Raw genomic sequence first — 57,671 nt, forward strand, 5'->3', positions numbered from 1 at the left:
AATCCATCTCGTGCTGAATTACATATCCGTTTTCCCACTTCAGGGTATTCAATGTGCCTTCTTCATGTGATTTATTAAATGTAATTTCACCGCTTGTCGGCTTATATTTACCATTCAGTAAGCTTTCCAGAATATCAGACTTTTCAGTTGCTTCAACTGTTATTTTAATCAAAGCGTTCGATGGATCTGATGCTACACGTCCTGAAACATCTGTAGATCTTGATACGCTGTAATTAAGCTTTAACAGCTTTTGTCCTTCGCCTCCATTGAATTTTAAGATTCCTCTTGAATTTCCTGCCATATTCTATATTTTAATCATTAATGATTATACTATTCATAAAGTTTGTCTAACAAAGATAGACTTCATGCTCTAATTTAAAAAGTTTTTAGTCAATATATTTACATTTTGTAGTAATTCTACGACTTTTTTTCTACTCATATCATTTAAAAGTTAAAAAAATACAGTTCTTAACTTTATTTATCAATGAGAATGCATATAAAAATGTTTATAATAATAAGATATGATCATGATGACCAGGTTTACAGTAATCATTATCATCAGTATAGTACCGTATTTCCTTTTCTTATCTACAAAACTAAGACCTAGGGTAAAAAGAAACAGGAGCAGTGTATAAACAGCCGGATACAGATGAAAGGCTTCTGAGAACCTGCCTTCAAATACCAAAACAATTGCTCTCTGGGCACCACATCCCAGGCATTCTATTCCCAAAAATTTCTTGCTGGGACAGGTGAGCATAAAGTCTTCAAGTTTCATTCCGGTTTTATGATGAAATTTTCGCTCTTGTATATTGGTGAGGGAAGAAGCAGTCTTCCTTCATGTCAAATGATCCCTGAACGGCAATATATGGGTTTCTTAAGATTTCTCTTGCCACAAATATGAGGTCTGCCTCTCCTTTTTCCAGGATTTCTTCGGCCTGTTCTACACTTGTAATTAATCCCACTGCTCCGGTTTTCACACCGGCTTCTTTTTTGATCTGGGATGAAAAAGGAACCTGGTAGCCATTAAATACAGGTATTTTTGCGCCATGGATATTTCCACCGCTTGAAACATCTATCAGGTCTACGGAATGTTCTTTTAAAACTTCGGCAAGCTTTACACTGTCATTGATGTCCCATCCGTTTTCGGCATATTCGGTTCCGGAAATCCTTACAAAAAGTGCTGTATTTTCATCCAGCTCTTCATTGACAGCATCAACAATTTCCAAAAGAAAACGAATCCTGTTTTCAAAGCTACCGCCATATTCATCTGTTCTGATGTTGGAAAGTGGTGACAAAAACTGATGGATAAGGTATCCGTGTGCGCCGTGAATTTCTATAATATCAAAACCTGCCTTTACAGCTCTTTTCGCTGCTTCTTTAAAGTTCTGTACCTGTTCCTTAATCTCGTTAGCAGTCAGAACATGCGGAATCCTTTCAGTAGGATGGTAAGGAATAGGACTTGGCGCTACGGTTTCCCATCCTTCTTCAACAGGGATCTGCAGGTTATTCCATGTAGAACCTTTTCTTCCGGCATGGGCAAGCTGGATCCCTATTTTACTTTCTGAACGGGAATGAACAAAATCAACAATTTTTCTAAGCTCTTCCGCCTGCTGATCATTCCAGATTCCCATACAGTGGTTGGTAATTCTTCCGCGTGGCTCTACTCCCGTAGCTTCAACCATGATAAGGCCTGTTCCGCCCTGGGATCTGCTTCCATAATGTACAAAATGGAAATCATTAGCCAATCCATTGTCGCATGAATACATACACATAGGAGACATTACCCATCTGTTTTTCAATTCTATATTTCTAAATTTTACTGGTGTGTATAACATTTTACTTTTTGATTTTCAATTTAATGATGAATAAAAAAAACATTGTCGAAGTGATGAAAAAGAAGTAAATTTGGCCCCCTTTTTAGTCTTACTAATATATGAAAAAAGACATACAGATCAGTTACGAGCATTTTAAAAACAGCAGTGAACTGAACGATATAGAAAAAACCTTATTTGAGAGAGCGATTCAGGCCCGTGAAAATGCTTATGCGCCCTATTCGAATTTCCTTGTAGGATGTGCCGTTTTACTGGAAAACGGTGAAATTTATTCCGGTAACAACCAGGAGAATGCAGCCTATCCATCGGGGTTATGTGCAGAAAGAACGACTCTTTTCTGGGTGGCAGCCAATTTTCCGGATGTCAAGGTAAAAAAGATCTTTGTCGTTGGAGGTCCTAAAGAATTTCATGAGAAAAATCCTCCGATTCCACCTTGTGGAGCCTGCCGGCAAAGTTTAATAGAATATGAAACGAAACAGAACGAAAACATCATCCTTTATTTTTCAAGCATGAATGATGAAGTGGTGAAGGTACATTCTATTAAAGACCTGCTTCCTTTCTATTTTGATTCATCGTTTTTGTAAAGGTGAAATTTTGTGAATAGGAAATTTTGGTTGATGTGAATAGTGAATTTTGCTTTGCAAGTGAATTGTTAATTTAAGAATTATTTTCAATTTTGTACTGTCATGTTCAATACTGATCATTTATACATTTATAAATTTCCTTGCGAAGCAAAATTCACTATTCACTATTCACTATTCACAATTGACCACTCACAATTGACTTTTTGTCTTTTTGTGCAATAAATTTAAAAAGTTATCTTTGCAAAAATTTTGGTTTCCAGCATTTTGGAAATAATAGGGAATTGGGTGTAACTCCCAAACTGTCCCCGCAACTGTAAATCGCAATAAGATTTCTGCAAAAAACCACTGTTTATACGGGAAGGTGCAGAAAGCGAAAGTCAGGAGACCTGCCAAAATTATAACTCAAAACGTATTACTTTCGGAGGAAAAGTAAAATAGTATGGATATAAAAAGGTCTTTATTACTGCTTTGTTCGTCTTACGGCAGCTTTCTCTTCGGACAGGAGAAAGCGGTTGACACCATTTATATTTTTGACAGCCAGATGAGCAAGGTAAAGCTTTTCCATCCGGTACGTACGATCACTCCAAAAGATCTCGAGAAAAACTCAGCTAATCTTTCTGAACTTTTACGCTTTCAGTCTTCTATTTATGTGAAAGAAAATGGCCGTGGGGCGGTTTCTTCGCCTTCATTCAGGGGAACAACAGCTCAGCAGACCGCTTTTGTGTGGAACGGAATTAATATTAATTCCAGCTTTCTAGGACAGGGAGATGTGAATAATATTCCACTTTTCGGATATGACCAGATTGATATAAAAGCTGGCGGAGGCAGTGTTGTTTATGGCAGCGGGGCTATTGGAGGAAGCATTCATTTAAATAATATTCTGGATTTCAACAGGGGCTTCAAGGGTTCTGTTTATTCGGAGGCGGGCTCTTTTGATACTTATAATAATTTTATGCAAGCTTCATTCAGCAATGATAAATTAAGCGTTAAGGTTTCGGGAAGCTATTTTACAAGCCAAAATGATTATAAAGTCCCAGAGTTTGTTGTAGGAAGCACGGGATTTTATAATGTTAACGGCAGATATTACAATACTTCAGTTAACATCGGAGCTTCTTATAAAATTGCTGATCATCAGACTATTTCATGGCAGAATCAGATGTTCGATGCGTCACAGCATTATCCTGTTTTTGAACAAATTGGAAACAGAACAAAATATAACGCGCAGACTTTGAGAAGCCTGATCGCATGGGATATCAATAAAAGTAATCTTTCAAACAGCTTAAAAGCGGCTTATACGGAAGATAATTTTCAGTATTTTTCAGATCTTAACCAGCCTAAAACAAGTGGTGCAGAGGGAAAGAACTATATTTTCAAAAATGACTTCAACTATTTCATCACTCCAAAAATCAACATTAATGTTATTGGGGAATTCCAGGTGAATAAGGGTGAAGGCTATCAAGCAGAAAAAGACAATCAATCCGGAATTGGGGTTATCAGCAGAAATGTAGGTTCTCTATCCGGCTTAATCAGATATTTTGCCACGAAGGAGCTTCGTTTTGAAGCCGGTATCAAGAAGGATTTTGTAGAGGATATCTCTTCTCCCCTTCTGTATTCTTTTTCGGGAAAATGGGATGCTTTACAATGGTACCGTATGGGAGTCAATTTTTCAAGAAATTTCAGGTATCCTTCTTTTAATGATCTTTACTGGCAGCCGGGAGGAAACCTGGATCTGCTTCCTGAAACGTCCACGAACATTGACATGAGCCATGAGTTCAGCTTAGGAGATTTTAAAATTACATTGAGTCCTTATTATATGGACATCAAAAACCTCATCAACTGGCTTCCTACACCTTACGGATACTGGGCTCCTGTGAATACGTACAGAGTTGAATCTTACGGGCTGGAATCACAGGTTAAGTGGAATAAGAAATTCGGAAAACATGCTTTAAAGCTGGATGCAGGGTACACTTATTCGAAATCTGTCAACAAGAATACTGAAATGCAGATGATGTATGTTCCGATCCATAAAGCTGTCGGAAATATCGAGTATGGCTATTCATTCTTTAAGCTATATGCACAAGGGCTTTTCAACGGTCTTACCTACACAACTACGGATGAACAAAGATCTACAGCTATTGATCCTTATTTTATTTTAAATACCGGAATTTCCGCCTCACTTTTCAAGAAATACACTTTAGGATTTAAAGTGAACAATGTTACCAATACATTTTATCAGACGGTATCTTTATATCCGATGCCTAAGAGAAATTACAGTATGTACGCAACTATTAATTTTTAACTTAAAAATATTATGAAACTGAACAAAATTCTACCTCTTCTTTTTTCTTTTACACTTCTTTTGGGCATCGTGTCCTGTAGCAGTGATAATAATGATGAGCCGGAAATATTCTATGGCAATGGTTTTTTAATCGCTAATGAAGGTACTTTCGGAAAACCTGAAGGTGACGTAACGTTTGTAAGTGCAGACCTGAACCTTAAACAGGATAATGTTTTTGCCCTTAATAATGGAGGAGCAAAATTAGGTGACGTTTTACAGATGGTTGCTTTCAATGGTGAAAATGCATATCTGTTATTGAATAATTCCAATAAGATCCAGATCGCAAACCGCTATAACTTTAAAGCGAATGGCGAGATTACCGCTGAACTTAATGCTCCCCGATATATGGCTTTTGCCAACAACAATATTTATGTAACGAATGATAAATATTTAGGAGCCAAGTATGTAAGCATCTATAAAGCTTCAGACCGTTCTTTCATCAAAAAAATCACTTTCACAGATGCTGCTGAAAGAATTGTAGAAGCGGGAAACAATATTTTTGTTCAGAATGCTTCATTTGGTTTTGGAAATAAGATTACTTATATCAATACTTCTACTAACGATGTTCAGTCTACGATCACGCTGCCAGCAGGAAACATCAACAAGATCATTTCAAGCAACCAAAATGTGTATGCTATTGCTGCAGGAACTGCTGATTCTTATATTTACCAGATCTCAAGCACAGGAAGCATTACAAAAACAACTACTTTAACAGGTATTGCCAATGCTACGAACCTTGAAATTGCCAATGGTAAGTTTTATTTCACTTCAGGGAAAAACGTTTACAAGATGGATATGAGCGCTGCAACAGCACCTACATCGCCGCTGTTTACTGTAGCGAACAGTGTTGATGCGTATTCTGCTTTATATGGTTTCAGTGTGATCAATGACAAAATTTTCACTTCGGATTCCAATGGATTTACCCAGGCCAGCAAAATTGTAGTTTATAATACTTCTGGAGCTATCATCAGATCGTTCACAACGGGTATAGGCTCAAACTCAGTCTATGCAAACTAAGACATTAATACTTCGGTATTATTTATAAATTTTATTTTTTTTCATCATTTGTGTTTTTTTTCAGGCCGCTTCGGAGAAGCGGCCTGATTTTGTTTTTACTGATTATAAAAGGCTTCGGCGGGACTTTGTCCCGCCGAAGCCTTTTATATATTTTAAGTTTTAATTATACTTCAATCCCAGCTTCTCCGCTTCTGCAATGACAAACTTTTCAGCTTCTTCCTTGTCATTGGGAATCTCACCTTCCAGAATGGCTTCTTTTACTTTTTCTTTGAGAATTCCGATCTCTTTTCCTGGTTTCAGATCAAACATCTGCATGATCTCTTCTCCTGTGATCGGCGGCTGGAAATTACGCACCTGATCTTTTTCCTCCACTTCTTTGATCTTCACTGCTACATATTCGAAGTTCTTTTTGAATCTGTCCTGTTTTTTGGAGTTTTTGGTTGTAATATCTGCTTTACACAGGGTAAACAGATCTTCCAGATCTTCACCGGCATCAAATAAAAGTCTTCTCAATGCAGAATCTGAGGCATCATCGGTAATAAGGGCAATAGGACGGGACGAAAGCTTCACCATCTTCTGGACATATTTCATATCGTTTCCCAGCGGCAGTTTTAGTCTGTGAAAAAGGGTCTTTACCATTTTTGAGCCTAAAAACTCATGACCGTGGAAAGTCCATCCTGTTCCTTCTACGAATTTTTTAGTAGGCGCTTTACCTACATCATGCAGCAATGCGGACCATCGTAGCCAAAGATTATCTGTATTCTCTGAAATATTGTCTACAACCTCCAGCGTGTGGTAGAAATTATCTTTATGAGTCTGCCCTTCCACTTCTTCTACTCCTTTCAGCTCGATCAGCTCAGGAATGATCAGTTTTAAAAGTCCCGTCTCTTCCATTAATCCCAATCCTACAGAAGGCTTTTTGGACATCATGATCTTGTTGAATTCAACCATGATTCTTTCCATAGAAACAATCTTGATCCTTTCTGCCTCCTGTTTTATAGCATTCAGAGATTTTTCTTCAATGACAAAATTTAATGTCGAAGCAAAACGAACGGCTCTCATCATCCTCAACGGATCATCAGAATAGGTTTGCGCCGGTTCTAAAGGAGTTCTTAGAATTCCTTTTTCCAGGTCCTCAACACCGTTGAAAGGGTCTATCAGTTCTCCGAAATTAGCTTTATTCAAAGAAATTGCCATTGCGTTGATGGTAAAGTCTCTTCTCTTCTGATCATCTTCCAGTGTTCCGCCTTCTACTTCAGGTTTCCGGCTGTTCTCGGTATAACTTTCTTTTCTGGCTCCAACAAATTCAAGCTCAAGATCTTTATATTTGATCATGGCTGTTCCGTACGTTTTGAAGACAGAAACTTTTAATTTGGGATCAATATCATTCGCAACAGTCTGTGCAAGCTCAATACCGTTTTGCTCTGTCACAAAATCGATATCTGTAGATGCTGCCCTCTTCATCAGAAGATCACGGACATAACCGCCGACAATGTATACGGACTGATTGTTTTTTTCCGCAGCATCAGCAATGATCTTGAATAGTTTTAAATTTTTATTTTGGGTAAGATTAATTTTCATCGTTAATAAATAGGTCGTCTTTTTCTAGCAATATATTTTTTTCCACTAATCATACATGGACATACATTAAATTTTCTTTTTTCATCAAAAGCATGGTTCCACAGCATGTTATCCATAATAGACCAGTAAAACAGCGCCACCGAATTGACATCCGCCGTTGATCTTATCAGTTCAAAATGCAGTTTAGGAAACTTCTCCAGCATTTTTATATTGAAGACTGCAAAGATAGAAATTAAAAAAAAGAAATCCTGTCGATATAACATTGACAAGATTTAAATTGAAAAAATTATTACAAGATTTTATTCACGAAGAACCTTAATCCTGTTATCACTCCATATTTTTATCACTGAGGAACCTGAATATTTTGAAACCTTTTCTCTGTCTTCTTCTACCGCATAATCTACCAGCTTAATGATTTCCGGCGAAATATCCGAAAACTTCAAGGGACTTTTATCGCCACTAAAGTTGGCAGAAGTGGAAACAAGAGGTTTATTCAGCTTAGTGATCAGCTTTTTACAAAAATCTGTTTTTATCAATCTGATTCCTATGCTTCCGTCTTCAGCAAGCAACTCTTTCGGAAGTCCGCGGGGATTTTCATAAACAATAGTTACCGGCTTTTCGCTAAGATCAATAATTTCCCAGGCCATTTCAGGAACATCCACGAGGTCCTGAAGTCTTTTTTCAGATTCTACCAGAATGATCATCGATTTGTTTTTTTCCCTTTTTTTGATGTCAAAGATTTTATTGACAGCATCTATATTGGTAGCATCACAACCGATTCCCCAAATGGTATCTGTAGGATAAAGAATCGTTCCGCCGGATTTTAATATTTCTATAATGTTTTCCATAATGTAATAAGGCATAAAAACCTGTATAAAGGTAAAAAAATGGGAAGGTTCAACCAAAAAAATAGAGGATAAATGTTTTTTGTAGGTGAATTTAATAGCTTCAGCAAATTGTCATAAAAAAACGGGCTAAAGCCCGTTCCTATTGAATTTTATATTCCATTAAGACCCGTTAATCCGGTTCTTGGTTGTAATCTATTTTAATCCAGGAAGATATCTTTCTTCAATGATACTCAAATGGTGATAATTGTGCCCTACGATCAGTTTCCCTATGGTTTCTACAGCCAGTTGATTTCCATTAGCCGTCCCTATGTTGTTTAAAACAGATGGCTCAAGGGTTTCCAATAGGATCTGAGAAGACTTTCTGACAAGCGTATATTCTTCCAGTAAAGATTCTAAAGATCTTTTGTCTGCAAAAGAACTGGCAGCATACTCTTCCTCATCAAAGCCTGGCAACTCAGCCTTTTCTCCTCTGGCAAAAGCCAGAATTCTGTATTGAAATATTCTTTCGGTATCTGATAAATGAAGTAAGAGTTCTTTCAGTGTCCATTTCCCTTCTGCATAAGCAAAAAAAGACTGTTCTTCTGTGAGATTCGAATACAGTTCTATAGTTTTTTCTCCAGATCTTTTTAATTCTTCAATCCAGTTCTCAGAAGGAATCTGGTCTAAATATCTTTGTACGTATTTTTGAAAATCAGACATATTTTTTAGTTATAAGTGATAATTGATGTATGATGTATTGTTAATGACCATTGAACATTCACAATTGACTATTCACATTTTTAATTTTCCCTGTTCGTCCATTCATAGAAATTCACAGAGTCATACAGCTCGAAGCCGCAGGCTGGGTATAGCTGGTTGCCGACATCATTGCTTTTTCCTGTTTCCAACAGAACTCCACAGGCATTTGATGATCTGCAAAGCTCTTTGGCTTCTTCAATCAATTCTTTGGAATAACCTTTTCCTCTGTAATTATCGTTGACATAGAGGTCATTCAACAGCCAGTAGCGCTGCATTCTTGTGGATGAAAATATGGGATACAGCTGAACAAATCCTGTCAGTTTGCCATCTTCTTCCGCCACAAAAATTTCAGAATCTTTGTTTTTTATTCTTTCTCTGAGAAAATTTTCAGCCGCTGGAATATCAGATTCTTTGTGATAAAAAACTCTGTATTGGTCAAATAATTCCGCTAATTGACTTAAATCTTCAAAAGCAGCTTTTCTGGTATTTTTCATATTGATTATAAATGATGATCGTAGCTTAATACCCTTTTCATTTTCCACTGCTTATCTTCCTGGATCCACAAAATAGTAAATTTTGCACGGCTTCCCTGATTCCATTTCCCATTGGAAAATTCGAAGAAATCATGTTCCCCTTCTTCTATAAAAGCATACAAAACATTGTTGTTGTACAAAGGATAGACTTTCATACTGCTGGGTACAAGGTCACGCTTCACTTTATTGGGCCCGCCACAGATATTGTTTTTAATGGAAGCGGTAAATGCTTTTTCTCCGGAAGTAATTCCTCCTTTATCGTGATAAAATTCCAGGTCATTACTGACTATAGATTTATAATGAGAAAGATCACATTTATTAAATCCTATATCAAATATCAGACTGTCCAGCTTTTTAGCTGTCTTATACAATTCGTCGGTAGTTTTTACCTGTGAGTATACCATCTGACTGACAAAAATTAGGATCAGAAATAAATGAATCTTTCTCATTATATTTTATTTTAAAGTGTTAAGAAAAAGCTTTTTCAAGATCTGCAATAAGATCTTCTGCATCTTCGATACCAACACTCAAACGAACTAAATCGTCTGTAATTCCCAATTCCTCACGTTTATCTGCAGGAATGGAAGCGTGTGTCATCAATGCAGGGTGATTTGCCAAAGATTCTACTCCTCCTAAAGATTCAGCCAGAGTGAAAACTCTTACTTTCTCAAGGAATTTAACAGCATCTTCTTTTTTACCTGATTTGAAAGTAAAGGAAACCATTCCTCCTGATTCCTTCATCTGAGATTTGGCAAGTTCATATTGAGGGTGAGACTCCAATCCAGGGTAAATTACTTTATCCACTGCAGGATGTGTTTCAAGATATTTTGCTACAGCAAGACCATTGTCTGAATGACGCTGCATTCTTAATGCTAAAGTTTTGATTCCTCTTAAAACAAGGTAAGAATCGTGAGGTCCTAAAATACCACCGCTCGCAAACTGAATAAAGTGAAGTTTCTCTCCTAATTCAGCATCTTTTGCGATCAGTGCTCCGGCAATTACATCTGAATGTCCACCTAAGTATTTTGTAGCTGAGTGCATTACAATATCTGCTCCCAGATCAATCGGTCTCTGGATATAGGGTGTTGCAAAAGTATTATCTACAGCAACCAGAATATCTTTCCCTTTTGCGATTTCAACTACCGCTTTGATGTCTACCAGCTTCATCAAAGGGTTGGTAGGAGTTTCTACCCAGATCAGTTTTGTTTTGTCCGTGATTACATCAGCAATCTTCGAAACATCATCAAAATTCACGAAAGTAAATTTCAGCTGATATTTTTCGAACAGTCTTGTAAACATTCTGTAAGTACCACCGTAAAGGTCATCTACTGCTACCACCTCATCACCAGGATTCAGTAATTTCAAAACACAGTCAATGGCAGCCAGTCCGGAACCGAAAGCAAGACCTCTTGCCCCGTTTTCAATGCTTGCCAGAGAGTCTTCCAAGGCCTGTCTTGTAGGATTGGCAGCTCTTGAGTATTCATATCCGGAATGTACTCCCGGGCTTTTCTGTGCAAATGTAGAAGTTAAAAATACAGGAACATTTACAGAACCTGTTGCAGACTCGTGATGCTGCCCTCCGTGAATTACTTTTGTATTAAAATTCATAATATTTTTATTTTTTATAAGCCTCCCATGAAAAAATCAAGGCTCTTTGAAACGTTATCAGATTTTCTTTTTACTTCCAGCTTTCCGTTAAAAGCATATGCCAGAACGTCTATTTCTTCCGGAACTTTATCGGGAACTGTGGTTGTAAAAGAAACCAGATATTCACTGTTTTCGTATTTATCCTTACCTGTTTCTTTCAGCTCCTCAAATTTTCCGTTTATTTTGAGAATTATTTTTTTCAGGGAATCATCTATATAAGCAATATTTGAGCCGTTTCCTTTAATAAAATCATCCATACTGGGAACAAGCTCCATAACAGATTCGCCTTCCATATCGTGCGGATGAAGGCTTCCCTTTAACATGTAGGCAGGAATTTCCTTTTCTTTGAATAATGTGATATCCATTTCCGAGTTTTCAGAAATCTTCTCCGTCCCGGAAATATCTTTATTTTCAGATGCAGGAAGCTTTTCAACCGTTACAACAGAATCTATTGTTTTGGTTTCTTTGACTTCGGTTTTTTTATCGCACGCGGCCAACAATACCGCTGTACTGATGAGTAAAAGTGCTTTTTTCATATAATTTTGTGATTGGTGCAGAGTTTTGGTATTACATTCTGATAGCTGATTTTACAGCAAATTCATCGGCAATCTGCTCCAGCCACTGTGCAACATCTTCTTCTCCGGTTGCTCTCTGGTAAGTACTCCCTAAAGATACCAAAATCTGATGAATGAACATCTTCATCTGATCTACCGGCATTTCTTTTGTCCAAAGATCGATTCTTAACGCTTCCATTGTTTTATCATCCCAAACAGAGATCATCGTTGCTTTCGTTTCTTCCTTTTCCACACCGCCGTCCTGGGCGTTCCATGTTATATTTTCAGGAATGTGGTTCTCATCCAACTCTACATCTATTGTAATCTGAGTTTTTCTCATATCAATCTAAAATTTTTCCGCAAAGTTAATACTTCTTCAGCTTATCTAAAATTTCTACGAAGTTATCTTCATCAGTAAATGACTGTTAAAGTGAAAAAAATTCCCTCTCTGACAACATATGGAAATACCAGGTCTTTAAATTAAAAAAATAACCTCCAAATTACTTGAAGGCTGTTATATTTTTTGACCGTTATGGTGTCTTAGGTTTATATACCGCTTCATTAAAGATGTTGGTAGCATCAAGCTTTAAAAAATCAACGAGTTTAGTTTCGGGTTTTTGTCTGAAATAGGCCTTACAGATCTGCCAGCCGGTAAAAATTCCAATCTGGGGCGAGGATTCATTATCGATTTCCGTATAAAACTTTGAAAATGGCCCCGGAGAAATGAAACGCTCTACCAGTCTTGGATCATCGCCGAAGATCAGGTTACTTTCTACAAAATAATTCCAGATATTGGCTTCATTGGCTACGGCCCAGTCGTATTGTTTCTTGGTATAGTTCATTTTCAGGTAATCCGGTGTATCCGGAAGAAAAGCATCCTGCAAAATCATGATCTTTCCATTCAGAATAACTTTATCTATGAATTTCTGATGATCCGGAGATTCTGTCACAATATTTTCCGCAAAAATCTGTGAAACTTTAGGAACAATATTCTGCGGATTCATCGACTTCTGAAAATATAGCTCAAGGCCTTTGTAATTGGCATTGCCATCACCCATAAATCCGGTAATATCTATAAAAAGAAGATTTCCCTTTGAATCATAAAAAATAGGATCCTGAACCATCTGAAGGGCAGATGAAAAAAGGTAAACCTTAGGACTTTTAAACTGCGGAAAATAGTATTTGATATGAGAAAAGAGATCCTGAAGCTCCTTCTGAAGTTTCGCCTGATCTATTTTAGCAACTGCTTCTTTATAGATCTTAATCTCTTCTGCATCTGATCTTCTTTTTCCAAAATCTGCATCCGAAACCGTTCCCTGAAACCACGGAAACTTAGCCTTGAATTGATCCAAAGGAATATCCTGATTATAGAATTCTTTGGAAATATCCGTCATCTCAACTTTTTCAGCAGGTTCTTTCACTTCTACTTTCCACTGGTTTTCGGGTTCTTTTTTACAGGAATCCAAAGCGAGAACTAAAATAGAAGAAAGGGCAATAATTCTAAAAATCTTCATTATTTTTACATGAAATTTAAGTACACAAAAATAAGGATTAAAAACACAATCGATGATGAAAATTAAAATATTTGCAACCTTCAGCCTTATTATTTCAGGATTATCTCTTTCCTGTGCCCAAAAACTTAATTTTAAGGATCCGAACTTTGAAAAAGCCGTCCTTGAAAATTTTGATCTCAATAAAAACGGTTCACTGGAACAGCTGGAAGCAGATATAATCACTAATTTATTTCTGGTTCAGAAGAACATTACATCAGCTGATGACGCAAAGCTTTTTACCAATGCTAAAATGATCGTGCTTGATGATAATACAATTCCGGATATTTCCATTACAGGTCTGTCTCATCTCGAGCTGTTTTCCTGTACGGGATGCAAGATTACTTCTTTCAGGGCGGAAGGTCTTAAAAACTTAGCTTCACTGTATCTTGATAATAATCTTCTGGAGAATATTTCACTCAAGGAGACTCCAAGAATTGACCAATTAACATTATCTTTAAATCAATTAAAAACAATTGATATCACCGGACTCAAAAATTTAAGAAAATTAAACATCGAACACAATAAGATCCAAAAACTTGACATTTCAAAAAATCCACGCCTTCAAACGCTGAATATTGGTGGGAATCTAATGAAGGAATCAGACATTAAGAAAGGAATAAAAACTGATCTAACCATTTTCGGAGCTGAACAATAATTATGACCATGAAACTAGAAACAGAACGACTGATTTTAAGAAAGCTTGAAGAAACAGATGTTGAACGGATGTTTCTGCTGGATTCTGATCCGGAAGTAATGAAATATATCGGGGTCCCGGTACTCACGGAACAGGCCGAATCATTAGCTGTAATCAGAATGATTCAAAAGCAATATGATGAAAATGGGACAGGAAGGCTTGCTGTCATTGAAAAAGAAACCGGACTTCTGATTGGCTGGAGCGGACTGAAATTATTAACCGAAGAGATCAATGGTTATAAAAACGTTCTTGATCTTGGCTATCGTTATTTACCTGAATCCTGGGGAAAAGGTTATGCACTGGAGGCTGCAAAAGCATCTCTGGAACTGGGTTTTCACGAGATGAAGGCAGACGTAATTTATGCGCATGCTCATTCCGGAAATGAAGGCTCCAATCATATTTTAAAGAAATTAGGCTTTGAAAAAACCGGTGAATTCACAGAACCTGATGGAATCTGTAACTGGTATGAGCTAAGACGTGAAAAATATCTGCAATAGTATGCTTACAATACGACAGGAAGAGAAAAAGGACCATAAAAAAGTATTTGAGCTTATAGAAGAAGCTTTCAGAGCTATGGAACACAGTGATCATCAGGAACATTTCCTTGTAGAAAAATTAAGAAAATCTAATGCCTTCATTCCGGAGCTTTCTCTTGTTGCTGAAACTGAAGCCGGTGAAATTGCCGACCATATTCTCTTCACAAAGCTTAAAATTGTGAATAATACTGAGACATTTGAAACGCTGGCCCTGGCTCCTGTTTCCGTACGGCCTGAGTTCCAGAATCAGGGAATCGGAAGGCAGCTTATTCTGCGCGGACACTCAATTGCTAAAGAATTAGGATATAAATCGGTTATTTTAATCGGGCATGAAAATTATTATCCTAAGTTTGGTTACGAAAAAACCAGTAATTTTGGGATTTCTTTTCCGTTTGAAATTCCTGAAGTGAATGGAATGGCTGTAGAACTGATAAAAGACGGATTAAAAAATATAAAAGGCGTAGTAAAATACCCTAAAGAATTTGGAATAGACTAAAAAAAATAAATAATGCAGACTCAAAAAGTAATAGATCATATTGTAGCATGGTTAAAGGATTATGTTGTAAAAGCTAATGTAAAAGGATATGTAATAGGTGTTTCCGGAGGGGTGGATTCCGGAGTGGTTTCTACTCTCGCAGCGATGACAGGTTTAAAAACTCTTCTGATTGAAATGCCGATACGTCAGAAACCAGACCAGGTGAACCGTGCTTGGGAACATATGAATGATCTGAAATCAAAGTTTCCCAATGTAGAAACTATGTCTGTGAACCTTACGCCCGCTTTTGAGGAACTTTATAAAACATTTGATGTAAAGGATGATCTTTATCCTAATGAAAAACTTGCTTTCGCCAATACAAGAGCCCGACTGAGAATGCTTACTCTATATTATTATGGTCAGATCAATGGTCTTCTGGTATGCGGAACGGGAAATAAAGTGGAAGATTTCGGAATCGGATTTTATACGAAATATGGTGATGGCGGTGTAGATGTTTCTCCTATCGCAGATCTTTATAAAACAGAAGTATATACATTGGCAAGAGCTTTAAATCTGGTTAAAAATATTCAGGAAGCGATTCCTACAGACGGGCTTTGGGATGTAGACAGAACAGACGAGCAGCAGATTGGCGCAACTTATCCCGAACTGGAAAAGATCCAGAAAGAATACGGAACCAAAACTGCGGATGATTATGAAGGCCGTGATAAAGAAGTCTTTTTAATTTTTGACAGAATGCACAAAGCAGCTCAGCATAAAATAAATCCTATTCCGGTTTGTGATATTCCGGAGGAATGGAGAAATGATTAGTTTTGAATGATAAGATTAATATATGAACGGTAAAATAAGGTCAGTATTTTTTATTTGTCTGGGACTTCTTTTCGGAATGTCCGTGATGTATATCTACAATAACTTTATTGCAGACAAAAAGGGAAGTACAGAGACTGTAAAAACAGAAGCTACAAGCTATGGAAGCGGATCTCCACATTCCCAAGGTAGTAATGCAAACCATTCCTCACAGCCTATTGACCAGCTCACAGAGGAGAAAACGGTCATTAATTATGTAAAGCAGAATCACAGACTTCCGGATTATTATATCACTAAAAATGAAGCAAGAAAACTTGGCTGGAATGCTTCAAAAGGTAATCTATGCGACGTATTGCCAGGTAAGGCTATAGGCGGAGACAAGTTCGGAAACCGGGAAAAGAAGCTTCCTCAAGGTGAAAAATATTACGAAGCTGATGTGAATTACAGCTGTGGAAACCGAAATGCAGACCGGATTATCTTTACGGAAAATGGTAATGTTTATCTGACTAAAAACCATTATAAAAGTTTTGAGAAGCAGTAGTTGAATATGTCATTGCGAGGAGCACAGCGACGAAGCAATCTTTAAATCAATAAGATTACATTCCTATGAAACCCTGAGTGGAGAGATTTAACCGACGATATTGAAAATATCATGGATGTTTTTTAAGATTGCTTCGTCGCTACGCTCCTCGCAATGACCAATATAAATTAATAAGAAAAAGAAATGAATATGAAGACAATATATATCGATTTTACGAACATAGGAGACTATGAAGATTTTTATACCCAATTAAAGGAAAAAGTTAGTCTTCCAGAACATTTTGGAGATAATCTTGATGCACTTTCCGACATTATTACCGGAGGATTGGAGCTGCCGCTTCACATTGAATTTGTGAATATGACGGTAGACCAGCTTGAGATCTTTGAAGATCTTCTGACAACTCTTGAAGATGCCGAAGATGAAACAGAAGATTTCAGCTTCACTTATTACCTGGAACAGTATGAGGACGAAGAAGATGAAGATAATTCAGAAGATGAAGAATAATTCCAATTCAATAAAACAAAACTCGCAGAAAATTCTGCGAGTTTTTTGGTCAAGTTTTTTTATTTTCACCTTTCAATCTGTTGAATAGAATCTATACTGAAGAATAGATTCAAGGGTTGATAAGGTCAAATGATCAACGATGAATGATGTATAATAAAAAAGCATCCTTTTCAGAATGCTTTTTTGTGATTTTATCTTCCAATAACTTCTGTAATCGGGTTTCCTATATTTCCACTTGGGAACTGAATTTTCAGTAATGATGAAACGGTAGGTGCAATATCAGTCATATTGTAAGCCTTATTACTTTCTCCTTTTTGGATTCCCCACCCCATAAAGATCAATGGGATGTGTGCATCATAAGAATTCCATACACTGTGGGTAGTTCCTGTCTTAGAATATGGAGGAAGCATGGAATCATGGGAAATCAGCTGAATATCTCCGCTTCTCTGCCTGTTGATCCCGTTGATGATTCTCTGCTTGATCGGCTCCGGAATAGTAGCTTCCTGCACTTCATCCACAGATACCGCGTACAAAACGGTAGGATCTTTCTCTAGCTCTTTGATCGTGAAATTTCTCAGGTCATCCAGCTCAATTTTATTATCCTGCATCAGCTTTCTGTCAAAATAAATCTGATAGTTGTCTACTGCATTGATCAGTTTATCAAATCCGAATTTGTCCTTCAGCTTCTGATTGATATCCTTCTCCATTCCTTCTCCAAAGAATCCTGTAGTAATTTTATGTTCTTTCAGGAATCCTACAGAATGAGCTCCACCATGGTCAGCAGAAAGAAAAACAGTATACTCCCCTTTTCCTACTTTTGAATCCAGGTAGCTGAAAAACTGAGCCAGATCCTGGTCAAGTCTTAAATAAACATCTTCCACTTCGATAGAATTAGGACCGAATTTATGTCCTGCATAATCTGTAGAAGCCAGGTTGACCGCTAAAAAGTCAGTAATCTGGTCACTTCCTAATTTTTCACCTTCCACAGAAGCTTCAGCCAGTTTCAGCGTCAGTGTATTTCCGAAAGGTGTATAACGGATATTATCTTTTTTTGCTTGGTAATCCTGTGCTAAATTGCTGTAAGGGAAAACAGGTGTTTTTGCACTTCCCAGCAACCCTTCCCACGAAGAATTGTCAGGAGAGCTTTCTGTATACTGATTGATCGGAAGCAAAGTATTCCAACCGTTTGCTACTAATTTTTCAGGCAGGTTCTGTGAATTGAAAGATTTAACCCATTGAGGCAAATCGTTCATATACCATGTGCTCGTAATAAAGTTTCCGGTACTGTCATCAAACCAGAAAGCTCCGTTCGGAGTATGGCCCGCCGGAAGAATGGAAGCACGGTCTTTTAATGAAACCCCGATCACTTTTCCCTGGAAATTGGTAGCCAGTCTCAATTCATCCGTTACCGTAGTAGACCAAAGGTTTTTTGGAGAATGGCTTCCTATTTTTGTATTGGTTGTTCCTACCGGCTGAACGTTTTCATCTGTTGTACAGTAAACATTTTTCCCTGTTTCTTTATCCGTCCAGTCGTTTCCGGCAATACCATGGATTGCAGGCACTGAACCTGTATAGATGCTGGTATGTCCCAAAGCCGTAACAGTAGGTACGTAGTTGATATGGACATTATTTAAAGAGTATCCGGTATTCAGGAGTCTTTTGAAACCATCGTTTCCGTATTTATTGTAGAAACGGTACAGATAATCCCACCTCATCTGGTCTACCACTAATCCTACGACTAATTTGGGTCTTTCTAATTGAGAATTTTTGTTCTTCTGAGCATTGATTGTAATTACGGACAATAAAGCCGCTGCCGCAATTGAAATTTTCCTAAGCATCTAGTAAATTTTTGTTGACCACAAATTTACGGGTTTTGAAAGTTTTGGAGTGTGAAATTTTCTTTAAATTTGAGAACATCTATTAAACTAATAAGTGCAGAAATGATTTTAGGAGTATATTGGTATTTTAAATTCCCTGAAAATGTATAGTTTTCAATTTTTCAAATTTTTCAAAGGGTTTGGAGGACATGCTGACAATCCGGCTGAACTGGAAACTCGGGTTTTAGTAGAATGGAATATTATCCCCGGAATGGTCCTTTTGTGGAACTAATCATCGACGAAGAATACATTTTAAATAGAAAATAAAACTATTATGATCAAATTCAAATACGTCATTTTATATGTGGAAAATGTTGAAAAATCAATGAATTTTTATCACCAAACATTTGATATGCCAATTAAATTTATCACACCTGAAAAAGATTACGGAGAACTTATCACTGGAGAAACCAATCTTTCTTTTGCATCCATAGATCTGGCCAGCTCCAATATAAAGCGGGGGTTTTTATCTTCCAAATCTGAAGAAAAACCTTTCGGAATCGAATTAGGGTTCACAACAGATAATGTTGAAAACCTTCTAGATAAAGCGGTTAAAAACGGAGCCGTTCTTTATGAAAATATTGCAGTAAAACCTTGGGGACAGAAAGTAGCCTATATCAAAGATCCTGATCATTATTTAGTAGAAATCTGTACAGAAGTTCAATAAGCCCAATCACATTTCCATGGAAATAAAAAAATTAGAAAAACTGACTGAAAATCTCACATCACGCTGGGGACTTAATGGATACACTACAGACAAGATTCTTTCCATTTCTTTTGTTGAATATGGCGACTCTTTTGAATTTATATTAAAAAACAAATCTTTGACCTATACCAAGATTTGGGAAACCCATTCCACCGACATTGAGGAGCTTAATGCAATTATTGAAAAAGGGCATTCTTTCGGAGCTTTTGAGGATAATGAATTGATAGGCTGGATCATCTGTGAACACAGGACATGGAACAACAGCTTTTATATTGAGAATATTCTGATCAGCGAAAAGTCCAGAAGAAACGGAGCCGGAGTGCAACTGATCAAAAATGCCGTCCGGGAAGCCAGACATTTAAACTGCAGAATCATTGAACTTGAAACACAGAATACCAATTATCCGGCCATACAGTTTTACAGAAGAATGGGCTTCAGCATTACGGGAATCAATACAAGACTCTATGAACATCCGGAGGAAACTGCTGTTTTTATGACTTTGGATCTGTAACATGAAGCAGCTTTACTAAATTATTAACATTTATAATCGATAGAAACTATAAAACATATTGAAAATTTTATTTTGTACTAAATGGTACAATTAAATATCTTTGTCCCAGAAAAATACCAATGGCAGGAAGACCTAAAATATTTGACGAGCAGGAAGCTATAACAAAAGCAACTGAAGTTTTCAGGGACAAAGGCTACAATACGGCTTCTGCTGACGAACTGCTCTGCGCAATGGGCATTGGGAAAGGTAGTTTTTATCTGGCCTTTAAAGGTGGAAAGCGGGAACTCTATGTCCGGTCGATTACTCAGTTTTCAGAATATTTTTATAAAAAACTTTCAGACAGCATTGCTGCCTCTGAAAATAAAGTACAGTTCATCAGGCAGTTTTTTCTGAATCTTGCCGAAGCAGCTGATTGTGATAAGGAACGTGGCTGCTATTTAGGAAATGCCCTGATACAGCTTTCTGAAAAAGATCATGAAATAAAAAAAATAACCGCTCAAATATTGAAAAAACTGCAGTCCCTTTTTGCAGAAACAATCAGGAATGCACAGCAAAACGGGCAACTCACAAGTACTGAAGATCCGGAAATTATCGGATGGCACCTGAGCAACCTCTGGAACGGAATCCACGTTACAAGAAGAATGGAAAGCTCACCGAAAATCCTTAAAAGCATTATTGAAATGAATCTTAAAATACTCAGTTAAAATTTTTTATTCTATTTTGTACCAATTAGTACAATTTAAAAATACATATTAATTTAAAACCAAAAATGTCATGAACATTACCAACAACACGATTTTAATCACTGGCGGAGGCTCAGGAATCGGATTAGAAATTGCAAAGGCACTGAATGCATCCAACACAATTATTATTGTGGGAAGAAATAAAGAAAAGCTTGATGCAGCAGCCAACGGACTGGAAAATATCTTTACTATTCAGGCTGATATCACCAATGAAAAAGATATAAACCATCTGATTGAGGAAATTAAAGTGAATTTCGGCGGATTGAACATTCTGATCAACAATGCAGGACATGCTTATGTTTATACAATTTCTGAAACATCAGACACGTACAGCAAGGCAGTTGCTGAATTTGAAACCAATTATTTCGCACCTATCCGTCTGACTGAAAAAATACTTCCTTTACTGAAACAGCAGGAAAACGCTGCGGTTGTCAATGTTTCTTCAATTGTAGCATTTGCTCCGGGCTCCCATCTTCCCACTTATTCCGATTCTAAAGCAGCGCTCCATTCTTACACTAAAATACTAAGACATGAGCTTGCAAAAGATACTTCTGTTAAAGTCTTTGAGCTGATGCCACCTCTTGTCAATACAGATTTTTCCGCAGAGATCGGAGGCAGAGAAAATGGTATTCCGGCTTCAGAAGTAGCCGATAGTTTTGTAAATGCTCTTATTAACGATATTTACGAGATCCGTATTGGAAATACCGAAGTTCTGTACAGCAATTTCTTTGCAGGCTCCGAAGGCGCCTTTGATGTAATGAACAAATAGCTGGAAAGTATTAAATTAAGGGCGGTTTTTACCGCTCTTTTTTTATATTATTCCCATTGGATTTGATTACTACAATATCAGGATAAAATAATATATTAGTGAGATGAAATATTTAGAAAAAATTCAGGGATTACTGCCTTTGGGATATTTATATCTTATCATTCTTGGACTTTTAAAGGAAAGTATTCTTTTTTATCAGTTGGGCGTAAATATTTTGAAATATTCATCAATCACAGATATCCTCATCAGCCCGATTGCAGATATGGCTTCAAGTCCTATTCTGATCATCGTGGTGATCTCTGTCATCCTTTTTTTCTTTATTATTCAGACCATTATCTTCAGAAACAGTCATACAAACTGGGGTAAAAAATTACTAGGAAGCTACAAAATAGACAATGAAGTCGGTAAGAAAGACCTTCGAAAAGCAATGATTCCAATATTCGGCTTACTGGTAGCGATAGAACTTCTCGCTTTATTTGTGGGTTTAGGTATCGGACAGGGCAGCATCATTAAAAAAAGAATTGAAAACCAGGATTTAAAATATAATTATAAAATAACTTCCGGCTCAGGAGCACCTGCAGATATTTATTTAATTGATATCAACAGTACGTATTATTTTTATGTTTCAAAGGGAAATAAAAACATCATCATTGCACCTGTCGGGAACATAGGAACCCTGGAAGCCATCAAAAAAAACTAATATGAGAAGTAAACCAATATCCGAATACACCGATGAAGAACTGATCAGTAATGAAAAAAAACTGAAGATACTTACTGTTATGCTTGGTGTATCAATAACTCTTCTTTTTCTTGCCTCTATGGCCCTGATGCTTAAGAAAGGCTTCAGCCCAATCATGATTATTCCCATCTGCTTATTCCCTTTAGTGGTCGTCAATATCATCAACTGGCAAAATCTCAAAAAAGAAAAGCAAAGAAGAAATCTACAGTAAATTTTAAAATTCAACATTTTGAAATCTGTAAAGTTCATTTTAAAAAGTGAAAGTACAGAGTCTTATATCTGAAGTTTTTTTCCATACAATAATCGATGCAGATGATTGAACTTAAAAGCAGAAAAAAAGAACCTGCATGAAGTAATAAATCTTCTCCATGAACTGTTATTATGATATGAAAAACATCCACTTCCTCCTGTTATTATTCCTTGCTGCAATTGGTATTTCAGCACAGAAAAGCAGTGCTGAGCAATCTTTTGAAACCTCTGATCATGTTAAGATCAGCTATAAAGTTTCCGGAAAAGGGAAAGCCTGTATCTATGTTCCGGGAGGTCCCGGCCAGGGATATCCGTCATTTGAACTTTTGGGAGGAAGCAGCCTGGAAAAAAACATGCAGATGATTTATATGGACCAGCGTGGATCCGGCGAGTCCGGAAAATCAGAGAATTACCACATGGATGCACTGGTTCAGGATATTGAAGAACTGAGGCAGCACCTGAAGCTTGATAAGGTTTTTCTCCTTGCCCATTCATTCGGAGGAATTATTGCAGTGAATTACGCTAAAAAATATCCTCAGCATATAAAAGGGCTCATTCTGTCCAATATTACTCTCCATTTCCTGAATAACGAATCCGTGAAAGAACAGATCGAATATGGAAACAGCCTGCTCCAACAACCAAACAAAGCCGTTTCTGAAGACAGCCTCTCTGCTGAACTTTCAAAAATAAGCGCTGCATTAAGAAAGAAAAGAATCGGGTATAAATTTCTTACTGAAGATATTGAAACCATTAAACAGATGGACAAAATAGATTCCCTTCATCCTAGAATCATAGATTTTGGGATGGCTGTGATCTCTAAACCTAAAGACTTTCCGGAATATTATACTGATTATGCACCGATGACGAAAGATATTCATGTTCCTGTATTAATTATCACCGGAAAAAAGGATAAAGCTGTAGGAACTCAACATTACAAAACCTTTCAGTTCCCTGATCAGAAAGTTGTTTCTATTGATGGAGGACATCTTTTGTATTATGAAAGAAACAGGGAGTTTGTAAATGCAGTTTGGCGTTTTATAAGTAAACACAAGTAATGATGAGGAATTGATTTCTGGAATAAAAAAGACTCAGCGCGGCCTTCGGCCGCGCTGAGTCTTTATAAAGTTCAATCTAATTAAAACTTAAGATCTCCGTTCACTTCTCTCACCGCATTCGCTGCTTCGGCAAACTTCAACTGCTCATCCGCAGTAAGCGTTACATTTACAATTTTCTCTACTCCATTTTTCCCGATGATAGCAGGAACACCTAAGCAGATATCATTTTGTCCGTATTCGCCTTCAAGCATTAGAGAACAAGGGATCATTTTTTTCTGGTCGCAAGCGATTGCCTGAACCATTACAGAAACTGCTGCACCCGGTGCATACCAAGCTGAAGTTCCTAATAATTTAGTCAATGTAGCTCCTCCTACTTTAGTTTCCTCGATTACATATTTTTGTTGCTCATCGCTTAAGAATTCAGTTACAGGAACACCGTTTCTTGTCGCTTTGCTTAATAATGGAAGCATTCCTGTGTCACTGTGTGCAGCGATTACCATACCGTCTACGTCAGAGATAGGGCTTTCCAATGCTTCAGCCAATCTGTATTTGAATCTTGCAGAATCCAATGCACCACCCATACCGATGATCTTGTGCTTAGGAAGACCTGAAGTTTTGTGTACCAGGTAAGCCATAGTATCCATTGGGTTAGACACTACGATGATAATAACTTCCGGAGAATTTTTTACTAAGTTTTCAGTAACCTCTTTTACAATACCAGCGTTGATACCAATCAGCTCCTCTCTTGTCATTCCCGGTTTTCTTGGAATACCTGAAGTGATCACTGCTACATGAGAGCCTGCAGTTTTGCTGTAATCTCCTGTTGTTCCGGTAATTTTGGTATCGAATCCGTTAAGCGATGCAGTCTGCATCAAATCCATTGCTTTACCTTCAGCAAATCCTTCTTTAATGTCTACTAAAACTACTTCTGAACAGAAGTTTTTCATTGCGATGTATTCTGCACAGCTTGCTCCTACAGCGCCTGCACCTACTACAGTTACTTTCATATTGTATACTTTTTTTAAATTATTTTTTAGTTTAGTCTAAAAATTGAAACGCCCAAATTTAACAATTCCTGAAAATGTGGGCAATTTTTCAGGAATTTAATTAGGCTTCGTTGAAATTAATTGACGTTCAGTAAAAACGTATATAGTTTTTTTGCTCCCGACAGGACTTCATTGTAATTTTCCTCGGTAACTTCAGTATCTAAAACCTCTTTAAAGTTTTTCCACATAGAGCCCGTATTTTCCTGATAACATCCGAAGAAATTGAAGGTCACCTCATCAAAACCTTCTGTTTTAGAAAGTTGTTTGGCAATCACATTTCCACCTAAAGTAGAACCTTCGATCACGTACATGGCTCCCAAAGCTTCATGTTCATTGGTAAATTCAAGATGGTGGGAAGCATCCTGATTTTCCAGAGAAAGGCTTTCAAGATCCTTTTCAATAAGGGAAAGCTTCTTTCTGCTTTTGAGCTGAAGTTTTTCCGAATATTTATCAGAAAGACTTCGGAATATTTTATCTTCACTGTGAAGAAGCATCAGATAATTCGTATTGATGATCTTTTTATAGTCTTCTAATGTGAAGGTCTTATTAAAAATTTTTTCAGAATTGAAAAGTTTCTCCGCAGCATCGTGATATTCCGCTGTATTTTGCTTAAGATATTCTGATACCATAAATAAGGGTTTAAAGTTTCCCAAATTTACGGTTTTTTGAACGTTAAAATAAAACAAGTACCCTCTTTATTGCTCTCATAATCCACATTTCCTCCAATCCGCTTCATAATCCTGTGTACAATAGACAGCCCTACCCCATTTCCTTTGAATATTTTAGCATTATCCATCCTGTTGAATATCTTGAACATTTTATGTTTTTCCTGCTCAGGAATTCCAATACCGTTATCGGAAATTCTGTATACAACAGTATTACTTTCTTCAGTTCCCCGGATTTCCACCTTCGGTTCTTCCTGGTGAGATGAATATTTTACAGCATTATTAATGATATTTAAAAATACCTGATGAAGCATTGTTTTATCTGCAAGTACATCGGGACAGTCTTTAACAGTGATTATGCTTTTCGGACTGTCAAAAGTGATCTTTGCATTTTCCGATATCTTCTGGATCATATTAAGAGGCTGCAGGCGCTCCAGCTCTATCTCGCTGTGCTTGGCACGGCTGAGCTGCAGTACATCATGCATCATTTCTGCCATATTGTCAATTTCTTCAACAATAGAATTCAGCTTATTTTTATTTTTTTCCGTTTTTTCAAAATTAGCAAGCAGCATCTGTGCATTCAGCTTCATTACCGTTAAAGGTGTTCCCAGATCATGAGAAATCGTGTATGAAAAGCTGTCAAGCTCTTCATTTACCTTTCTCAGCTCATTATTCAGCGCTTTGATCGCGTTATATTGTTTGTGCGAGGTTTCCAGGATCACATCGCGGACGGCCTGTACCGAAACGATATCTCTGGAATTCCATCTCTTTGAGTTTCCTTTGATATTTTCCGTAAAAATATGAAAAGAGGTTCTTGGCGAAACAATCTGTATTTCCTTACCATCCTGCAATAATACCTCCACTTTCTTCTCGGGTTTTCCCGCCCAGTCGATATGTTCATCAAATTCTTTACGAAACCAGATCAGCATTTCTTTTTTGCTTCTCTCAATAAAATAAATAATGATTCCTGCCGCATTTTCATCCAGCCCCAGTTCCTCTCCATAGTCTTTAAGGAAGCTTCTGCTCACAAAAATACTGTCAGCAGTATTCTCAAGAGCCCAATGTGCAATGGCATCAATAATCCTGTTTTCAGGAACCACTCCAACAGTAACTGTATTTCCTTCCGAAATAATAGCTAAACCGTCTGCTTCTGGCAGCTTTCTTATCTTTCCCTTATTATCTGCTAGTGAATCAAAAAGATTATTATGCTTTAAAAATTCCGCTTTCAGCTGTGACGATTTTTCGTTCAGTTCCAGACGGTATTTCAGTTCATTTTTAGATTTGAATGAAGAATAGGCATTGGAAGCCAAAGCCGTAAAAATTCCCGCCTGTACCCTGTCTTCAAGATCAATATGCCTGGCCTCCGAATTCTGGCAGGTAACCAAACCCCAAAGATGATCCTCGATAATGATAGACACACTGAAGCTGGAAGAAGCTCCGGAATTTTTAATATACTGCCCATGGACAGGCGACATTCCTCTTGAAGCTACAAAAGTAAGGTCAATATTTTCATCTGTCCTGCTTATCAGCGGAACTGTTTCAGCATATACATTACTGAATATTCTTTTTCTTTTCTTTAAATAAAGCGCTCTGGCCTGTCTTGGAATATCAGATTCAGGATAATAAAGCCCCAGGTAGCTCTCCATAGTATCATTCTTCCTTTCTGCAATCACTTTTCCCGAACCGTCCATCATAAATTTATAAACCATCATCCGGTCATAATTCACAATTTTAGAAAGTGTACTTAGCAATTGTTCCCACAGATCCTTTTCATTATCTATAACATAAAAATTGTCATACTTATTAGAAATACGCTTATTGGGATTTTCCAGTACAGCTTCAAATTCAAGAAAAATGTGTTTGCCGCTTCGTAAAACAGAAAAATGATATTCTTTCCCACCAATAAATACCTTATCGAAATGGGTCTCATTTTCTCTTCTCGTAAAGTCCCGCAAAGAAATATAAAGATCAGAATCAATAACAGTATGGAAGATTTCAGGAAAATCCACAAGGTTTCTTCCAAAAAGCTGTTCTGCATTTTCGATTCTGAATATATCCGTAATATTCTGGCTGAAAAAAGTGATGGATTGAGATTCTGCATCAAGGCCAATCAGGTATCCAAAACTTTGTATATACCCAGGAATATGGATGGGCTCCTCATGACACTCTACAAAATTCATATATTTCTTTGATCTATCAAATATAACGATTTTTTTAACGGCATATTACTTTGTGGTATTAAATCACGGAAGCCCATAAAGCGCCGTTATTCCTGTAACCAACAGCCATAATTGATCTGATTTTCAGCTCAAATACCATTTTTTTTCAATATCGATTAATAGATTAATTTATAATATACTAAAAATTTTGTGGTAAATCAAGTTGAATTTTCTAATCATGATTCATCACATAAATTTTGTATTACCACCAAAATAACTATGTTAATTAAGCAAAATTTATTAAATTTATATCACCAAATAATGAATACATTTAGAAAATATTGAATTCTTTTACATTATTTTCAATGAAATAATCATTAAAATTCAAATAACATGACTATGAAAAAGTTCCCTTTAATAATCCTCACTCCTGTCCGGCTATTAAGAACCGGAATCAATGATGAGGCTAGCATACGCAAAGTCCACAAAAATCCCGAAAATACAATGATTACTACTTATTCCATGATTTGGAGCAAGTGCCTTTCAGATTCCCAGGACTTTTAATAATAATTCATTAAACACAAGTACTATGACCCTTTTTTCACAAAAAAAGAGAAGCCTGCTACTATGCGCTTTACTGGCTTCTTTTTCAATCAATGCGCAGATCCAGGATTCACTCCGCCCCGAAAAGCACGAAGAAGACCATGTGAAATACCCTGTGCTTCAGATCAAAGGACTTTTTCAGGCACGCTACCTCGTAGGTATGACCGAAGATGTTGATGTGAACGGTCTGCATCATGCGGACGGATCAGGAACCGGCAACAATTTTATGCTCAAATATATGAGGGTCCAGGTGCGTGCCCAAATCAGCAAAAGAACTGAAGTCGTGGCGCTCGCCAATTTTGCTGACTTTAAAAACGACCCCAAAAGCAGAGTTCTTGAAAATGCGTATCTGAAATATACTTTCAACCCTAAGTTAGCATTGACTGTCGGGCAGTTCAGACCATGGTTCGGGATTGAAGAGACATATCCTATTGACATTATCAAATCTCTGGATTGGTCCAATCAATATACAGAATTCGGAAAATTAGGCTGGACGAGCTTTCAGATTGGTCTTTCTGCTACCGGACAGCTTTAGCTGGGGAAAATCCCTTTCCAGTATGCGGTTTCTGTAGTTAATGGAAATGGAAAGAATCAGATCAATGACAACGATAATGGGAAGCAGTATTCTACGAGACTGGTTTTCGGTCTTTCGAAAAAATACAATTTCAATGTCGGGCTGAACGGAGGTATCGGTGAGGTTTTAAGCAAAAAAGTATATGCGGTAGGAATTGACCTTAGCTCGCTGATCCAGTTTGACCCGAAATGGAGCCTTGATATGCAGCTGGAAGCCAAACAGGCGACCAATCATGTCCTTTACAATACCCTCGATCCCGAACTTAGACCCTCCAACCCTGACCAATATCTGATCCGTGGTGCTTATTTCCTTCCAAATGTAAGGTACGAGATTAATCATAAAAACCTCAGTGCTTTTGAACTGTCCTGCCGTTATGAATATCTGGATACCAATTTCAGACTTAATTCTAATCCAAGACAAACCATCACCCCGATGTTCGGACTGGAGTTCCTGAAAAACTACGGCGCAAGAATTCAGCTGGGCGTACAGTTCGACCGTTACAAACATCAGGTAGAAAACACATCACAATACAACAGCAATCTGTTCATTGTTCAGGTACAAAGTAGATTTTAACCGCTTAAATATTTATAGATCATGAAAGAAATTAATATCACAAATATCACGATAACCTTTGCCGTTGCGTTGATCATATGGTTTATTCCCGCCCCGGAAGGAGTTGCTGAAAATGCATGGCACCTGTTTGCTATTTTCGCAGCAACCATCTTAGGGATTATCCTTAAAGCGGCCCCTATGGGAACCATGTGTATGATGGCTATTGCATTTACAGCTCTTACCCAGGTGGTGGCTCCCGGAGATGCAGGAAAATCAATCACAAAAGCACTTTCCGGATTCGGGGATAAAGTAATTTGGCTGATCGGGATCTCATTCTTTATCGCCAGGGGATTTATCAAAACAGGATTGGGAAACCGGATTGCCTTTTTATTCATCCGAATCTTCGGTAAAAGCTCACTGGGGCTGGCTTATGGGCTTGGACTTGCAGATGTTTGTTTAGCTCCAGCCATTCCGAGTAACACCGCAAGAGGTGGCGGAATCATCTATCCGATTATGAAATCTATGGCCATCAGTTTTGATTCTGTTCCTGAAAAACCGGAAACCCACAGAAAACTGGGTTCTTTCCTTACCCTGAACAGTTATTATATGAACCTTATCGCATCATCCATGTTCCTTACCGGAACTGCGAGTAACCCGATGTGTCAGAAATTTGCAGCCAACCTCGGAATCAATATCACATGGATGTCATGGGCGGCTGCCGGTTTTGTACCGGGATTGGTAGCATTTTTTGTCGTTCCTTTAGTTTTATACAAATTATATCCACCTGAACTTAAAAAAACAGGGGATGCTCCAAAAATGGCCGCTCAGAAACTAAAAGAAATGGGGCCTATTTCCAGAAATGAATGGCTGATGCTATTGGCTTTCTTTATTCTTTTAGCCCTTTGGATATTTGGAGGAGCACTCTCAATTGATGCCACTACAACGGCTTTCATCGGACTTACCATGCTGCTTCTTACTTCTGTACTGACCTGGGAAGATATCAAAGGGGAAAAAGGAGCCTGGGATACCATCGTCTGGTTTGCGGTTCTGGTGATGATGGCCAGTTCTCTGAATGAACTTGGTTTCATCGGCTGGTTCAGTGACCTGATTAAAGTAAAAATAGGCGGATTAAGCTGGCAGGTTGCCTTTCCGGTAATTATTGTTGTCTATTTTTTCAGTCACTATATTTTCGCGAGTGCAACAGCTCATGTGGCAGCAATGTATGCAGCGTTATTAGGAGTTGGTGTTTCTTTAGGAATCCCGCCGATGTTACTGGCGATGATGCTTGGTTTCTTAGGCTCAATTTACGGGGTGCTTACCCATTACGGCCATGGTCCTGCTCCGGTATTCTACGGAAGCGGTTATGTCGAACTGAAAGCCTGGTGGCTGAGAGGTCTTGAAATCGGAATTGTGTTACTCATCATCTATATGGTAGTCGGAGGATTGTGGATGAAAGTTTTAGGATATTATTAATCATTAAATCAAAAATATGCTGTCAACCTTGTCAAGAAAAATGCTGATGTGCCTTACAGGATTATTCCTGAGCTTCTTCCTGTTGATCCATTTCTTGGGAAACCTCCAGCTGTTTCTTCCGCCGGAGCAGGCGCATTTACAGTTTAACGCCTATTCACATTTTCTGTCCGGAAATATTCTGATCAAAATAGTTTCGTATGTTCTCTATACAAGCATTATTTTGCATGCCCTGGACGGATTGGTCATTACCTTAAAAAATAAAAAATCGGGAGGCAGTTACCAGTCGGAAAGACGTGGAAGAGCCAGTAAATGGTATTCCCGTAATATGGGAATTCTGGGGACGCTGATTCTGATCTTTTTGGTGATCCACTTCCAGAATTTCTGGTACGTCTACAAATTTGGAAACCCACCGCTGGATAACAACGGAAATAAGGATCTGTACATTCTTGTCGTAACGGTTTTCAAAGAATGGTGGTACGTTATCATTTACGTAGTATCAATGGGAGCTTTATGCTATCATTTGATTCATGGAATTCACAGTGCAGCCCGAACACTGGGATTATACCATCCTAAGTTTGTGAAATGGTTCAAAACGGCCGGAATTGTCTACTCAGTCATTATCAGCATAGGTTTTGCGCTGATGCCGGTTTACGTATTCTTCACTGCCAACTAAACAGAAAGTTATGATCTTAAATTCAAAAATACCTCAAGGCCCATTGGAACAAAAATGGGACAACTATAAAAAGAAAGCTAAGCTCGTCAATCCTGCCAACCGTAAAAAGCTGGACGTTATTGTGGTAGGAACCGGGCTGGCAGGAAGTTCAATTGCTGCTTCTCTGGGTGAAATGGGCTACAATGTGAAATCATTCTGCTTCCAGGACAGCCCGAGAAGAGCCCATTCCGTGGCCGCGCAAGGTGGCGTGAATGCCGCTAAAAATTATAAAAACGATGGCGACAGCGTCTACAGAATGTTTGCAGACACGCTGAAAGGAGGAGATTTCAGAGCCCGCGAAGCCAATGTTTACCGCATGGCAGAGTGTTCTTTAAACCTCATCGATCAGGCTGTAGCGCAGGGTGTCCCGTTCGGGCGTGAATACGGTGGCTACCTCAACAACCGCTCCTTCGGTGGCGTTCAGGTGAGCCGGACGTTTTATGCAAGAGGACAAACCGGGCAACAGCTGCTTCTGGGAGCCTATCAGGCACTGATGAGACAGGTTGGAAAAGGATCCGTACAGCTATATTCCAGACATGAAATGCTTGATCTGGTCGTGATCGATGGCAAAGCAAGGGGAATTATTGTCAGAAATTTAGATACCGGGGAAATTGAAAGACATGCTGCACATGCGGTTGTTCTGGCAACCTGAGGTTATGGGAAAATTTACTATCTGTCAACCTTGGCTATGGGATGCAACGGTTCTGCGATCTGGCGGGCTCACAAAAAAGGCGCTTTAATGGCTTCCCCAAGCTGGATTCAGGTACACCCTACTTCCCTTCCGCAATCCGGAGATTATCAGTCTAAGTTAACCTTGATGTCAGAATCATTGCGTAATGACGGGAGGATCTGGGTTCCTTCAAAAGCTGATGAAACCAGACCTCCCAATGATATTCCGGAAAACGAAAGAGACTATTACCTGGAACGCCGGTATCCTGCTTTTGGAAACCTGGCTCCGAGAGATATTTCTTCCCGTGCTGCCAAGGAAAGAATCGACGCCGGCTTTGGAATCGGACCTTTGAAAAATGCTGTTTATCTAGATTTTTCCAAAGCAATCAGAGAACAGGGAAAGGAAAAGATTCAGGAAAAATATGGAAATCTATTTAATATGTATCTTAAAATCACGGGATACAATGCCTATAATGAACCGATGATGATCTCTCCATCCGCTCACTTTTCAATGGGCGGACTTTGGGTTGATTATGAGTTGATGACCACTATTCCGGGACTTTTTGCTTTGGGTGAAGCTAATTTTGCGGATCACGGAGCTAACAGATTAGGAGCAAATTCACTGCTGCAGGCTTCTGTAGATGGCTATTTTATTGCTCCTTATACTATTGCCAATTATTTAGCTGATGAAATCCATACCGGAAAAATTTCACCTGATGCTCCTGAGTTTGATGTGGCAGAAAAAGCCGTTCAAGAACAGATCCAGGGTTTCATGGATATCAAAGGAACCAAAACGGTTGATTATTTCCATAAAACCTTAGGAAAACTTTTATATGATTACTGCGGTCTGGCAAGAAATGAAGATGGACTGAAATATGCAATAGAAGAAATCAAAAAATTAAAACAGGAATTTTACAGAAACGTACGGGTTTCCGGACAGGGAGACCAGATGAATTCAGAACTTGAAAAAGCAGGTCGCGTTGCCGATTATTTCGAGATCGGGGAACTGATGTGCTATGATGCTTTAACCCGAAATGAGTCTTGTGGGGCCCATTTTAGGGAAGAGTTTCAGACTCCGGACGGAGAAGCTTTAAGAAATGATGTTGAATACCAGTTTATTTCCGCCTGGGCATGGAAAGGTGAAAATACCGAACCTGAACTGATCAGGGAACCGCTGATATTTGAAGAAATACAGCCAACAGTAAGAAGCTACAAATAAAAAACAGAAATTATGGATTTACATCTTAAGATATGGAGACAGAAAGACAAACAAAGTGAAGGAAAACTGGTCAGTTATGATCTGAAAGAGTTGAATCCCCACATGTCTTTCCTGGAAATGCTGGATACTTTAAATGAAAAACTCATTATGGAGGGCGACGAACCTGTAGAATTCGATCATGACTGCCGTGAAGGGATCTGCGGGCAGTGCGGCATGATGATCAACGGAATTGCCCACGGACCTTTAAAAAACACAACAACCTGCCAGCTTCATTTACGGTCTTTCAAAGACGGTGAAACTATTTTAATCGAGCCTTTCCGGGCAGAGGCTTTTCCGGTAAAGAAAGACCTTAAAGTAGACCGATCGGCTTTTGACAGAATTATTTCTTCAGGCGGATTTGTATCGGTGAATACGGGTCAGGCTCCTGATGCCACAGCGATTGCGGTCACTCACCAAACAGCTGAGGAAGCTTTTGATTCTGCCGCTTGTATCGGGTGTGGTGCCTGTGTAGCCACCTGCAAAAACGGAAGCGCTGCCTTATTCACTTCTGCAAAAATCACTCACATGGTCCTTCTCCCTCAGGGTAAGGAGGAAAGGAGCGAACGTGTCCTGAATATGGTTACCCAGATGGATCATGAACTTTTCGGGCATTGCTCCAATACGGAAGCCTGTGAAGTGGAATGTCCCCAGGGAATTTCTGTATTGAATATCGCAAGAATGAATTATGAATATAGCAGGGCACTGTTCTTTAAGCGAAAAAGATAAATAGGTAAAAGATAAAAAGGACGAATTTGTAAATTGGCAAATTCGTCCTTTTACTTTTTTCTATTTAATTTAAAATCCTTTAGGGATCATAATCTTCTTCGGGTCATTCTCATCATACATGATCTCAATAGTTCCATATTTAGGGACAGAAGAGAGATTCAAAAGGCTGACAATTTTCTTGTAAACAGCAATTTGTTCAGTTCCTCTGAAATCTTTAAAGCTTACCTGAAACATAATTTGAGGCTGATCATTTACAAGAAGACCTGTCTGGCTTACACTGATGATATTGGCTTCAGCATTTCTTCCTGAAAAGAGGATACGTTCTTCTTTTTTATTGTTAAAGAGTTTGCTAACGAGTAACTGAAAAACCAATACATAAATAAGGGTCATCACTCCACTGAAAATAATCGGGTGCATGAAGGTCAGAAATCTCCAGCCAAAATCAAAGGATTCCCGCATATAAAAATAATAGTAGAGTCCAATTACGTAAGCAATCATCAATACGGCAAATACAATTCTTAAAACAATTCCGGAAGTATTGAACGTAACTTTCTGATCACTTAAAATAAAATAAGGTTCCTGTGATACTTTGGGATTTAACAGTACTTTTATCTTATTTCCGACATCAAACCTTTTTTCCTGTGGCTTGGAGTCGTGAAACATCATTTCATGTTCAATCAATGTATTTCTGAGATTAGGGAATGAAAGAACAATCTGAATGATATTCATATTGGTTTTCGGAATATGCTTCAGAAGTTTATAGTTAATGATTTTTGCTTCTCTCGGAATTCCGTTCCGCAGTATAGACTGAATAGTATTCTTCTCTTTAAAGGTTTTTATAAAAAGGATATTGATAAAGAAGATAATCACATACAACCATATGAGGAAAGAAAAACCGAGATATCCATAGCTCACAGCTAATGAATTTCTCGGTTCTGTTGCGAGTTCCTCACTCATCATATAAATGAAAATCGGAAAAGGAATGCAGAAAAAAAAGAGAAAAATCCCCCAGAAAATGATCATAAATTTCATAGCTGCTATTTTGTAATCAGCAATAAAGTTATGATATTATTATTGAACGGGAGACATCTTTTTACACCTCTTTATCGAAGTAAAGTCTGTAGTATTTTCCTTTATCGTCCTCACCCATTTCCAGCTTCTGTCTGTCGCCGTGGATGTAGATGTGAAAATTTTTATCAAGTTTAATGATGCTTTTGAAATGGCGCTGGGTTTTCTTTACAGCAGCTTCACTGATCGGGAATTCTTCCGCAATATTCACCTGCATATCCTGTTCGTAATCGGTTTTGAAGTTTACGAAGCTTTCGATCACATGCTGATCTCCCAATACTTCATTGGCAAAATCGTCCAGCTTGAATTCTTCTTTTTCTTTGAAAAAGTTGATGGATTTATTTAAGAAATCTGCCTGGTCTGCCTTTGAAACTTCAAATTCCTGAGGAAGCTGTTTCGTGATATAATCTTTGTAAACCATCAAAGCTTCCTGGGTATGAAAATATTCGTCGTCACGCTGTTTTACTTTCAGGAAATCTTCGAACCAATAGTACATATCTCCGTTTTTGTTATTATCAACTACAGAAAGTACATATCCGGTCTCTTTATTATTGTTATAGATCAAAGCTGCCTTATCAATTTTAGACAAACCGATTCCCTGGTCTTTTTCAATGTCAAAAGTTTCTTCCTGGGGAGAAATTTTCAGGAAAGACTCTCTCTTTTCGGTTTTAAAGATTCCAATCTTATCTACTTTATCCGGACGGTCACTTTCTTCTTCAAAAAGTACGATAAACAGTTCTCCACCCTGAACTCTAGGATTTTCAGCCGCCTCAAACAGATGTTTTGCAATATTTTCAGATTCCCAAAGGAATTTGGCTTTGTCTTCAAAGATTTCGGATACGGAACTGTATACCGGATTATTAACCAGATACGTGTCACTATAAAAATTGAAGGTTTCTTCTGATTTAAAAGAGCCTAAAAAGTAGTCTTCAAGCAATTCTGCCATTCCTTCTTCCAGCTTCAGCTCTTCCTGAGACAGCGTTAAAGATTCTCCGTTGATTTTATTTCCTACTCTGTGTACTATAATTTTTGAAAACATGTCCTGAATAATTTGGAGTGCAAAGATATTCATTCTATTCTTTCCATCATATAAATAAAATAATCTGCCTGATGTTTGGGGGAAATTCCCGCTAGAGTAAGTGTTTTTTAATATTCTTAAAATTTATTCTTTCTTAATGTTTGAAAATAAAAAATATGTTCTCTTCATTTCATTTTGATAAAAAGCTTATCATTTTGACAGGTCTTTTAGATTTTGGCAATTCACAAAAAATACACAAGCAATTGATTTAAAGCCAATTAAATAAAATTCATTTTCAAAGGAACGCCATTCGCATCATTATCTTCAAAACATACAATATGGATTTGAACACGTTAAATCGCATTGACAAATTAAGAAGGTTAAAAAGCAAAGGACCTAAGACTCCGAAGTGGCTGAAACCTTACCATATGCTATTCATAGCTTTCCTGACCATTTTCATCTTTGGAGCTATCATTAAACTTTTAGAACAAAATCATTAAACCTATGAACTATTCAGAAGCCATCCGGGAAATTACAGAGATCATTCCCGACTTTGAAAATGATCTTACGGAAAATACTCCGCGGAACCCGTACAGTGTGATCCGAACCTTCACGGAACGTATCAAAAGCATGGTCCGTCAGAATGACAGAAATATTTTATTTAAAAGTCTTCAAAAAATGGACAAAATTTACATAAAAGGAGATAATGATTTAAAAAATGCAATAGAAGGAATTTTCATTTATTCTCTGGACAATTTTACATCTTTTTGTAGTGGAGAATACAGAAAAGTGATTTTCAGCCACATTTCAAAGGACTTACAGCAGGTCTACTCCAACCAGATTTATAATCACGGTATATAAATTTTTTATTACATTTTTTATGTGTTTCATTACAAACTCACATTTTGTCTAAAAACCATAACAGCTAAAAATCAATAGGTTATGAAAACAAAAATCAGAAGAATTTCCGACTGGAAAACATTGAAAACAACGACTAACAGGCATAATACAGAGGTATTACTTACTCACATTGCTGTGATCATAGGGGTTTTTATAATTGCTGCCATGCTGTAAATTTTGGTACACATTTGGCTGCAAGATAAGTACTGAAAAATATTAGTTATGATGAAAGTAAAAATGCAGGCTATCAATAAAAAAATAGCCGTTGAATACTTAAAATTTTTCTATCCGCCACTCCGAACAGAAATCACTCAGCTATCTGTGCAGGAAAATTTCGCCGGTATTATTCAGGCTACTATCAATTATTTAAAGGATATGCTGCAGGAATCGAAAATCTATATCGTAGCACATCACATCAAGCTGATGGACTGGATCTACAGAAACGGTGATTCTTATGTAAGAACCATCATTGAAAACCTGTTTGTAAGGTCCTTGGAGAGCTTTAAAAAGCATTCCAAGATTCAGCAATGGAAGCTTCTTTATCAGAACATGCCAGATAATTTTCAGCTTATTTATAATGAGCAGCAGAAGCAGGATGAGATTTTCTTCGGTAAGTAAGAAATAATTTAATTTGTAAATAGGCTCTTCAGGCATCTTGTCTGAGGAGCTTTTCATTTGATTTTTCCCAAGTAATATGGCAAAGCGGAGATATAGCGGAAAGAGTGCTATGCTTTACAGACATTTTATTGAATTATATTTCACTAAGTGGTGTAAAATACATACTTTTGCTAAATTATCCGATACGCTTGACAATTATCGGAGATATTAATCATTAGTCTACTATTGATTATAAAAACTTAACAAATTTTGACGATGTGTAATCAGATCATAGAAATATCCTTTCATACATTTATTTGATCTGAGAACAACCTCCCCCGACTAATTGCCAGGGGAGTTTTCTTTTTATTTATCTTTTTTCACAAAGACTTTCTGGATAATCTGAAGTTCCTCTTTATTCATTTTTGAACTCTTTTCCAACTTGGCCAGAAACGAAGAAACCTCTTCAGGAGTTGCCGGTGACCCTAAATTTTCGCCTTTACTGTTAAAGGAATCGGCAAGCACTTCACCTGTTGGATTTAGTATTAGCCAAAAAGGAAGTCCGGCATTTTCTCCTTTATACCTGTTCATCAGTTCCTGTCCGCCGAGATTTTCGAGTTTTTTCTTTTCCCCTCTTTCCTGAACATCAATGTAAGCTGTTACAAATTTCTTATCGAAAATTGGTTTTGTTTCAGGAAGGTTCATATTTCTTTTCCATCAGCTTGCACCAGCCACACCATGAAGCATGGAATACCAGCAGAACATTTTTCTTTTGGGCTTTAGCTTCTGTAAGAGCTTTATTCAATTCTATGTCCGCCTTTTCCTGAGCAGCATTCAGCTGAAACAGAAAAAAAGAAGCCACGAGGATTATTTTAAAAAATTTCATTTAAATTTTGATTTGGATTTATTGATACTAATTTACATAAAAGTGCGATACCAAGGTAAAACAGGATATATCTGGGAATATCTGATTAGTTAAATCATAATTCCATTACATACAAATAAAAAAAACAAAAATCCCCGAACTCACGTTCGGGGATTTTTTATAATCTGGGATTATTAATCCTTATTTTACTTCTTCGAAGTCTGCATCCTGTACATCATCAGCACCTCCTGCATTACCTCCAGGATTTTGAGCACCTGCTCCGGCATCTGCGCCCTGAGCCTGCTGTCCTGCCGCATACAATTCTTCTGAAGCTGCCATCCATGCTGCATCTAAAGCTTCTGTCTTAGCTTTCACATCATCTGCATTTTTAGCTTCAAAAGCGGTCTTCAATTCTCCGTGAGCTGCTTCAATAGCTGCTTTTTTGTCAGCAGATAATTTTTCTCCGAATTCTTTTAACTGCTTTTCAGTCTGGAAGATCAATCCGTCAGCTTTGTTGAAAATTTCAACTTCTTCTTTTTTCTTAGCATCAGCTGCAGAGTTTTCCTGAGCTTCTTTTTTCATTCTTTCGATTTCTTCGTCAGAAAGACCTGAAGAAGCCTGGATCTTGATCGTCTGCTCTTTTCCGGTTCCTTTATCCTTAGCAGAAACGCTTAAGATACCGTTGGCATCAATATCGAAAGTTACTTCAATCTGAGGAACTCCTCTTGGTGCCGGTGGAATATCTGCAAGATCAAATCTTCCGATTTCTTTATTATCGTTGAACATTGGTCTTTCTCCCTGTCCTACTCTGATGCTTACAGCCGGCTGGTTGTCAGAAGCTGTAGAGAATACCTCAGATTTTTTAGTTGGGATCGTAGTGTTCGCTTCAATTAGTTTCGTGAATACAGAACCCATTGTTTCAATACCTAAAGAAAGTGGCGTAACGTCAAGAAGCAATACATCTTTTACATCTCCTGTTAATACTCCACCCTGGATTGCAGCTCCAACAGCTACTACCTCATCTGGGTTCACTCCTTTTGAAGGTTTTTTACCAAAGAATTTTTCTACTTCTTCCTGAATGATCGGGATTCTTGTAGAACCTCCTACCAGGATTACCTCGTCGATATCAGAAGTTGATAAACCTGCATCTTTCAATGCTTTTGCTACCGGCTCCATAGATCTTCTTACTAAATCTGAAGCCAATTGCTCGAATTTAGCTTTAGTTAAAGTCTTTACTAAGTGCTTAGGACCTGTAGCCGTAGCTGTGATATATGGTAAGTTGATCTCTGTCTGAGCAGAAGAAGATAACTCGATTTTTGCTTTTTCAGCAGCTTCTTTTAATCTCTGAAGTGCGATAGCATCAGTTTTAAGATCTACTCCTTCTTCAGCTTTGAACTCATCAGCCATCCAGTTGATGATCACATCATCAAAGTCATCACCTCCTAAGTGCGTATCACCGTTAGTAGACAATACCTCGAATACACCGTCACCTAAATCAAGGATAGAGATATCGAAAGTACCACCTCCAAGGTCATATACAGCAATCTTCTGATCTTTATGGTTCTTATCCAAACCGTAAGCCAATGCAGCAGCTGTAGGCTCGTTGATGATTCTTTCTACTTTAAGACCTGCGATTTCTCCTGCTTCTTTAGTAGCCTGTCTCTGTGCATCGTTAAAGTATGCAGGAACCGTAATTACCGCTCTTGTAACTTCCTGGCCAAGATAATCTTCAGCAGTCTTCTTCATTTTCTGAAGTGTCATTGCAGAAATTTCCTGTGGTGTATATTCTCTGTCGTCAATTTTTACTTTTACAGTATCATTAGGTCCTGCCACTACTTCATAAGGCACTCTTGAAATTTCTTTAGCATCTTCCTTAAAATGAGTTCCGATAAATCTTTTGATAGAGTATACAGTTTTCTTTGGATTCGTTACAGCCTGTCTTTTTGCAGGATCCCCTACTTTTCTTTCACCATCCTCCGTGAATGCCACAATAGATGGAGTTGTTCTTTTACCTTCCGCGTTAGGGATAACAACAGGGTCTTTACCCTCCATTACAGCAACACATGAGTTGGTTGTTCCTAAGTCAATTCCAATTATTTTACTCATAATATTTATATTTTTTCTAATTTTTATATTTTAATTTACACTCTCAATTTCTCAATATCTGTACCATATCCTTTTTTGTGACAAAATGACAGAATAGAAAATAATCAGAGTGAACAACGCCCGCCAGATTATGTTAAATTGTACTATTCAAGACAGTTTGAACATAGGGAGTTTTAAAAAATTAATCAAAGTTTAACCTTAGAAATATCAATTAAACTCTACGAATTGCTATTTTTGATAAAATATAAACTTTAGAATGTCAGTACACTTTAATCCGCGAGATATTACATGGCTTGCTTTCAATGAAAGGGTTTTACAGGAAGCTATGGACGAAAATGTCCCCTTACATTTAAGAATACGTTTCCTGGGAATCTTCTCCAACAATTTAGATGAATTTTTCAGGGTTCGCGTGGCAGGATTAAAGCGGGCAATGGATTTTAAAGAAAAAGTGATCGCTGAATCTTTCTATCAGCCGCCTTCAAAGATTCTTCAGCGGATCAATGAAATTGTGATGAGGCAACAGCAGAATTTTGATAAGACCTGGAAGCATATCCAGGCTGAAATGGCTGGTCTTAAGGTTTCTATTAAAACATCTAAAAACCTGACCGCCAAGCAGAAAGAATTCGTAAGACAATATTTTGATGAGGTAGTGGAATCCAATGTGATCCCTATCCTTCTTCATGAAAATACTCCGATGCCTTACCTGAGGGATAAAAGCCTCTATCTGGGTGTTGCCATGAGAAAAAAAGACTGGCAGTATTCCAGCAATTATGCAATTATTGAAATTCCGTCACGTTTTGTAGGAAGATTTGTCCTGCTGCCTACAGAAGATCCGGAAGAAAAAAATGTTATGCTGCTTGAAGATGTCATTACATTTAATCTCCCGCATATTTTCTCTTACTTTGGCTATGACGAATTTTCCGCCAATGCTTTTAAAGTAACAAAAGATGCTGAACTGGATCTTGATAATGACATTCGTACCAATTTTGCAGAAAAAATAGAAAAGGGACTCAAAAACAGAAGAAAAGGAAAGCCTACCCGTTTTGTTTTTGATAAGGATATGGACAAGGCCCTGCTGGAGCTTCTTATCCGAAAATTGAATTTAACCAAAAAAGACAGTATTATTCCGGGAGGGAAAATTCATAATTTCAAGCACTTTATGGACTTTCCTGATGTTTTTGAAACGTATGAAAGACCAGAGGAAAGGTCTTCTTTTACCCATCAGGCTTTTGAAAACGGAGAAAGAGTGACGGATGTTATCTTAAAAAAAGATGTTCTGCTTACTTTTCCTTACCACAAATACAATCCGGTAATCGATCTTCTACGTGAAGCAGCGATGGATCCTGATGTGAAGTCTATACAGATCACTGCTTACCGCCTTGCCAGCAACTCAAAGATCAGCAATGCCCTGATCTACGCAGCCAGAAACGGCAAAGAAGTAACGGTCATGCTGGAACTTCAGGCAAGGTTTGATGAAGAATCCAATCTTAAGTGGAAAGAAATGTTTGAGCCCGAAGGAATTACCGTACTTGTAGGCCTCCCGAATAAAAAAGTACACGCTAAACTCTGTGTAATCAAGAAAAGAGCACACAATAAAACACTCCAGTATGGTTTTGTAAGCACCGGGAACTTCAATGAAAAAACGGCAAGAATATATGGTGATCATTTATTGATGACTTCAGACCGTGGCATCATGGCAGATATCAATAAAGTATTTAATGTTCTGAAAAAACCAAAAGATGATTTTCTTCCGGTTCTGAAGACCTGTAAGAATTTAATGATCTGCCCCCAGTTTATGCGTGAAAAGATTGTTCACCATATTGACAAGGAGATTGAAGAAGCAAAAGCAGGAAGAAGAGCAGAGATCATCGTCAAGGCTAATTCCATGAGTGACAGAGCTCTTATTGAAAAACTTTATGAAGCTGCAAAAGCCGGAGTCGTTACAAAAACGATCGTAAGAGGAATCTACTGCGCTGTCAATCAAAAAGAATTTAAAGAAAAAATAAAGGCAATAAGTATTGTAGACGAATATCTGGAACATGCAAGGGTAATGTATTTCTATAATAAAGGTGCAGAAGACCTTTACATCTCATCTGCTGACTGGATGACCCGAAACCTGGACTACAGAATTGAAGGGGCGGCAAAGATCACAGACAAGGAACTGAAGAAAGAATTGAAAGATATTCTCGACATTCAGTTGAGAGATAACGTAAAAGCTCGTATTTTAGACAAAAAATTGAGCAACGAGTATGTGAGGAATGATAAAAAGGAATGCCGCTCTCAAATAGAAACCTACAAATATTTAAAAGCTAAAACAAGCAAAAAATGAAGATTGCAGCGATAGATATAGGAAGCAACGCCGCCAGACTTCTGATCAATGAAGTAAAGATCAGCAACAGAAAACCTGAATTTATAAAACTTAATCTTTTAAGAATTCCTTTAAGGCTGGGCATGGATGTGTTCACCATGGGGATGATTGGCGAGGAAAGAGAAAAAATGGTTGTCGATTCGATGAAAATTTTCAGCGATCTTATGAAGATCTATAAAGTAGAGCATTACCGCGCCTGCGCCACCAGCGCTATGCGTGATGCCTCCAATGGAAATGAAATCATCAAACGGGTTCAGGAGACTTCGGGAATTAATATAGAGATCATCTCCGGTGACGAGGAAGCAACCCTTATCTATGAAAATCATGTAGCAGAAGGTCTTGATAAAGAGTTTGCCTATCTGTACATTGACGTGGGAGGAGGTTCCACAGAACTTACTTTTTACGAAAACGGAAAAATGGTGTATGAAAAATCCTTCAATATCGGGACTATACGCCTTCTGAACAATCTGGTAACTCCGGAAAACTGGCAGGAGATGAAGGATGAGATTCAAAAAAATATTGTCAGTAAAAGACCTGTTGTTGCTATTGGCTCCGGAGGAAATATCAATAAGGTTTTCTCTATGAGCAAGACTAAAGACGGAAAACCGATGACACTTTCACACCTTAAAAAGGTATATAAAGAGTTTAACGAGCTTTCTGTAGAGGAAAGAATGACCAAACATAATCTCAGAGAAGACAGAGCCGATGTCTTGGTTCATGCCTTAAGGATCTTTAATAATGTTATGTCATGGTCTGATATCAACAGGATATTTGTTCCTAAAATTTCTGTGGCTGACGGGCTTATCCACAATATCTACAGTCAGCTGCACGAAAAGAAATAAAATTTTCACTATATATTATTGAAAAACCAGCCATCTATTGGCTGGTTTTGTTTTTATGTCATTGCGAACGAAGTTACTACATATAAGGATGCCCATCAATATTATCTTCCGAGATGTAGAATTTTTGCTTTAAATTTAAAGTAAAACTAAATGTTAGTACGTCATACATAATATCAACAGAAAAAGAATGAATCCGATCAAAATAATTCTTACAGGAGCAACCGGTATGGTAGGTGAAGGTGTTTTAATGGAATGCCTTGAAAATCCCAATGTTTCCGAAATACTAAGTGTAAGCAGAAAGCCTTCCGGAAAAGCACATGCCAAGCTTAAGGAATATTTGGTTCCGGACTTTTTATCTATCGACCTTAATGATGAAAAGCTTAAAGGCTATGATGCCTGTTTCTTCTGTGCGGGGATCAGCAGCATAGGAATGAGCGAGGAAGATTATACGAAGATCACCTACGATACTACGCTTCATTTCGCCAAAGCAGTTCTGAACCAAAACCCGGAAATGGTCTTTAACTATGTTTCAGGAACATCTACGGACAGTACAGAAAGCGGAAAGCTGATGTGGGCAAGAGTAAAAGGCAGAACAGAAAATGCTTTGAAAAAACTAGGCTTCAGGAATACCTTCAATTTCCGTCCGGGATTCATGAAACCCATTGAAGGTCAAATTAATGTGAAATGGTTCTTTAAACCATTTATTTGGTTTTTTCCTGTTTTATTACCATCAAAATCATTAACTTTACACGAAGTGGGTAGAGCAATGATCAATGCCGTACTTAGGGGCTATCCTACATCTACTTTGGAATTAGGGACATTAAAAATTTAGCAATATGAAGGATATGTTAAAAAGAATAGTTCTTGTTATTTTTATACTTCTGGTTTTAATGGCTGTTTCAGGTTTTTTATATATGCAGAAACATCCTTTAGAAGGAAAAAACTCGGCAGATAAAACATCAAATATCCCGGGAAACATGATGACCAGATAAATAAAGAAACAGACAATCGGATATGCCGATTGGTAAATTTTGTTTTTAATTCTTCTATTTTATCATGCTCTTTACTATTCTACCTTTTCGTAACTGTTACCTGTTTATTAAACATTTCTTAAGATTCCATTAAAATACTTGCAGTCTATAAAGTTCATTTTTGCATAAAATCTAATGCAAGTAAAAAATGATCAACAATTACCTATTAAAAGGATCTGTCATTGCCGCATTTTTCCTTCAGGGCGGACTTTTCGGACAGACACTTATCCATTACTGGAATTTCAACAATAATACATCTGCAGCATCCATTACGGCTCCTTCTTCCACTTTGGTGGGCGGATCTCTTGCTGCTATAGCCGGAGGAACAAGCGAAATAGATTTTGCCGGCGGTACAGGACAAAACTTCAGTACGGATAACTTCAATGCCCGGAACGGAGATCCTTCCGGAACCCATTTAAGATTCAACAATCCTATTGGCGGAGCCTTAGTGTTCAATCTTCCAACGACAGGTTATCAAAATACCGTTGTAAAATTTACAACGAGAAGATCCGGGCAGGGTGCAGGAACTCAGTCGTGGTCGTATTCTACGGATGGAACTACTTTTGTTCCATATCAAACCGTTAATCCTCAGGATGCGGCCCCGCAACTGATTACTTTCGATTTTTCTACTGTTTCAGGAGCTTCCAATAACCCGAATTTTAAATTAAAAGTAGAATTTTCCGCCACAGGAGGTGGAACGGGAGGAAATAACCGTTTTGACAATTTTACAGTAGATGGTACCGCTACCGGAGGAATAGATACTACACCTCCAACGACAGCCTATTTTCCCACTCAAAACACAAATAATGCTTCCATTTCGGTAAACCCAACTATTTCTTTCAATGAAAATGTAAGACTTACTGATAATTCCGCGATCACCGATTCTAATGCACAAAGCCTTGTAGAATTCCGTATTGGAAATGCTTCAGGCACTCAGGTTCCCTTCACTACAACTTTTAACAATAACAAGATCACAATAATTCCGACAACGGCGCTTACTCCCGGACAGAACTATTACCTGGCCTTAAAGCCCAATACAGTTGAAGATCTAAGCGACAATGGAGTAACAACAATAACTTCCAGTACCTTTGCTACAGCGGGAACAACGGTTTCTCTGGATAAAAATTTCGTTAAGGTTAATGAAAATGCAGGAACTCTGGCGTTCAAGATCAATGTAATCAATCCTTCCGCAGCTACAGTCAATCTTGTGGTAAAGCCGGCACCGTTCAGTACGGCAGACAGCAATGACTTCACTTTAGCCAATCAGACAATTAATATTACACCTTCTACAACAAGCTATACTATAGATATTCCTATTCTTGATGATACGCTGGAAGAACAGCAAGCAGAATATTTCGTGGTAAGCCTTGAAAATCCATCCGGAACGGCTATTTCCGGAGATAATACAGCCACTGTTTATATTGTGGATAATGATAAGCCTGCACCGGTTCCTTCAGGGCAGATTCAGCTGAACTATGTCGGAAGTTTTGATCCTTCAGGAAATAACAACAGTTCTACGGAGATTGTCGTTCATGACCCGGCCAGCCAGAAATTATTTACCATCAGTTCGATCACAGATGTTTTTGATATTATTGATTTTACTAATCCTAATGCTCTTTCTGTAGTTAGAACGGTGAATATGGCCCCTTATGGAGGAATCACAAGTATCGCCGTTAAAAACGGAATCATTGCAACGGCTTCTCCGAATGCAGATCCACAACAGAACGGTTCTGTGGTCTTTTTTGATATTAACGGAAACTTCCTGAAACAGGTAACCGTAGGTGCTCTTCCTGATATGATCACCTTCACTCCGGACGGAACAAAAGTGATCACGGCTAATGAGGGTGAGCCCAATGATGCCTATACCACTGATCCTGAGGGAACGATCAGCATCATTGATATCTCGGGTGGTATAGGAAACCTTACGCAAAGTAATGTTACAACCCTTAATTTTAACAGTTTTGATTCTCAGACAGCCGCTTTAATGGCAACGGGACTGAGAAAAGTGAGAACAAACAATACCCTTTCCCAGGATCTGGAACCTGAATATGTTACGGTAAGTTCAGACAGTCAGAAAGCGTGGGTAACGTTGCAGGAAAATAATGCAATCGCCGAAATCAATTTAGCCACAAAAGCAATTACAGGAATCTGGGGATTGGGTAAGAAAGATATGAGCCTACCGGGTAACGGTTTTGATGCTTCGGATAATAATGGTGAGGTACTGATTGCCAACTGGCCGGTGAAAGCCTATTACATTCCTGATGCAGTGCAGAACTACAAAATAGGAACTACCAATTATATCGTCACAGCCAATGAAGGGGATGAAAAAGATCTTTCCGGATACAGTGAAAGAACAACGGTAGGAGCCAATACTTATACATTGGACCCTGTTCTCTTTCCTCAGGCATCTATGCTAAAGGCTTCTCATAACTTAGGAAGATTCAGGGTTTCCAGCGCAACAGGTAATACGGATGCAGACTCAGAATTTGAAGAGATTTCAGCTTTGGGAGCACGTTCATTCTCTATTTTCAATGCAAATACAAAACAGTTGGTATATGATAGCGGTGACCGTTTTGAAAGATACATTTTCGCAAAGCATGCACTTATTTTTAATGCTGATAATGAGAGCAACGGTGTTAAAAACAGAAGCCGCGCCAAAGGTCCTGAACCGGAAGGCGTTGCCTTGGCTACCATCAATGGACAGACTTACGCTTTTATCACTTTAGAAAGAACCGGAGGGGTAATGGTTTATAATATTACGGATCCTAATCATCCTGTATTCACAGATTATAAGCATTCCCGGTCTACTTCAGCTTACGGCGGTGATAACGGACCTGAAGGTATTACCTACATTGCACCAGGGAATACGACAAACGCAACAGGCTATATTATTATCGCTAACGAAATCAGCGGAACATTATCCATATATGAAGTTGCTTCTCCACCAACGTTAGGAACCGGGGAAATAAAAACAGATAGAGCGACATTCAATGTATTTCCTAATCCTGTAACGAAAGGAAATACATTATACTTCAACAGGGCACAGGATTATGAGCTGTACTATATGTCAGGTAAAATGCTCGGAAAGGAGAAAAATGCTTTAACGATAGACACTTCAAAGCTTTCTGCAGGCGTTTATCTTGTGAAAACTTCTGAGGGCCACATCAAGAGGGTTATTGTAAAATAGAATATGATTGAGTTGATTGAAAGGCCTGGGGATTCCGGGCCTTTTTTGACTTGTAATTACATTTAAAATAAAAATAATTCGTGAAATTCATTATAAATTATTTTACAGAGGTCATTCAAAAATATGATAACAATTTGAAGTAAAAGCCCCGGGCGGAAAGCTTCGCTTTCCGCCCGGGGCTTATCCTCAATATTTTTAATATTATGCTTTCGGTGGTTCAGGCTCCAGACTCATATCATCAAAATTCTTTTTCTCTTTCTTTTCCGGAACGGTTACAATTTCTGTTTTAACCTCATCCGGTTTTCCTTTTAAATATTCGGGTAAATTAAGACCAGCCATATTAAATAGATCATTCAGAGGTGGTACTGTTTTCATCATTCCTGAAACAAAATTAGCGGTAGAACCATTTCCGTCCTGCCCGTTTCCACTGTCCCAAACCGTAATTTTATCAATTTTAATATTCTTAACCGCTTCCACCTGGGTTTTAACCAATTCAGGAAGCTTTTCAATGAGCAGCAATTGGAAGGCACTGTTGGTATCTCCTCCTGCGGCCTGTACTATTTTATCATAACCTTGAGCCTGCTTGGTCAGGATTTCGTAAAGACCTTTTGCTTCTGCTTCCATTTTTGCGAAAATAGCATCAGCTTCTCCTTTTGCCTGTAGTCGGATTTTTTCTGCTTCGGCCTGCGCATCGATAATGGCTTTCTGTTTCGCAATTTCTGCATGAACTACAATATTGGCCTGCTGGGTAGAACGTTCTCTTTCTGCTCTTGCGGCTTCCGCTTTCTGTTCAGCAAGGTAAGATTCTTCCAAAGATCGTGCAGCCTGCACCTTTTCGGCAGCTGTGGCAATTCTCAATGCTTCAGCTTCTTTTTCCCTTCTTTCAGCATCAGAGTTGGCGATCGTAATTTTTGCTTCGTTCTCCCCTTTTACAGCGATAGAATTCGCTAATGAAGTGGCAATCCTGGATTCTTTTTCAGCTTCTGCCTTACCTATAGATTCATCTTTTACGGCGGCTGCAATACTGATCTCTTTATCTTTTTGTGTGATGGCAATTTTTACGTCTCTGTCTCTTTGGGTTTCAGCAATCTGAGTGTCTTTTTCTCTGTCTGCAATTGCTTTTCCGGTTTCCCCGATCTTTGTTTGCTCGGCAACACTGATAATCGCTTCGTTAATCGCTTTTGCTGCAGCTTCTTTACCCAAAGCTTCAATATATCCGGATTCATCTCTGATATCCGTTACGTTCACGTTAATCAGCTTTAAACCGATTTTCTTTAATTCTGTATCTACGTTTTTAGAAATATTGTCTAAAAATTTATCCCTGTCTGAGTTGATTTCTTCAATTGTCATCGTGGCAATCACCAAACGAAGCTGCCCGAAAAGGATATCTTTAGAAAGTTCCTGGATCTGCTCCTGAGCCAATCCCAATAATCTTTCCGCTGCATTTCCCATAGAATCCGGCTCTGTAGAAATAGCAATGGTAAATCTACATGGTACATCCACGCGGATATTCTGTCTGGACAGGGCATTGGTAAGATTGGCCTCTATAGAAATAGGTTTCAGATCAAGGTAAGCAAAATCCTGAATAACAGGCCAAACAAAAGCACCGCCTCCATGGATACATTTTGCTGAGGTACCGCCTGTTTTACCGTAAATAACCAAAATTTTATCCGAAGGACATCTTTTGTACCTCGAAATAAGGGCTAAAAATGTGACGAATAGTACAAGTACGATAACTAATGTTAAAATAAGACTTCCTGGTATTGCCATAAATAGTTTTTATAATGGTTGATAATGAATTAAATTTTTGAAACGACAAGGATCTTATCATAGATATAAGTGACCCTCACAGAATCACCGGACGGAATATTTTCTTTTTCTTCTGTCATCGCAGGAAGTTCATGGCTGGTTCCGTTTACAGAAATCGTGATCTTGCCTTTGCCACCCATATCTGCCGGAATGGTAAGATAAACTTCTCCTGCTCTTCCAATCAGGTTTTCCATCTTAAATGTATTGTCTTCCGTAAGCTTAAGGATCTGCATGATAAGAATAAAGAACAGGAATATAAATCCGGCTCCTACAAGCACTGCAACAAAGATCAACAGCGATTTACTGCCTATTGAGCCGTAGAAGGCTACACCACTCCATCCGAATCCTAAAAGGAAATTGATCAGGTTTCTAAAAGAAAATAACTGAAAAGGACTGTCAGCATGGTTGTCGCCGCTAAAATCAGAATGTATTGTATCTCCATGGCCTCCGACAAAAGTAAGAACCGTTTGAATTAAGAAGATAAAGCTGGCTGCTATGGCTGTATACCAGAACCCCTGATGAAGTGGTTCCAAGTTTTGCAGAAATTCAAACATAAGATGCGTTTTTAACAAATATAATTAAAAAAACCAATAAAGCCAATAAAAATCAATATAAAAACTGCTATAATGTATTAATTTGCAGGATTTTAAAATACCAATTCAAATATAATTTTTAAGAACGCTATCAGGAAATCAAAACACAAAAAAAGACAGGCTGAAAAAACCTGTCTTTAAAAAATATTTCGTGTAATTTTTACTCTACATTGATTACTTTTTCAATCTCCGGGGCATGTTGCTTAATGGTATTTTCTACGCCCAGTTTCAGGGTTGAAAAATTCAGCGAACACCCGGAACAGTTCCCCAGAAGTTTTACAAAAACCTGGTTATCCTTCACGTCAATAAGCTCGATATCACCTCCATCCTTATTCAGGAACGGTCTGATGCTTTCCAGAGCTTCCATTACTCTCGTTACTGTATCTTCGTGTGTTATATTTGTTTCCATATTTCTTTAGTTCAATTCGGCTTTTTCAAACTTAATTGAAAATCATTATTTTTTAGCTTTCGGTGAGCATCCTGCCATAGTCGAAATTTTTACGGCTTCCGTAGGTGGAAGATTTTTATTTCTTTCTACAAGGCTTTCTACCATATTTCTTGCCGTTTCTGTATAGATCTCTGCAATTTTAGACCCTTCCTGAAGCGCGGCCGGTCTTCCGACATCTCCTGCTTCCCTGATGCTCTGGATCAATGGAATCTCTCCCAATACCGGAATCCCCAGATCTTCAGCAAGATACTGAGCTCCCTGCTGTCCAAAGATGTAATACTTATTATCAGGAAGTTCTGCCGGCGTAAAATACGCCATATTTTCGATTAATCCAAGAACCGGAATGTTAATACTTTCCATCTGGAACATCGCGATCCCCTTTCTTACGTCTGCCAATGCTACATGCTGAGGTGTGCTCACAATCACAGCACCCGTTACAGGTACTTCCTGGATGATGGATAAATGTATATCTCCCGTTCCCGGAGGAAGATCGATCAATAAAAAGTCAAGTTCACCCCATGCTGCATCCCTGATCATCTGGTTCAAAGCTTTGGAAGCCATAGGTCCTCTCCAAACTACAGCCTGATTGGCTCCTGAGAAGTATCCGATAGACAGCATTTTCACCCCATAATTTTCTACAGGCTTCATCATACTTTTCCCGTTAACTTCTACTGAGATTGGCTTTTCACCCTCTGTATCGAACATCGTAGGAACAGACGGTCCATAGATATCGGCATCCAGCAATCCTACTTTGAAACCCATTTTAGCTAAAGTAACTGCCATATTTGCAGCCACAGTAGATTTTCCTACACCTCCTTTTCCGGAAGCGATAGCTATAATATTCTGAATTCCCGCAATCTGCTTACCTTTAATCTGGCTCTGCTGAATCTCGCTGGGTTCAGGAGAAACAATTTTCAATTTCAGATTAATATCTTCTCCAAACTCACTGGCAAAAGCCTGCTTCATGGCTGCCTCCAGCTTTTTCTTTTCGTGCATTGCCGGTGAATGGGCTGTCATGTCAATATAAACATCGTTACCCATGATTTGAAAATTACTCACCAAATCGTCTACTTCTATCTCTTTAAGGAAATCTTGAACCTTTTCTTTCGTCAACATACTAAATATAAATTGTTCACAAATTTACGGATTTTTTCGACAATTTAGAATCAATAAAATCTATAACCTGATGTGATAAATAAGATTATAAAAATTCTAACGTTATATTTATTATCCTCATTCTTACAATACAATTTTATCACCATACAAATGACCTATGAATACCAACAGCTATCCTTCTAAATATGCATCTCCCAAAGGTATTTTTGTGCTAGGAAAGACTAGATTCAAATGGTATGACCTTGCCGAAAAACCGTCTGCAGTTTCTGCTCAGGATATTATCAATGCAAAAACCTGCATCGAAAATGCTGAAGAAAATTTTCAGAATAAAGAGGAACTGGGCTTTGTCATTATGCACAGATGCGGTGAGCATTACCTGTTATTGGTCTGCACCTGGAGAAGCGAAAACGAATTATGGGAAAGTGTTTACTATGACGGTTCAGGAAAATTTGAAGTCTGGGACAGGAACAAAATTCATCTTCCCACGTATTGTGTTTGGGAAATGGGCATTGTATATCATGAGTCCCGAGCCTGGAAAAAATTCCTGGGGACAGACCGAACGGAAGTTGATCAGCAAAACTATTTAAGTGATCTTTTTGAAGGAGAAGTTTAAACTGTAATAAGTGAAACGGCTTTGTTTATCTTAAAATAATTAATACTTTACAAAAGCCTTATTTACCATTGCGTTTACTCTTTAACTCTTCCTGTATTGATGTGTTTTTTAATATATTCGTTGTATAAAATTATGATATGAAAAAAAGACTGGCAGTTTTCTCGTTATTTATTGCCCAGATTATATATTCCCAGAATTATTCCCAATGTGTAAATCCTTTTATAGGAACAGGAGATCATGGCCACACCTTTCCCGGAGCTGTTGTTCCGTTCGGGATGGTTCAGCTTTCGCCGGATACAAGGATAGACGGAAGCTGGGACGGATGCAGCGGTTATCATTATTCAGATTCTGTGATCTATGGTTTTTCGCATACGCATCTCAACGGAACAGGGGTTTCGGATTACGGAGACATTATGCTGATGCCTACGATGGGAAATGCAAGTTTAAGCTCTAAAGATTATTCTTCAAAATTTTCGCATAAAAATGAAAAGGCTTCTGCAGGATTTTATTCCGTCAAATTAGATAAAAACAATATTAATGTTCGCTTGACCACTACCAAAAGAGTCGGCTATCATGAATACATCTTTAATAATTCCGGTAAGGCTAATATTATTCTGGATCTCAACCATAGGGATAAACTGCTGGAAGGTGAAGTAAAGATTATTGATGACAAAACCATTGAAGTTTTCAGAAGAAGTGAAGCCTGGGCAGCCAATCAGTATATCTACGCCAGAATTGAATTTTCAAAACCCATGAAAATCTCAAAGAAAGAGGTTAATGGAAAGCAGGAAGACAAACTTTTCACAGGAACAAAACTGGCTCTGGCATTCTCAGCAGATGTTAAGAAAGGAGAAAAGATCAGTGTAAAAGTTGCCATTTCTCCGACAGGTTATGAAGGAACGGAAAAAAATATGCTGGCAGAAGGAAAATCCAATGATTTTGAGGGTGTAAGAAAACAGGCTGAAGCCGATTGGAACAAGGAACTGGCAAAAATTGAAGTAAAATCTGATGATAAGGATAAACTTTCTGTCTTCTATACAGCGCTTTACCATGTTTTCACCCAACCGAATATCAATATGGATGTGGATGGAAAATACAGAGGCCGCGATAACAAACTCTACATAGCTAATGGATTTGATTATTACTCCGTATTCTCGCTTTGGGATACTTTCAGGGCTGCCCATCCGCTGATGACACTGATCGACAGGAAAAGAACGGCAGATTTCATCAATACTTTTATCAAACAGTATGAACAGGGCGGAAAACTTCCCGTTTGGGAACTGGCTTCCAATGAAACGGAATGCATGATTGGCTATCATTCTGTATCTGTAATTGCAGATGCGATGGCTAAAGGTATTAAGGGTTTTGATTATGACAAAGCATTCGAAGCGTCTAAAAATTCTGCCATGCTGGATATTTTCGGTTTAAATGCTTATAAACAGAATAATTACATCAGTATGGATGATGAGCATGAAAGTGTTTCTAAAACGGTGGAATATGCCTACGACGACTGGTGTATTGCACAAATGGCTAAGATTTTAGGTAAAAAAGAAGATTATCAGTATTTCATGAAGCGTTCCCAGAGCTGGAAAGATCTTTACAATCCGAACAACGGCTTTATGCAGCCGAGAAAGAACGGAAACTGGTATGAGCCTTTCGACCCAAGAGAGGTGAACAATAATTATACGGAGGGAAATTCATGGCACTATTCCTATTCGGTACAGCAGGATATTCCAGGACTGATCGCAGCTCACGGTGGGAAAGAAAAATTTGAACAGTTCATTGATGCTATTTTCACCGCACCGGAAAAAACCACAGGAAGAGAGCAGGCAGACATCACAGGATTGATGGGGCAGTATGCTCAGGGGAATGAACCAAGCCATCACATTGCTTATTTATACAATTATGTGGGGAAACCGGAAAAGACAGATGCGAAGATTAAATATATCCTTGATCATTTTTATAAAAACAGTCCGGACGGGCTTATCGGAAATGAAGACTGCGGCCAGATGAGTGCCTGGTATATCTTAAGCTCACTGGGAATTTATTCTGTAACACCGGGATTGCCCGAATGGCAGACAACTACACCTTATTTTGATGAGGTTAAAATTCATATGGAAGACGGAAGCACGAAAGTAATCACCAAGAACACCAGCAAATCCGAACTGCAGAAATTAGGTTTTGAAAACAGCAAGCCATTAAAGGATTTCAAATACACACAGCTGACTCCGGCACCGGTTATTGCCTCTGACAGGATCTTCGATTTTTCTGCGAAAGTACAGATCACTCCACTGAACCCTGCTGATAAAGTATATTATATGACCTTAAGCGAAAGTGATGCTAACGTAAGAAAAACTTTTACAGCCTATAAAGGACCTTTTACCATCAGTAAAACCACTCAGGTTCTCGCCTATTCGGAAAGAAATGGAGAAAAAAGCTCTGTTACTGTAGCCAATTTCAACAGAAGACCTAATTATTGGGATATTGCCATTAATTCAAAAGTTAACCCGCAATATATGGCTAATGGAAAACTGGCTCTTATTGATGGTATCAACGGTGATGTGAACTGGAGAAAGGGTGAATGGCACGGTTACCAGGGACAGGATTTTGAAGCAGTGATCGATTTAAAATCTCCACAACAAATTACTAAATTATCATCCACTTATCTTCAGGACAGCAAAGCATGGATCCTGATGCCTAAAAAAGTGGAATATTATGCTTCCATGAACGGAAAAGACTTTATCCTTCTGAAAAACATCGACCATACGATTGATGCTAGAGACGAAAAAGTACAGATTAAGGATTTCTCCGCTGAAATCCTTCCTACTGAAGCCAGGTACATCAAAGTAAAAGCGTATTACTTCGGAAAGCTTCCGGAATGGCATCAGGGAGCTGGCGGTGAGTCTTATATTTTTATTGATGAGATTTCTGTTAAATAAAAACATTATTATAAATGAAAAAACTATTATTACTATTCTTTGTTTTTTTAAGTATCATTAAAGTATCAGCCTGTAAATGTATAAGAGAAACTTTAGCACAAGATTATTTAAATGCCAATGTTGTAGGTATTATTAAAATTATAAGAGTTTATGGTGAAAATGCCGAGCAGAGAACATATAAAGCAGATGTTGAGTTTGAAAAATTATATAAGGGAACAAAATTTAAAACATTAAATGTAAGGGGGGTTAATCGGGAATTCATACTCTGGTGCTTGTGAAATAAATGTAGAAACCAACGAAAGATATTTGGTTTTATTAAGTAGAGTCAATGACAAAAATCTAACTATTTCTTCCTGCACTCCGAAATATCGTTTAAGCACTACACCTTCAAAAGATGAGAATTCAGAGCTTGAAACTTTAAAGAAAACTTTTTCTTATTTAGATAAAAATAAATACAAATTTATAGGTCTTACATTTACTTCCTGTGACGATGAGACTAGCGATGATGGCCAGACAGATGTATCACAAATTGAAAATTTTCATCCAAAGCAAACCTTTGCCATATACAGAGTAAAGATAAATGAATCGTCTAAAATTGAAGGAATTTCACCCATTACTGGTTTCGGCAGCCAAGACAAAATAATTAAGGATGTTATAAAAAGAAAAATGACTGTTGACAGTCCCATGTTTTCAAATAATTCAGATAAAAAAGAATTTCTCATATTGCTTTTTTATCATAAAGAAAATACAAAAAAACACTATAAAAAGACGATCTCCAATAATTGGTAAATAAAGAATCCCTTCGAAAAATTCGAGGGGATTCTTTTTATTAAAAATTTTCAGCTAATATAGATTTAAACCAGTATTAATAAGTTTAAGCAGGTTTATTATTGTTCTTTAATTTATATAGATCAAGAACACCGGGCGCAATTTTCAAATCGGGCCTGAACATACTAATTCCTTTTATGAAATGCTTTTTTAATGAATTTCCATTAGTAATTACAATATCTCCTTCTATGAATAATGCTTTCCTTACCACTTTATTTCCCGCATCATCGAATATATAAAAACACAAATCCATATCAGTATCGCTCTGGTCAAGATATATAAAAATGTCATATTCTCCGTTTTCAGGATTTGGCATCAGTTGATTATACTGTATTGATTTTACTAAGCCCTGATTACTATAATGATGAATTCCTGTTTTGTCAACCGTTGCCCGAATTATTTTGGTGGTTGATTTTTCTCTTATTTGTACTCTCAAAAGCCATACAAATAGCCCAATAACCAATATCGCTAATACAACAATTAAAATTTTTATTTCAAACTTAATGCTGTTTGAAGCAAAGGTAAACCATACCATTAAAATCATCATCAGCGGTGTCAATATGGCGAATATTGAAAAAAAAACTTTAATAGCCACAGTCAAGCCTTTAGAAGTTTTTGAATCAATGGACGGAAATTGATTTTCGTCTGATACCATTTTATAGCTGATTTTAATTCAATTTTTCAGACCATTTTAGTCCCTGTGGCAGCTCCATATCAGAAAACTCTATGTGGATCACTCTTCTTCTCCTGCCATCGGTAGTTCTGTTGGAACCGTGAAGCGTAAGAGGTTTCATAATCATGATACCACCTTTCTGTACATCACAGAATTTTTCCGTTTCCTTACTCCAGTCTATCGTTTCCGGTCTGTAGATGCCTTTGGTGTGAGATCCCGGAATAACTTTCAAAGCTCCGTTATATTCATCCGTATCATCCAGATGGATCCTGATGGTACAAATGTTCTCAAGAAACGGCAGAGGCGGCTGTACAGCAAACTGATTATTCTTGGTTGTCCATGGCCCGAAGCCCTCCATTTCCAGTTTTTTATCTACTGAAATTGTCAGATCCTGATGATAGGCCACATGCCAGTTTGAGGTTTCCGGTTTGTCAAAATAAATACTTTTTACAGCAAAATACTTTTCTCCGAAGAGCTTTCTTACAATGGTTTTAATGGTATCGTTAAATATCAGATCTTTAACTTCCGGAATTTCTTTCAGGAACTGTCTTACAGCAAACAGGTCATCAGATTTTCTGAAATTCTCTCTCGAGTTATCAGCATTTCGAATGCTCTTTGCGATCTTTTCAATCTCATCATCAGAAAAGACCGAATTGATTACGGTAAGGCCTTTTGTAAGGAAATATTGTCTATGATTCTCTATATATTGTTTTGTCATGTTTGATTTAAACTTCCTGAGGTGTAGTTTCAAGCTGTCCTTCCCATTTGGAAACAGCGGAAGTGG

The 57,671-nt window shown here is 37.9% G+C and carries 59 protein-coding genes, 2 pseudogenes and 1 riboswitch (2 of these 62 only partly in view); of the genes and pseudogenes, 33 read left to right on the forward strand and 28 right to left on the reverse strand.

Annotated features, from left to right (window positions below; translation table 11 throughout):
* From tssD to namA, 3 genes are all read right to left on the reverse strand, one after another.
* Positions 1-301, reverse strand: partial view of a type VI secretion system tube protein TssD gene (gene tssD, locus ACMGDK_RS10820; protein WP_436807962.1) — the 5' portion only. It extends 104 nt beyond the left edge of the window; only the first 301 of its 405 coding nucleotides appear in the window; its start codon is at positions 299-301; the stop codon falls past the left edge of the window.
* 180 nt (positions 302-481) lie between these two features.
* Positions 482-775, reverse strand: coding sequence for a DUF2752 domain-containing protein (locus tag ACMGDK_RS10825; RefSeq protein WP_436807963.1), 294 nt, complete (start codon positions 773-775; stop codon positions 482-484).
* A 7-nt stretch (positions 776-782) separates the two neighbouring features.
* Positions 783-1,835, reverse strand: coding sequence for an NADPH dehydrogenase NamA (namA, locus tag ACMGDK_RS10830; protein ID WP_436807964.1), 1,053 nt, complete (start codon positions 1,833-1,835; stop codon positions 783-785).
* Between the two features lie 98 nt (positions 1,836-1,933).
* Between namA and ACMGDK_RS10835 the strand changes: the two genes are divergently transcribed.
* The 3 genes from ACMGDK_RS10835 to ACMGDK_RS10845 all read left to right on the forward strand — a co-directional run bounded on the left by ACMGDK_RS10835 (position 1,934) and on the right by ACMGDK_RS10845 (position 5,771).
* Complete coding sequence (locus ACMGDK_RS10835; RefSeq protein WP_111956797.1) at positions 1,934-2,416, forward strand: cytidine deaminase; 483 nt, start codon at positions 1,934-1,936, stop codon at positions 2,414-2,416.
* 233 nt (positions 2,417-2,649) lie between these two features.
* Positions 2,650-2,824: riboswitch (cobalamin riboswitch) on the forward strand.
* Positions 2,825-2,855: 31 nt separating this feature from the next.
* On the forward strand, positions 2,856-4,715 hold the full coding sequence (locus ACMGDK_RS10840) for a TonB-dependent receptor plug domain-containing protein (RefSeq protein ID WP_436807965.1): 1,860 nt from the start codon (positions 2,856-2,858) through the stop codon (positions 4,713-4,715).
* 12 nt (positions 4,716-4,727) lie between these two features.
* Complete coding sequence (locus ACMGDK_RS10845; protein WP_436807966.1) at positions 4,728-5,771, forward strand: DUF5074 domain-containing protein; 1,044 nt, start codon at positions 4,728-4,730, stop codon at positions 5,769-5,771.
* Between the two features lie 159 nt (positions 5,772-5,930).
* Here ACMGDK_RS10845 and ACMGDK_RS10850 read toward each other — a convergent pair whose 3' ends face one another.
* The 9 genes from ACMGDK_RS10850 to gldB form a co-directional block, all read right to left on the reverse strand.
* Positions 5,931-7,352, reverse strand: coding sequence for a CCA tRNA nucleotidyltransferase (locus tag ACMGDK_RS10850; protein ID WP_436807967.1), 1,422 nt, complete (start codon positions 7,350-7,352; stop codon positions 5,931-5,933).
* Positions 7,353-7,651: 299 nt separating this feature from the next.
* Complete coding sequence (locus ACMGDK_RS10855; RefSeq protein ID WP_436807968.1) at positions 7,652-8,200, reverse strand: L-threonylcarbamoyladenylate synthase; 549 nt, start codon at positions 8,198-8,200, stop codon at positions 7,652-7,654.
* A 192-nt stretch (positions 8,201-8,392) separates the two neighbouring features.
* Positions 8,393-8,899, reverse strand: coding sequence for a DinB family protein (locus ACMGDK_RS10860; RefSeq protein ID WP_436807969.1), 507 nt, complete (start codon positions 8,897-8,899; stop codon positions 8,393-8,395).
* Between the two features lie 80 nt (positions 8,900-8,979).
* Positions 8,980-9,432 (reverse strand): GNAT family N-acetyltransferase, encoded by a 453-nt coding sequence (locus ACMGDK_RS10865; RefSeq protein WP_436807970.1) that lies wholly within the window; start codon positions 9,430-9,432, stop codon positions 8,980-8,982.
* A gap of 5 nt (positions 9,433-9,437) precedes the next feature.
* Entirely contained in the window at positions 9,438-9,920 is a 483-nt protein-coding gene (locus ACMGDK_RS10870) for a nuclear transport factor 2 family protein (protein WP_436807971.1), read from the reverse strand.
* 19 nt (positions 9,921-9,939) lie between these two features.
* The gene (locus tag ACMGDK_RS10875) at positions 9,940-11,082 is read right to left on the reverse strand and encodes a cystathionine gamma-synthase (protein WP_436808264.1); all 1,143 of its coding nucleotides are present in this window, start codon (positions 11,080-11,082) and stop codon (positions 9,940-9,942) included.
* Positions 11,083-11,093: 11 nt separating this feature from the next.
* A complete protein-coding gene (locus ACMGDK_RS10880; protein ID WP_436807972.1) occupies positions 11,094-11,654 on the reverse strand; it encodes a hypothetical protein in 561 nt (186 codons plus the stop codon).
* Between the two features lie 31 nt (positions 11,655-11,685).
* A complete protein-coding gene (gldC, locus tag ACMGDK_RS10885) occupies positions 11,686-12,012 on the reverse strand; it encodes a gliding motility protein GldC (RefSeq protein ID WP_116010852.1) in 327 nt (108 codons plus the stop codon).
* Between the two features lie 190 nt (positions 12,013-12,202).
* Entirely contained in the window at positions 12,203-13,186 is a 984-nt protein-coding gene (gene gldB, locus ACMGDK_RS10890) for a gliding motility lipoprotein GldB (RefSeq protein ID WP_436807973.1), read from the reverse strand.
* A gap of 52 nt (positions 13,187-13,238) precedes the next feature.
* On the opposite strand from gldB, the gene ACMGDK_RS10895 reads away from it, so the two are divergent.
* From ACMGDK_RS10895 to ACMGDK_RS10920, 6 genes are all read left to right on the forward strand, one after another.
* Positions 13,239-13,880 (forward strand): leucine-rich repeat domain-containing protein, encoded by a 642-nt coding sequence (locus tag ACMGDK_RS10895; RefSeq protein ID WP_436807974.1) that lies wholly within the window; start codon positions 13,239-13,241, stop codon positions 13,878-13,880.
* Between the two features lie 8 nt (positions 13,881-13,888).
* On the forward strand, positions 13,889-14,416 hold the full coding sequence (locus ACMGDK_RS10900; protein ID WP_436807975.1) for a GNAT family N-acetyltransferase: 528 nt from the start codon (positions 13,889-13,891) through the stop codon (positions 14,414-14,416).
* 1 nt (position 14,417) lies between these two features.
* On the forward strand, positions 14,418-14,951 hold the full coding sequence (locus ACMGDK_RS10905; RefSeq protein ID WP_436807976.1) for a GNAT family N-acetyltransferase: 534 nt from the start codon (positions 14,418-14,420) through the stop codon (positions 14,949-14,951).
* A gap of 12 nt (positions 14,952-14,963) precedes the next feature.
* Complete coding sequence (gene nadE, locus ACMGDK_RS10910; RefSeq protein WP_436807977.1) at positions 14,964-15,758, forward strand: NAD(+) synthase; 795 nt, start codon at positions 14,964-14,966, stop codon at positions 15,756-15,758.
* A 22-nt stretch (positions 15,759-15,780) separates the two neighbouring features.
* On the forward strand, positions 15,781-16,296 hold the full coding sequence (locus ACMGDK_RS10915) for a ribonuclease domain-containing protein (RefSeq protein WP_436807978.1): 516 nt from the start codon (positions 15,781-15,783) through the stop codon (positions 16,294-16,296).
* A gap of 189 nt (positions 16,297-16,485) precedes the next feature.
* Positions 16,486-16,800 (forward strand): barstar family protein, encoded by a 315-nt coding sequence (locus ACMGDK_RS10920; RefSeq protein WP_436807979.1) that lies wholly within the window; start codon positions 16,486-16,488, stop codon positions 16,798-16,800.
* A 191-nt stretch (positions 16,801-16,991) separates the two neighbouring features.
* Here the strand turns inward: ACMGDK_RS10920 and pafA are convergent, their stop codons facing one another.
* Entirely contained in the window at positions 16,992-18,638 is a 1,647-nt protein-coding gene (pafA, locus tag ACMGDK_RS10925) for an alkaline phosphatase PafA (RefSeq protein WP_436807980.1), read from the reverse strand.
* 313 nt (positions 18,639-18,951) lie between these two features.
* On the opposite strand from pafA, the gene ACMGDK_RS10930 reads away from it, so the two are divergent.
* From ACMGDK_RS10930 to ACMGDK_RS10960, 7 genes are all read left to right on the forward strand, one after another.
* On the forward strand, positions 18,952-19,344 hold the full coding sequence (locus tag ACMGDK_RS10930; RefSeq protein WP_436807981.1) for a VOC family protein: 393 nt from the start codon (positions 18,952-18,954) through the stop codon (positions 19,342-19,344).
* A 16-nt stretch (positions 19,345-19,360) separates the two neighbouring features.
* A complete protein-coding gene (locus tag ACMGDK_RS10935; protein ID WP_436807982.1) occupies positions 19,361-19,894 on the forward strand; it encodes a GNAT family N-acetyltransferase in 534 nt (177 codons plus the stop codon).
* A gap of 119 nt (positions 19,895-20,013) precedes the next feature.
* The gene (locus ACMGDK_RS10940) at positions 20,014-20,598 is read left to right on the forward strand and encodes a TetR/AcrR family transcriptional regulator (RefSeq protein ID WP_436807983.1); all 585 of its coding nucleotides are present in this window, start codon (positions 20,014-20,016) and stop codon (positions 20,596-20,598) included.
* A gap of 70 nt (positions 20,599-20,668) precedes the next feature.
* Positions 20,669-21,406, forward strand: a complete 738-nt coding sequence (locus ACMGDK_RS10945) for an SDR family oxidoreductase (RefSeq protein ID WP_436807984.1) — start codon at positions 20,669-20,671, stop codon at positions 21,404-21,406.
* A gap of 103 nt (positions 21,407-21,509) precedes the next feature.
* Entirely contained in the window at positions 21,510-22,106 is a 597-nt protein-coding gene (locus ACMGDK_RS10950; RefSeq protein WP_436807985.1) for a hypothetical protein, read from the forward strand.
* Between the two features lies 1 nt (position 22,107).
* Positions 22,108-22,356 (forward strand): redox-active disulfide protein 2, encoded by a 249-nt coding sequence (locus ACMGDK_RS10955; RefSeq protein WP_111956743.1) that lies wholly within the window; start codon positions 22,108-22,110, stop codon positions 22,354-22,356.
* A 157-nt stretch (positions 22,357-22,513) separates the two neighbouring features.
* Entirely contained in the window at positions 22,514-23,449 is a 936-nt protein-coding gene (locus ACMGDK_RS10960; protein ID WP_436807986.1) for an alpha/beta fold hydrolase, read from the forward strand.
* Between the two features lie 80 nt (positions 23,450-23,529).
* Here ACMGDK_RS10960 and ACMGDK_RS10965 read toward each other — a convergent pair whose 3' ends face one another.
* The 3 genes from ACMGDK_RS10965 to ACMGDK_RS10975 all read right to left on the reverse strand — a co-directional run bounded on the left by ACMGDK_RS10965 (position 23,530) and on the right by ACMGDK_RS10975 (position 27,340).
* A complete protein-coding gene (locus ACMGDK_RS10965) occupies positions 23,530-24,456 on the reverse strand; it encodes a malate dehydrogenase (RefSeq protein ID WP_111956739.1) in 927 nt (308 codons plus the stop codon).
* A 116-nt stretch (positions 24,457-24,572) separates the two neighbouring features.
* Entirely contained in the window at positions 24,573-25,124 is a 552-nt protein-coding gene (locus ACMGDK_RS10970; protein WP_436807987.1) for a biliverdin-producing heme oxygenase, read from the reverse strand.
* A gap of 26 nt (positions 25,125-25,150) precedes the next feature.
* A complete protein-coding gene (locus ACMGDK_RS10975; protein WP_436807988.1) occupies positions 25,151-27,340 on the reverse strand; it encodes an ATP-binding protein in 2,190 nt (729 codons plus the stop codon).
* Between the two features lie 568 nt (positions 27,341-27,908).
* Here ACMGDK_RS10975 and ACMGDK_RS10980 point away from each other — a divergent pair.
* From ACMGDK_RS10980 to ACMGDK_RS11000, 5 genes and pseudogenes are all read left to right on the forward strand, one after another.
* A pseudogene (locus tag ACMGDK_RS10980) lies at positions 27,909-29,069 on the forward strand (porin).
* 21 nt (positions 29,070-29,090) lie between these two features.
* Entirely contained in the window at positions 29,091-30,521 is a 1,431-nt protein-coding gene (locus ACMGDK_RS10985) for an anion permease (protein WP_436807989.1), read from the forward strand.
* A gap of 16 nt (positions 30,522-30,537) precedes the next feature.
* Positions 30,538-31,194 carry a succinate dehydrogenase cytochrome b subunit gene (locus tag ACMGDK_RS10990; protein WP_436807990.1) on the forward strand — a complete coding sequence of 219 codons (657 nt, stop codon included), beginning with the start codon at positions 30,538-30,540 and terminating at the stop codon, positions 31,192-31,194.
* 10 nt (positions 31,195-31,204) lie between these two features.
* Positions 31,205-33,121: pseudogene (locus ACMGDK_RS10995) on the forward strand (fumarate reductase/succinate dehydrogenase flavoprotein subunit).
* Positions 33,122-33,133: 12 nt separating this feature from the next.
* The gene (locus ACMGDK_RS11000; protein WP_436807991.1) at positions 33,134-33,886 is read left to right on the forward strand and encodes a succinate dehydrogenase/fumarate reductase iron-sulfur subunit; all 753 of its coding nucleotides are present in this window, start codon (positions 33,134-33,136) and stop codon (positions 33,884-33,886) included.
* Between the two features lie 69 nt (positions 33,887-33,955).
* Here the strand turns inward: ACMGDK_RS11000 and ACMGDK_RS11005 are convergent, their stop codons facing one another.
* On the reverse strand, positions 33,956-34,918 hold the full coding sequence (locus ACMGDK_RS11005; RefSeq protein ID WP_436807992.1) for a hypothetical protein: 963 nt from the start codon (positions 34,916-34,918) through the stop codon (positions 33,956-33,958).
* A gap of 61 nt (positions 34,919-34,979) precedes the next feature.
* Entirely contained in the window at positions 34,980-35,993 is a 1,014-nt protein-coding gene (locus tag ACMGDK_RS11010; protein ID WP_436807993.1) for a nucleoid-associated protein, read from the reverse strand.
* 483 nt (positions 35,994-36,476) lie between these two features.
* Here ACMGDK_RS11010 and ACMGDK_RS11015 point away from each other — a divergent pair, with 483 nt between their 5' ends.
* The 3 genes from ACMGDK_RS11015 (at position 36,477) to ACMGDK_RS11025 (ending at position 37,490) form a co-directional block, all read left to right on the forward strand.
* On the forward strand, positions 36,477-36,833 hold the full coding sequence (locus ACMGDK_RS11015) for a DUF7674 family protein (protein ID WP_436807994.1): 357 nt from the start codon (positions 36,477-36,479) through the stop codon (positions 36,831-36,833).
* Positions 36,834-36,914: 81 nt separating this feature from the next.
* Positions 36,915-37,046, forward strand: a complete 132-nt coding sequence (locus ACMGDK_RS11020; RefSeq protein WP_436807995.1) for a hypothetical protein — start codon at positions 36,915-36,917, stop codon at positions 37,044-37,046.
* A 48-nt stretch (positions 37,047-37,094) separates the two neighbouring features.
* Positions 37,095-37,490, forward strand: coding sequence for a DUF7674 family protein (locus tag ACMGDK_RS11025; RefSeq protein WP_436807996.1), 396 nt, complete (start codon positions 37,095-37,097; stop codon positions 37,488-37,490).
* A 345-nt stretch (positions 37,491-37,835) separates the two neighbouring features.
* On the opposite strand, the gene ACMGDK_RS11030 is transcribed toward ACMGDK_RS11025, so the two are convergent.
* The 3 genes from ACMGDK_RS11030 to dnaK all read right to left on the reverse strand — a co-directional run bounded on the left by ACMGDK_RS11030 (position 37,836) and on the right by dnaK (position 40,440).
* Positions 37,836-38,174, reverse strand: coding sequence for a hypothetical protein (locus tag ACMGDK_RS11030; protein ID WP_436807997.1), 339 nt, complete (start codon positions 38,172-38,174; stop codon positions 37,836-37,838).
* Complete coding sequence (locus tag ACMGDK_RS11035; protein WP_436807998.1) at positions 38,161-38,331, reverse strand: thioredoxin family protein; 171 nt, start codon at positions 38,329-38,331, stop codon at positions 38,161-38,163. Before ACMGDK_RS11035 ends, ACMGDK_RS11030 begins: the two co-directional genes overlap by 14 nt.
* A gap of 204 nt (positions 38,332-38,535) precedes the next feature.
* Positions 38,536-40,440: a molecular chaperone DnaK gene (gene dnaK / locus ACMGDK_RS11040; protein WP_436807999.1), complete on the reverse strand. Its 1,905-nt coding sequence runs from the start codon at positions 40,438-40,440 to the stop codon at positions 38,536-38,538.
* 256 nt (positions 40,441-40,696) lie between these two features.
* Between dnaK and ppk1 the strand changes: the two genes are divergently transcribed.
* The 5 genes from ppk1 (at position 40,697) to ACMGDK_RS11065 (ending at position 47,868) form a co-directional block, all read left to right on the forward strand.
* On the forward strand, positions 40,697-42,769 hold the full coding sequence (gene ppk1 / locus ACMGDK_RS11045; RefSeq protein WP_436808000.1) for a polyphosphate kinase 1: 2,073 nt from the start codon (positions 40,697-40,699) through the stop codon (positions 42,767-42,769).
* Positions 42,766-43,650, forward strand: a complete 885-nt coding sequence (locus tag ACMGDK_RS11050) for a Ppx/GppA phosphatase family protein (RefSeq protein WP_436808001.1) — start codon at positions 42,766-42,768, stop codon at positions 43,648-43,650. Before ppk1 ends, ACMGDK_RS11050 begins: the two co-directional genes overlap by 4 nt.
* A 187-nt stretch (positions 43,651-43,837) precedes the next feature.
* Positions 43,838-44,482, forward strand: coding sequence for an NAD-dependent epimerase/dehydratase family protein (locus ACMGDK_RS11055; protein WP_436808002.1), 645 nt, complete (start codon positions 43,838-43,840; stop codon positions 44,480-44,482).
* A gap of 4 nt (positions 44,483-44,486) precedes the next feature.
* Complete coding sequence (locus ACMGDK_RS11060) at positions 44,487-44,642, forward strand: hypothetical protein (RefSeq protein WP_436808003.1); 156 nt, start codon at positions 44,487-44,489, stop codon at positions 44,640-44,642.
* Positions 44,643-44,829: 187 nt separating this feature from the next.
* On the forward strand, positions 44,830-47,868 hold the full coding sequence (locus tag ACMGDK_RS11065) for a choice-of-anchor I family protein (protein WP_436808004.1): 3,039 nt from the start codon (positions 44,830-44,832) through the stop codon (positions 47,866-47,868).
* Positions 47,869-48,069: 201 nt separating this feature from the next.
* On the opposite strand, the gene ACMGDK_RS11070 is transcribed toward ACMGDK_RS11065, so the two are convergent.
* From ACMGDK_RS11070 to ACMGDK_RS11085, 4 genes are all read right to left on the reverse strand, one after another.
* Positions 48,070-49,638: a flotillin family protein gene (locus ACMGDK_RS11070; protein ID WP_436808005.1), complete on the reverse strand. Its 1,569-nt coding sequence runs from the start codon at positions 49,636-49,638 to the stop codon at positions 48,070-48,072.
* A gap of 29 nt (positions 49,639-49,667) precedes the next feature.
* Positions 49,668-50,231 carry an NfeD family protein gene (locus ACMGDK_RS11075; protein ID WP_436808006.1) on the reverse strand — a complete coding sequence of 188 codons (564 nt, stop codon included), beginning with the start codon at positions 50,229-50,231 and terminating at the stop codon, positions 49,668-49,670.
* A gap of 199 nt (positions 50,232-50,430) precedes the next feature.
* On the reverse strand, positions 50,431-50,679 hold the full coding sequence (locus ACMGDK_RS11080; protein ID WP_002977212.1) for a NifU family protein: 249 nt from the start codon (positions 50,677-50,679) through the stop codon (positions 50,431-50,433).
* A gap of 45 nt (positions 50,680-50,724) precedes the next feature.
* Positions 50,725-51,834, reverse strand: coding sequence for an Mrp/NBP35 family ATP-binding protein (locus ACMGDK_RS11085; protein ID WP_436808007.1), 1,110 nt, complete (start codon positions 51,832-51,834; stop codon positions 50,725-50,727).
* 157 nt (positions 51,835-51,991) lie between these two features.
* On the opposite strand from ACMGDK_RS11085, the gene ACMGDK_RS11090 reads away from it, so the two are divergent.
* The 4 genes from ACMGDK_RS11090 to ACMGDK_RS11105 all read left to right on the forward strand — a co-directional run bounded on the left by ACMGDK_RS11090 (position 51,992) and on the right by ACMGDK_RS11105 (position 56,175).
* Positions 51,992-52,447, forward strand: coding sequence for a hypothetical protein (locus ACMGDK_RS11090; protein ID WP_436808008.1), 456 nt, complete (start codon positions 51,992-51,994; stop codon positions 52,445-52,447).
* A 137-nt stretch (positions 52,448-52,584) separates the two neighbouring features.
* Positions 52,585-55,386, forward strand: a complete 2,802-nt coding sequence (locus ACMGDK_RS11095; protein WP_436808009.1) for a GH92 family glycosyl hydrolase — start codon at positions 52,585-52,587, stop codon at positions 55,384-55,386.
* Between the two features lie 14 nt (positions 55,387-55,400).
* The gene (locus tag ACMGDK_RS11100; protein ID WP_436808010.1) at positions 55,401-55,664 is read left to right on the forward strand and encodes a hypothetical protein; all 264 of its coding nucleotides are present in this window, start codon (positions 55,401-55,403) and stop codon (positions 55,662-55,664) included.
* Between the two features lie 28 nt (positions 55,665-55,692).
* Positions 55,693-56,175 carry a hypothetical protein gene (locus ACMGDK_RS11105; protein WP_436808011.1) on the forward strand — a complete coding sequence of 161 codons (483 nt, stop codon included), beginning with the start codon at positions 55,693-55,695 and terminating at the stop codon, positions 56,173-56,175.
* 85 nt (positions 56,176-56,260) lie between these two features.
* On the opposite strand, the gene ACMGDK_RS11110 is transcribed toward ACMGDK_RS11105, so the two are convergent.
* The 3 genes in view from ACMGDK_RS11110 to ACMGDK_RS11120 are tightly spaced (at most 13 nt apart) and all read right to left on the reverse strand, a layout consistent with a single transcriptional unit that may run on beyond the window.
* Positions 56,261-56,869: a hypothetical protein gene (locus ACMGDK_RS11110; protein WP_436808012.1), complete on the reverse strand. Its 609-nt coding sequence runs from the start codon at positions 56,867-56,869 to the stop codon at positions 56,261-56,263.
* Between the two features lie 13 nt (positions 56,870-56,882).
* Positions 56,883-57,605, reverse strand: coding sequence for a phytanoyl-CoA dioxygenase family protein (locus tag ACMGDK_RS11115; protein ID WP_436808013.1), 723 nt, complete (start codon positions 57,603-57,605; stop codon positions 56,883-56,885).
* Positions 57,606-57,612: 7 nt separating this feature from the next.
* A protein-coding gene (locus tag ACMGDK_RS11120; RefSeq protein WP_436808014.1) for a dicarboxylate/amino acid:cation symporter crosses the window boundary here: on the reverse strand, positions 57,613-57,671 show its end. It continues 1,192 nt past the right edge of the window; 59 of the gene's 1,251 nt are visible here — the last part of the coding sequence; its start codon lies off the right edge, out of view — the gene reads right to left on this strand; the stop codon is at positions 57,613-57,615.

Origin of the sequence: Chryseobacterium hilariae (assembly GCF_051400735.1) — a bacterium.
GTDB lineage: Bacteria > Bacteroidota > Bacteroidia > Flavobacteriales > Weeksellaceae > Chryseobacterium.

Excerpts from the sequence above, each read along its gene's own strand:
- ACMGDK_RS11080 (WP_002977212.1), bottom strand. The coding sequence starts at position 50,679 with ATGGAAACAAATATAACACACGAAGATACAGTAACGAGAGTAATGGAA.
- ACMGDK_RS10990 (WP_436807990.1), top strand. The coding sequence starts at position 30,538 with ATGCTGTCAACCTTGTCAAGAAAAATGCTGATGTGCCTTACAGGATTA.
- ACMGDK_RS10950 (WP_436807985.1), top strand. The coding sequence starts at position 21,510 with ATGAAATATTTAGAAAAAATTCAGGGATTACTGCCTTTGGGATATTTA.
- dnaK (WP_436807999.1), bottom strand. The coding sequence starts at position 40,440 with ATGAGTAAAATAATTGGAATTGACTTAGGAACAACCAACTCATGTGTT.
- ACMGDK_RS11090 (WP_436808008.1), top strand. The coding sequence starts at position 51,992 with ATGAATACCAACAGCTATCCTTCTAAATATGCATCTCCCAAAGGTATT.
- namA (WP_436807964.1), bottom strand. The coding sequence starts at position 1,835 with ATGTTATACACACCAGTAAAATTTAGAAATATAGAATTGAAAAACAGA.
- ppk1 (WP_436808000.1), top strand. The coding sequence starts at position 40,697 with ATGTCAGTACACTTTAATCCGCGAGATATTACATGGCTTGCTTTCAAT.
- ACMGDK_RS11070 (WP_436808005.1), bottom strand. The coding sequence starts at position 49,638 with ATGGCAATACCAGGAAGTCTTATTTTAACATTAGTTATCGTACTTGTA.
- ACMGDK_RS10825 (WP_436807963.1), bottom strand. The coding sequence starts at position 775 with ATGAAACTTGAAGACTTTATGCTCACCTGTCCCAGCAAGAAATTTTTG.
- ACMGDK_RS10975 (WP_436807988.1), bottom strand. The coding sequence starts at position 27,340 with ATGAATTTTGTAGAGTGTCATGAGGAGCCCATCCATATTCCTGGGTAT.
- ACMGDK_RS10850 (WP_436807967.1), bottom strand. The coding sequence starts at position 7,352 with ATGAAAATTAATCTTACCCAAAATAAAAATTTAAAACTATTCAAGATC.
- ACMGDK_RS11030 (WP_436807997.1), bottom strand. The coding sequence starts at position 38,174 with ATGAACCTTCCTGAAACAAAACCAATTTTCGATAAGAAATTTGTAACA.
- ACMGDK_RS10895 (WP_436807974.1), top strand. The coding sequence starts at position 13,239 with ATGATGAAAATTAAAATATTTGCAACCTTCAGCCTTATTATTTCAGGA.
- gldC (WP_116010852.1), bottom strand. The coding sequence starts at position 12,012 with ATGAGAAAAACTCAGATTACAATAGATGTAGAGTTGGATGAGAACCAC.
- ACMGDK_RS10940 (WP_436807983.1), top strand. The coding sequence starts at position 20,014 with ATGGCAGGAAGACCTAAAATATTTGACGAGCAGGAAGCTATAACAAAA.
- ACMGDK_RS11075 (WP_436808006.1), bottom strand. The coding sequence starts at position 50,231 with ATGTTTGAATTTCTGCAAAACTTGGAACCACTTCATCAGGGGTTCTGG.
- ACMGDK_RS11110 (WP_436808012.1), bottom strand. The coding sequence starts at position 56,869 with ATGGTATCAGACGAAAATCAATTTCCGTCCATTGATTCAAAAACTTCT.
- ACMGDK_RS11065 (WP_436808004.1), top strand. The coding sequence starts at position 44,830 with ATGATCAACAATTACCTATTAAAAGGATCTGTCATTGCCGCATTTTTC.
- ACMGDK_RS11115 (WP_436808013.1), bottom strand. The coding sequence starts at position 57,605 with ATGACAAAACAATATATAGAGAATCATAGACAATATTTCCTTACAAAA.
- ACMGDK_RS11010 (WP_436807993.1), bottom strand. The coding sequence starts at position 35,993 with ATGTTTTCAAAAATTATAGTACACAGAGTAGGAAATAAAATCAACGGA.
- ACMGDK_RS10840 (WP_436807965.1), top strand. The coding sequence starts at position 2,856 with ATGGATATAAAAAGGTCTTTATTACTGCTTTGTTCGTCTTACGGCAGC.
- ACMGDK_RS10865 (WP_436807970.1), bottom strand. The coding sequence starts at position 9,432 with ATGAAAAATACCAGAAAAGCTGCTTTTGAAGATTTAAGTCAATTAGCG.
- ACMGDK_RS11005 (WP_436807992.1), bottom strand. The coding sequence starts at position 34,918 with ATGAAATTTATGATCATTTTCTGGGGGATTTTTCTCTTTTTTTTCTGC.
- ACMGDK_RS11020 (WP_436807995.1), top strand. The coding sequence starts at position 36,915 with ATGAAAACAAAAATCAGAAGAATTTCCGACTGGAAAACATTGAAAACA.
- ACMGDK_RS10880 (WP_436807972.1), bottom strand. The coding sequence starts at position 11,654 with ATGAAAAAAGCACTTTTACTCATCAGTACAGCGGTATTGTTGGCCGCG.
- ACMGDK_RS10905 (WP_436807976.1), top strand. The coding sequence starts at position 14,418 with ATGCTTACAATACGACAGGAAGAGAAAAAGGACCATAAAAAAGTATTT.
- ACMGDK_RS11060 (WP_436808003.1), top strand. The coding sequence starts at position 44,487 with ATGAAGGATATGTTAAAAAGAATAGTTCTTGTTATTTTTATACTTCTG.
- gldB (WP_436807973.1), bottom strand. The coding sequence starts at position 13,186 with ATGAAGATTTTTAGAATTATTGCCCTTTCTTCTATTTTAGTTCTCGCT.
- ACMGDK_RS10870 (WP_436807971.1), bottom strand. The coding sequence starts at position 9,920 with ATGAGAAAGATTCATTTATTTCTGATCCTAATTTTTGTCAGTCAGATG.
- ACMGDK_RS11055 (WP_436808002.1), top strand. The coding sequence starts at position 43,838 with ATGAATCCGATCAAAATAATTCTTACAGGAGCAACCGGTATGGTAGGT.
- ACMGDK_RS11025 (WP_436807996.1), top strand. The coding sequence starts at position 37,095 with ATGATGAAAGTAAAAATGCAGGCTATCAATAAAAAAATAGCCGTTGAA.
- ACMGDK_RS10945 (WP_436807984.1), top strand. The coding sequence starts at position 20,669 with ATGAACATTACCAACAACACGATTTTAATCACTGGCGGAGGCTCAGGA.
- ACMGDK_RS10835 (WP_111956797.1), top strand. The coding sequence starts at position 1,934 with ATGAAAAAAGACATACAGATCAGTTACGAGCATTTTAAAAACAGCAGT.
- ACMGDK_RS11050 (WP_436808001.1), top strand. The coding sequence starts at position 42,766 with ATGAAGATTGCAGCGATAGATATAGGAAGCAACGCCGCCAGACTTCTG.
- ACMGDK_RS10920 (WP_436807979.1), top strand. The coding sequence starts at position 16,486 with ATGAAGACAATATATATCGATTTTACGAACATAGGAGACTATGAAGAT.
- nadE (WP_436807977.1), top strand. The coding sequence starts at position 14,964 with ATGCAGACTCAAAAAGTAATAGATCATATTGTAGCATGGTTAAAGGAT.
- ACMGDK_RS10965 (WP_111956739.1), bottom strand. The coding sequence starts at position 24,456 with ATGAAAGTAACTGTAGTAGGTGCAGGCGCTGTAGGAGCAAGCTGTGCA.
- ACMGDK_RS10855 (WP_436807968.1), bottom strand. The coding sequence starts at position 8,200 with ATGGAAAACATTATAGAAATATTAAAATCCGGCGGAACGATTCTTTAT.
- ACMGDK_RS10970 (WP_436807987.1), bottom strand. The coding sequence starts at position 25,124 with ATGGTATCAGAATATCTTAAGCAAAATACAGCGGAATATCACGATGCT.
- ACMGDK_RS11015 (WP_436807994.1), top strand. The coding sequence starts at position 36,477 with ATGAACTATTCAGAAGCCATCCGGGAAATTACAGAGATCATTCCCGAC.
- ACMGDK_RS10845 (WP_436807966.1), top strand. The coding sequence starts at position 4,728 with ATGAAACTGAACAAAATTCTACCTCTTCTTTTTTCTTTTACACTTCTT.
- ACMGDK_RS10860 (WP_436807969.1), bottom strand. The coding sequence starts at position 8,899 with ATGTCTGATTTTCAAAAATACGTACAAAGATATTTAGACCAGATTCCT.
- ACMGDK_RS11000 (WP_436807991.1), top strand. The coding sequence starts at position 33,134 with ATGGATTTACATCTTAAGATATGGAGACAGAAAGACAAACAAAGTGAA.
- ACMGDK_RS11085 (WP_436808007.1), bottom strand. The coding sequence starts at position 51,834 with ATGTTGACGAAAGAAAAGGTTCAAGATTTCCTTAAAGAGATAGAAGTA.
- ACMGDK_RS10985 (WP_436807989.1), top strand. The coding sequence starts at position 29,091 with ATGAAAGAAATTAATATCACAAATATCACGATAACCTTTGCCGTTGCG.
- pafA (WP_436807980.1), bottom strand. The coding sequence starts at position 18,638 with ATGCTTAGGAAAATTTCAATTGCGGCAGCGGCTTTATTGTCCGTAATT.
- ACMGDK_RS10960 (WP_436807986.1), top strand. The coding sequence starts at position 22,514 with ATGAACTGTTATTATGATATGAAAAACATCCACTTCCTCCTGTTATTA.
- ACMGDK_RS11100 (WP_436808010.1), top strand. The coding sequence starts at position 55,401 with ATGAAAAAACTATTATTACTATTCTTTGTTTTTTTAAGTATCATTAAA.
- ACMGDK_RS10935 (WP_436807982.1), top strand. The coding sequence starts at position 19,361 with ATGGAAATAAAAAAATTAGAAAAACTGACTGAAAATCTCACATCACGC.
- ACMGDK_RS10955 (WP_111956743.1), top strand. The coding sequence starts at position 22,108 with ATGAGAAGTAAACCAATATCCGAATACACCGATGAAGAACTGATCAGT.
- ACMGDK_RS10915 (WP_436807978.1), top strand. The coding sequence starts at position 15,781 with ATGAACGGTAAAATAAGGTCAGTATTTTTTATTTGTCTGGGACTTCTT.
- ACMGDK_RS10930 (WP_436807981.1), top strand. The coding sequence starts at position 18,952 with ATGATCAAATTCAAATACGTCATTTTATATGTGGAAAATGTTGAAAAA.
- ACMGDK_RS10900 (WP_436807975.1), top strand. The coding sequence starts at position 13,889 with ATGAAACTAGAAACAGAACGACTGATTTTAAGAAAGCTTGAAGAAACA.
- ACMGDK_RS11095 (WP_436808009.1), top strand. The coding sequence starts at position 52,585 with ATGAAAAAAAGACTGGCAGTTTTCTCGTTATTTATTGCCCAGATTATA.